The organism is Novosphingobium nitrogenifigens DSM 19370 (genome assembly GCF_000192575.1).
Lineage (GTDB): Bacteria > Pseudomonadota > Alphaproteobacteria > Sphingomonadales > Sphingomonadaceae > Novosphingobium > Novosphingobium nitrogenifigens.
Genome location: NZ_GL876931.1, coordinates 1 through 56,512 on the forward strand (window position 1 = coordinate 1; position 56,512 = coordinate 56,512).

General features: G+C 64.5%; 53 protein-coding genes and 1 pseudogene (1 of these 54 cut by a window edge). 23 read left to right on the forward strand and 31 right to left on the reverse strand.

Annotated features, from left to right (window positions below; translation table 11 throughout):
- Window positions 1-131 precede the first annotated feature (131 nt).
- The 5 genes from Y88_RS07995 to Y88_RS08015 all read left to right on the forward strand — a co-directional run bounded on the left by Y88_RS07995 (window position 132) and on the right by Y88_RS08015 (window position 6,765).
- A complete protein-coding gene (locus tag Y88_RS07995; RefSeq protein ID WP_008068161.1) occupies window positions 132-1,136 on the forward strand; it encodes a glycosyltransferase in 1,005 nt (334 codons plus the stop codon).
- On the forward strand, window positions 1,129-2,643 hold the full coding sequence (locus Y88_RS08000) for an oligosaccharide flippase family protein (RefSeq protein ID WP_008068162.1): 1,515 nt from the start codon (window positions 1,129-1,131) through the stop codon (window positions 2,641-2,643). The genes Y88_RS07995 and Y88_RS08000 overlap by 8 nt, the downstream gene beginning before the upstream one ends.
- Window positions 2,640-3,806, forward strand: a complete 1,167-nt coding sequence (locus Y88_RS08005; protein ID WP_008068163.1) for a glycosyltransferase family protein — start codon at window positions 2,640-2,642, stop codon at window positions 3,804-3,806. The genes Y88_RS08000 and Y88_RS08005 overlap by 4 nt, the downstream gene beginning before the upstream one ends.
- A 94-nt stretch (window positions 3,807-3,900) precedes the next feature.
- On the forward strand, window positions 3,901-4,920 hold the full coding sequence (locus Y88_RS08010; RefSeq protein WP_008068164.1) for a retroviral-like aspartic protease family protein: 1,020 nt from the start codon (window positions 3,901-3,903) through the stop codon (window positions 4,918-4,920).
- A gap of 18 nt (window positions 4,921-4,938) precedes the next feature.
- Window positions 4,939-6,765 carry an ABCB family ABC transporter ATP-binding protein/permease gene (locus Y88_RS08015; RefSeq protein ID WP_008068165.1) on the forward strand — a complete coding sequence of 609 codons (1,827 nt, stop codon included), beginning with the start codon at window positions 4,939-4,941 and terminating at the stop codon, window positions 6,763-6,765.
- 15 nt (window positions 6,766-6,780) lie between these two features.
- Here Y88_RS08015 and Y88_RS08020 read toward each other — a convergent pair whose 3' ends face one another.
- Entirely contained in the window at window positions 6,781-6,984 is a 204-nt protein-coding gene (locus tag Y88_RS08020; RefSeq protein ID WP_008068167.1) for a DUF1737 domain-containing protein, read from the reverse strand.
- A gap of 177 nt (window positions 6,985-7,161) precedes the next feature.
- Here Y88_RS08020 and Y88_RS08025 point away from each other — a divergent pair, with 177 nt between their 5' ends.
- Window positions 7,162-8,565: a peptide MFS transporter gene (locus Y88_RS08025; protein WP_008068168.1), complete on the forward strand. Its 1,404-nt coding sequence runs from the start codon at window positions 7,162-7,164 to the stop codon at window positions 8,563-8,565.
- Between the two features lie 51 nt (window positions 8,566-8,616).
- Here Y88_RS08025 and hslU read toward each other — a convergent pair whose 3' ends face one another.
- The 3 genes from hslU to Y88_RS08040 form a co-directional block, all read right to left on the reverse strand.
- Complete coding sequence (gene hslU, locus Y88_RS08030) at window positions 8,617-9,918, reverse strand: ATP-dependent protease ATPase subunit HslU (protein WP_008068170.1); 1,302 nt, start codon at window positions 9,916-9,918, stop codon at window positions 8,617-8,619.
- A 19-nt stretch (window positions 9,919-9,937) separates the two neighbouring features.
- Complete coding sequence (gene hslV, locus Y88_RS08035) at window positions 9,938-10,525, reverse strand: ATP-dependent protease subunit HslV (RefSeq protein ID WP_008068172.1); 588 nt, start codon at window positions 10,523-10,525, stop codon at window positions 9,938-9,940.
- 129 nt (window positions 10,526-10,654) lie between these two features.
- Complete coding sequence (locus Y88_RS08040; protein ID WP_008068173.1) at window positions 10,655-11,167, reverse strand: outer membrane protein assembly factor BamE; 513 nt, start codon at window positions 11,165-11,167, stop codon at window positions 10,655-10,657.
- Between the two features lie 194 nt (window positions 11,168-11,361).
- Between Y88_RS08040 and Y88_RS08045 the strand changes: the two genes are divergently transcribed.
- From Y88_RS08045 to Y88_RS08055, 3 genes are read left to right on the forward strand one after another with little or no spacing between them, the layout of a single operon-like run.
- On the forward strand, window positions 11,362-11,877 hold the full coding sequence (locus tag Y88_RS08045) for a ubiquinol-cytochrome C chaperone family protein (RefSeq protein WP_018076065.1): 516 nt from the start codon (window positions 11,362-11,364) through the stop codon (window positions 11,875-11,877).
- Complete coding sequence (locus tag Y88_RS08050; RefSeq protein ID WP_232280975.1) at window positions 11,874-12,413, forward strand: YceD family protein; 540 nt, start codon at window positions 11,874-11,876, stop codon at window positions 12,411-12,413. The genes Y88_RS08045 and Y88_RS08050 overlap by 4 nt, the downstream gene beginning before the upstream one ends.
- Before the next feature lie 5 nt (window positions 12,414-12,418).
- A complete protein-coding gene (locus tag Y88_RS08055) occupies window positions 12,419-13,822 on the forward strand; it encodes an MATE family efflux transporter (protein ID WP_008068180.1) in 1,404 nt (467 codons plus the stop codon).
- Here the strand turns inward: Y88_RS08055 and Y88_RS08060 are convergent.
- The gene (locus tag Y88_RS08060; RefSeq protein ID WP_018076064.1) at window positions 13,819-14,841 is read right to left on the reverse strand and encodes a HupE/UreJ family protein; all 1,023 of its coding nucleotides are present in this window, start codon (window positions 14,839-14,841) and stop codon (window positions 13,819-13,821) included. The two genes, Y88_RS08055 and Y88_RS08060, sit on opposite strands and share 4 nt — an antisense overlap.
- A gap of 144 nt (window positions 14,842-14,985) precedes the next feature.
- Here Y88_RS08060 and urtA point away from each other — a divergent pair, with 144 nt between their 5' ends.
- From urtA to Y88_RS08100, 8 genes are all read left to right on the forward strand, one after another.
- On the forward strand, window positions 14,986-16,206 hold the full coding sequence (gene urtA, locus Y88_RS08065) for an urea ABC transporter substrate-binding protein (protein WP_008068200.1): 1,221 nt from the start codon (window positions 14,986-14,988) through the stop codon (window positions 16,204-16,206).
- A 21-nt stretch (window positions 16,207-16,227) separates the two neighbouring features.
- A complete protein-coding gene (urtB, locus tag Y88_RS08070; RefSeq protein ID WP_008068202.1) occupies window positions 16,228-17,118 on the forward strand; it encodes an urea ABC transporter permease subunit UrtB in 891 nt (296 codons plus the stop codon).
- Window positions 17,111-18,160 carry an urea ABC transporter permease subunit UrtC gene (urtC, locus tag Y88_RS08075; RefSeq protein WP_232280976.1) on the forward strand — a complete coding sequence of 350 codons (1,050 nt, stop codon included), beginning with the start codon at window positions 17,111-17,113 and terminating at the stop codon, window positions 18,158-18,160. The genes urtB and urtC overlap by 8 nt, the downstream gene beginning before the upstream one ends.
- The gene (gene urtD / locus Y88_RS08080) at window positions 18,157-18,897 is read left to right on the forward strand and encodes an urea ABC transporter ATP-binding protein UrtD (RefSeq protein WP_008068206.1); all 741 of its coding nucleotides are present in this window, start codon (window positions 18,157-18,159) and stop codon (window positions 18,895-18,897) included. Before urtC ends, urtD begins: the two co-directional genes overlap by 4 nt.
- Window positions 18,894-19,607 (forward strand): urea ABC transporter ATP-binding subunit UrtE, encoded by a 714-nt coding sequence (gene urtE / locus Y88_RS08085; RefSeq protein WP_008068210.1) that lies wholly within the window; start codon window positions 18,894-18,896, stop codon window positions 19,605-19,607. Before urtD ends, urtE begins: the two co-directional genes overlap by 4 nt.
- Window positions 19,582-20,442, forward strand: coding sequence for a peptidyl-prolyl cis-trans isomerase (locus Y88_RS08090; RefSeq protein WP_008068217.1), 861 nt, complete (start codon window positions 19,582-19,584; stop codon window positions 20,440-20,442). Before urtE ends, Y88_RS08090 begins: the two co-directional genes overlap by 26 nt.
- A gap of 68 nt (window positions 20,443-20,510) precedes the next feature.
- Window positions 20,511-21,980 carry an agmatinase family protein gene (locus tag Y88_RS08095; protein WP_008068218.1) on the forward strand — a complete coding sequence of 490 codons (1,470 nt, stop codon included), beginning with the start codon at window positions 20,511-20,513 and terminating at the stop codon, window positions 21,978-21,980.
- On the forward strand, window positions 21,980-23,356 hold the full coding sequence (locus tag Y88_RS08100; protein WP_008068219.1) for an agmatinase family protein: 1,377 nt from the start codon (window positions 21,980-21,982) through the stop codon (window positions 23,354-23,356). The genes Y88_RS08095 and Y88_RS08100 overlap by 1 nt, the downstream gene beginning before the upstream one ends.
- A gap of 7 nt (window positions 23,357-23,363) precedes the next feature.
- On the opposite strand, the gene Y88_RS08105 is transcribed toward Y88_RS08100, so the two are convergent.
- The 23 genes from Y88_RS08105 to Y88_RS08215 all read right to left on the reverse strand — a co-directional run bounded on the left by Y88_RS08105 (window position 23,364) and on the right by Y88_RS08215 (window position 46,288).
- Entirely contained in the window at window positions 23,364-24,641 is a 1,278-nt protein-coding gene (locus Y88_RS08105) for a DUF3422 domain-containing protein (RefSeq protein ID WP_008068220.1), read from the reverse strand.
- 46 nt (window positions 24,642-24,687) lie between these two features.
- A complete protein-coding gene (gene hypF, locus Y88_RS08110) occupies window positions 24,688-26,979 on the reverse strand; it encodes a carbamoyltransferase HypF (protein WP_008068221.1) in 2,292 nt (763 codons plus the stop codon).
- Window positions 26,979-28,445 carry a nickel-dependent hydrogenase large subunit gene (locus Y88_RS08115; RefSeq protein ID WP_008068222.1) on the reverse strand — a complete coding sequence of 489 codons (1,467 nt, stop codon included), beginning with the start codon at window positions 28,443-28,445 and terminating at the stop codon, window positions 26,979-26,981. Before Y88_RS08115 ends, hypF begins: the two co-directional genes overlap by 1 nt.
- A complete protein-coding gene (locus Y88_RS08120) occupies window positions 28,442-29,467 on the reverse strand; it encodes an NADH-quinone oxidoreductase subunit B family protein (RefSeq protein WP_008068224.1) in 1,026 nt (341 codons plus the stop codon). The genes Y88_RS08115 and Y88_RS08120 overlap by 4 nt, the downstream gene beginning before the upstream one ends.
- Window positions 29,464-30,900, reverse strand: a complete 1,437-nt coding sequence (locus tag Y88_RS08125; RefSeq protein WP_008068226.1) for a sensor histidine kinase — start codon at window positions 30,898-30,900, stop codon at window positions 29,464-29,466. The genes Y88_RS08120 and Y88_RS08125 overlap by 4 nt, the downstream gene beginning before the upstream one ends.
- Window positions 30,901-30,915: 15 nt before the next feature.
- The gene (locus Y88_RS08130; RefSeq protein WP_408637192.1) at window positions 30,916-32,394 is read right to left on the reverse strand and encodes a sigma-54-dependent transcriptional regulator; all 1,479 of its coding nucleotides are present in this window, start codon (window positions 32,392-32,394) and stop codon (window positions 30,916-30,918) included.
- A gap of 37 nt (window positions 32,395-32,431) precedes the next feature.
- Entirely contained in the window at window positions 32,432-33,469 is a 1,038-nt protein-coding gene (hypE, locus tag Y88_RS08135; protein WP_008068230.1) for a hydrogenase expression/formation protein HypE, read from the reverse strand.
- Window positions 33,466-34,602: a hydrogenase formation protein HypD gene (gene hypD, locus Y88_RS08140; RefSeq protein ID WP_232280977.1), complete on the reverse strand. Its 1,137-nt coding sequence runs from the start codon at window positions 34,600-34,602 to the stop codon at window positions 33,466-33,468. Before hypD ends, hypE begins: the two co-directional genes overlap by 4 nt.
- Window positions 34,603-34,607: 5 nt before the next feature.
- Window positions 34,608-34,862, reverse strand: a complete 255-nt coding sequence (locus tag Y88_RS08145; RefSeq protein WP_008068231.1) for a HypC/HybG/HupF family hydrogenase formation chaperone — start codon at window positions 34,860-34,862, stop codon at window positions 34,608-34,610.
- A 15-nt stretch (window positions 34,863-34,877) separates the two neighbouring features.
- On the reverse strand, window positions 34,878-35,768 hold the full coding sequence (gene hypB / locus Y88_RS08150; RefSeq protein ID WP_026167064.1) for a hydrogenase nickel incorporation protein HypB: 891 nt from the start codon (window positions 35,766-35,768) through the stop codon (window positions 34,878-34,880).
- Window positions 35,768-36,109, reverse strand: coding sequence for a hydrogenase maturation nickel metallochaperone HypA (gene hypA / locus Y88_RS08155; RefSeq protein ID WP_008068236.1), 342 nt, complete (start codon window positions 36,107-36,109; stop codon window positions 35,768-35,770). Before hypA ends, hypB begins: the two co-directional genes overlap by 1 nt.
- Window positions 36,109-36,903, reverse strand: coding sequence for a hypothetical protein (locus Y88_RS08160; protein ID WP_008068238.1), 795 nt, complete (start codon window positions 36,901-36,903; stop codon window positions 36,109-36,111). The genes hypA and Y88_RS08160 overlap by 1 nt, the downstream gene beginning before the upstream one ends.
- Entirely contained in the window at window positions 36,900-37,406 is a 507-nt protein-coding gene (gene hybE / locus Y88_RS08165) for a [NiFe]-hydrogenase assembly chaperone HybE (protein ID WP_008068241.1), read from the reverse strand. The genes Y88_RS08160 and hybE overlap by 4 nt, the downstream gene beginning before the upstream one ends.
- Window positions 37,403-37,645 carry a rubredoxin gene (locus Y88_RS08170; RefSeq protein WP_008068243.1) on the reverse strand — a complete coding sequence of 81 codons (243 nt, stop codon included), beginning with the start codon at window positions 37,643-37,645 and terminating at the stop codon, window positions 37,403-37,405. The genes hybE and Y88_RS08170 overlap by 4 nt, the downstream gene beginning before the upstream one ends.
- Window positions 37,642-38,517 carry a hydrogenase expression/formation protein gene (locus Y88_RS08175; protein ID WP_008068245.1) on the reverse strand — a complete coding sequence of 292 codons (876 nt, stop codon included), beginning with the start codon at window positions 38,515-38,517 and terminating at the stop codon, window positions 37,642-37,644. The genes Y88_RS08170 and Y88_RS08175 overlap by 4 nt, the downstream gene beginning before the upstream one ends.
- A complete protein-coding gene (locus Y88_RS08180) occupies window positions 38,514-38,984 on the reverse strand; it encodes a thioredoxin domain-containing protein (RefSeq protein ID WP_008068247.1) in 471 nt (156 codons plus the stop codon). Before Y88_RS08180 ends, Y88_RS08175 begins: the two co-directional genes overlap by 4 nt.
- A 20-nt stretch (window positions 38,985-39,004) precedes the next feature.
- Window positions 39,005-39,331 (reverse strand): HypC/HybG/HupF family hydrogenase formation chaperone, encoded by a 327-nt coding sequence (locus tag Y88_RS08185; RefSeq protein ID WP_018076060.1) that lies wholly within the window; start codon window positions 39,329-39,331, stop codon window positions 39,005-39,007.
- Window positions 39,331-40,038 (reverse strand): HyaD/HybD family hydrogenase maturation endopeptidase, encoded by a 708-nt coding sequence (locus Y88_RS08190; RefSeq protein ID WP_008068251.1) that lies wholly within the window; start codon window positions 40,036-40,038, stop codon window positions 39,331-39,333. The genes Y88_RS08185 and Y88_RS08190 overlap by 1 nt, the downstream gene beginning before the upstream one ends.
- 234 nt (window positions 40,039-40,272) lie before the next feature.
- Complete coding sequence (locus Y88_RS08195; RefSeq protein ID WP_232280978.1) at window positions 40,273-41,817, reverse strand: hypothetical protein; 1,545 nt, start codon at window positions 41,815-41,817, stop codon at window positions 40,273-40,275.
- Window positions 41,818-42,047: 230 nt separating this feature from the next.
- The gene (gene cybH, locus Y88_RS08200) at window positions 42,048-42,758 is read right to left on the reverse strand and encodes a Ni/Fe-hydrogenase, b-type cytochrome subunit (RefSeq protein ID WP_008068260.1); all 711 of its coding nucleotides are present in this window, start codon (window positions 42,756-42,758) and stop codon (window positions 42,048-42,050) included.
- Window positions 42,759-42,774: 16 nt separating this feature from the next.
- Complete coding sequence (locus Y88_RS08205; RefSeq protein WP_008068261.1) at window positions 42,775-43,359, reverse strand: HupE/UreJ family protein; 585 nt, start codon at window positions 43,357-43,359, stop codon at window positions 42,775-42,777.
- A 17-nt stretch (window positions 43,360-43,376) separates the two neighbouring features.
- Window positions 43,377-45,176: a nickel-dependent hydrogenase large subunit gene (locus Y88_RS08210; protein WP_008068262.1), complete on the reverse strand. Its 1,800-nt coding sequence runs from the start codon at window positions 45,174-45,176 to the stop codon at window positions 43,377-43,379.
- Window positions 45,176-46,288 (reverse strand): hydrogenase small subunit, encoded by a 1,113-nt coding sequence (locus tag Y88_RS08215; protein ID WP_008068263.1) that lies wholly within the window; start codon window positions 46,286-46,288, stop codon window positions 45,176-45,178. The genes Y88_RS08210 and Y88_RS08215 overlap by 1 nt, the downstream gene beginning before the upstream one ends.
- Before the next feature lie 279 nt (window positions 46,289-46,567).
- Here Y88_RS08215 and Y88_RS18900 point away from each other — a divergent pair.
- The 5 genes and pseudogenes from Y88_RS18900 to Y88_RS08245 all read left to right on the forward strand — a co-directional run.
- Window positions 46,568-46,855, forward strand: a pseudogene (locus Y88_RS18900) (transposase); the annotation flags it as partial.
- Window positions 46,856-47,193: 338 nt separating this feature from the next.
- Window positions 47,194-48,408, forward strand: a complete 1,215-nt coding sequence (locus tag Y88_RS08225; RefSeq protein WP_008068265.1) for a helix-turn-helix domain-containing protein — start codon at window positions 47,194-47,196, stop codon at window positions 48,406-48,408.
- A 297-nt stretch (window positions 48,409-48,705) separates the two neighbouring features.
- Window positions 48,706-49,509: a hypothetical protein gene (locus Y88_RS08230; RefSeq protein ID WP_232280979.1), complete on the forward strand. Its 804-nt coding sequence runs from the start codon at window positions 48,706-48,708 to the stop codon at window positions 49,507-49,509.
- A complete protein-coding gene (gene mobF, locus Y88_RS08235; RefSeq protein ID WP_026167062.1) occupies window positions 49,509-52,448 on the forward strand; it encodes a MobF family relaxase in 2,940 nt (979 codons plus the stop codon). The genes Y88_RS08230 and mobF overlap by 1 nt, the downstream gene beginning before the upstream one ends.
- 66 nt (window positions 52,449-52,514) lie before the next feature.
- Window positions 52,515-53,668 (forward strand): IS3 family transposase gene (locus tag Y88_RS08245; protein ID WP_085995943.1). Its coding sequence is split into 2 segments (ribosomal slippage): window positions 52,515-52,773 and window positions 52,773-53,668, totalling 1,155 coding nucleotides; the frame shifts between segments, so codons are not numbered across the junction.
- A gap of 227 nt (window positions 53,669-53,895) precedes the next feature.
- Here Y88_RS08245 and Y88_RS08250 read toward each other — a convergent pair.
- The 3 genes from Y88_RS08250 to Y88_RS08260 all read right to left on the reverse strand — a co-directional run bounded on the left by Y88_RS08250 (window position 53,896) and on the right by Y88_RS08260 (window position 56,189).
- Window positions 53,896-54,432: a gamma-glutamylcyclotransferase family protein gene (locus tag Y88_RS08250; RefSeq protein WP_018076056.1), complete on the reverse strand. Its 537-nt coding sequence runs from the start codon at window positions 54,430-54,432 to the stop codon at window positions 53,896-53,898.
- Between the two features lie 123 nt (window positions 54,433-54,555).
- On the reverse strand, window positions 54,556-55,275 hold the full coding sequence (locus Y88_RS08255) for a nucleotidyltransferase domain-containing protein (protein ID WP_018076055.1): 720 nt from the start codon (window positions 55,273-55,275) through the stop codon (window positions 54,556-54,558).
- On the reverse strand, window positions 55,272-56,189 hold the full coding sequence (locus Y88_RS08260; protein WP_008068277.1) for a WYL domain-containing protein: 918 nt from the start codon (window positions 56,187-56,189) through the stop codon (window positions 55,272-55,274). Before Y88_RS08260 ends, Y88_RS08255 begins: the two co-directional genes overlap by 4 nt.
- A gap of 183 nt (window positions 56,190-56,372) precedes the next feature.
- On the opposite strand from Y88_RS08260, the gene Y88_RS19160 reads away from it, so the two are divergent.
- Window positions 56,373-56,512, forward strand: the 5' end (the start) of a protein-coding gene (locus tag Y88_RS19160; protein ID WP_157132613.1) for a hypothetical protein. 811 nt of this gene lie beyond the right edge of the window; 140 of the gene's 951 nt are visible here — the first part of the coding sequence; its start codon is at window positions 56,373-56,375; its stop codon lies off the right edge, out of view.

Sequence of the window (56,512 nt, forward strand, 5' to 3'; positions counted from 1 at the left end):
GACTCACCCCGGATCGGCATGAGAATCAGGGCCCTGGGGGATAAAAACGGCACCTCACGCTTTGTTTACCCGGGGCGAGCTAGGAGCTAGCCTCGCTCACACGCGCTACCGCCACGCTTTTCGGACAAGACATGCCTCAATCCGCACCGACCATCAGCGTGGCCATGAGTGTCTACAACGGCGAGCGTTTTCTCGCCGCCGCGATCGAGAGCGTCCTGGGCCAAACCTTCGAGGATTTCGAATTCCTCATTCTCGAAGACGGCTCGCGCGACGCCACGCGGTCGATCATTGCGCATTATGCCGCACGCGATTCCCGCATCCGCCCGATCTGTCGCGAAAACCGGGGACTCATCACCAGTCTCAACGAATTGCTGGCCAATGCCCGCGCGCCGCTGATCGCCCGTATGGATGCCGACGACATATGCCTGCCGCGTCGCTTCGAACGGCAAGTCGCCTTTCTCGCGGCACATCCCGATGTCGGGGTTCTTGGCACATGGACCGAAGACATCGACGAAGCCGAGGCACCCTATCCGCTCAACGCGCCCGAGCATCCGGTCGATCACGAGGGCTTTCTTGCCGCGATCGAAGCGGGTGCGCCGCTCCTGTGCCATCCGGCCGTCATGTATCGGCGGGACCTCGTTCGCAGTGTGGGCGGCTATCACCGCGCCTTTCGCCATTGCGAGGATCTCGACCTCTGGCTGCGTCTGGCCGGGCTTACTCACATCGCCAACTTGCCCGAGCGTCTGCTGCGCTATCGTCACTATGGCGAGCAGGTCTCCAGTCGCCATGCCACCGTGCAACAGATCGGGGCAGCCGTTTCCCGTTTTGCCTATGCCGAGCGCAAGGCAGGACGCCCCGACCCGACGGTCGGCCTGAACGAATTGCCGGCCGTCGACGATCTCGACCGACTGTTCGGGCGTCCGGGCGTGGCACGCGAGGTGCGCGCCTTCGTCGCGCCCTCGCTGCTCTATTCGCGTGCCGCGCTCGGTGGCGACGGCTTTGACATTCTCTGCCGTTTCGTTCGCGAAGGCGGCCAGTGCGAAGGCCTGTGGCGCACCGTCGCCCGCCTGGTCCTTTTCGGATACCCCGGCCGCGCCTTGCGCCTTGCCCTTCACCTCGCAGCAGCCCGTGGCTGACCCGCAGGCGACGACCGAGGACCGCGAGCCTGCGGCGATGAGCGTGCGCGGCGCGGCGGTCTGGGCCATGGCGGCCCAGTACCTCTCTTTCGCAATCCAGTTCATCGCCTCGGTGCTGATCTCGCGGCTGTTTCTCAGCCCCGGCGAAGTCGGGTTGTTCTCGATCGGGCTTGCGACCGCGCTGATCGTCGCGGTGCTGCAGGACTTCGGCCTTTCCCGTTACATCTCGGGCCTGACCAATCTCGACGAGGACGAAGTTGCGCGGTGCGGATCGGTCGCGATCCTTTTTTCCCTGCTGATTGCGGCCATCGTCGCGGCGACGGCATGGCCGATGGCGGCAACCTATCACGAGGCGCGCCTGGCGCCGATCCTGCTGATCATCGCATCCAGCTATCTGTTCGTTCCGCTTTCAGTCGTGCCCATGGCGCTGCTGGCCCGATCGATGCAATTCCGCGGGCATTTCGCGATCAATGTCACGGCCGCGCTGGTTCAGGGCGGGACGGCGGTCGGCCTTGCTGCGGCGGGATATTCCTCTTTCGCGCTGGCCTGGGCGACCGTTGCGGCTGCGGCCACGCGGGGCATTGTTGCCCAGATCATCTGCCCGTCATGGCCGCGACGCCTTCGTTTCGACGGCATTCGCGGCGTCGTCGGCTTCGGCGCGCGGGCCAGCGTACTCTATCTGACCGGAGCACTCGGAACGCGGACGCCCGACCTTATCGTCGGAAAGACGCTGGGGGTCACGGCCGTCGGACTTTACAGCCGCGCGGTCAGTCTGTCCGACCAGTTCCGCATGCTGATTTCCGGCGCAATCGGCAGTGTCTTCTTTCCCGCATTTGCGCGCATCCGCGATCGCGGAGAGCCGCTTGGGCCCGCCTATCTGCGCGTCTGTGCGGGATATTCGGGCGTGGTCTGGCCCGGGATGATGGGTCTTGCCCTTGCCTCGGAACCGATCATCCGCCTGCTTTATGGCCCGGCCTGGCTCCATACCGCGCCACTTCTGGCGATGATCGCGCTTGCCGAAGTCGTGCTGGTAGCCCTGCCCCTGGTCAGCGACCTGCCGATCCTTGCCGGAAAGCTCAATGCGCTGCTCGCGCGCAATCTGATCGACACGGCCATGTCGGTGATCCTGCTCGGGGTGTTTTCCCACTGGGGCGTGGAGGCGGCAGCAGGATCACGCATCGCCTATGCCTTGTTCTGGTATGCGCTCTACTTCCGCTTCATGCATCGGGTGGTCGATTTCGAACTCACCGGGTTGTTGCTGATCTATCTGCGCAGCGGACTTGCCAGTGCAGCCGCGCTGGCGCCGCTCGCCCTGACTTACGTGTTCTGGTCCGGGCCGCAGTCGATCACGCTTGCCGTTCTGGCTCTCGCCTCGGCGGCGGGCGTCGTGTGCTGGATCATCGCGCTCGCCCTGCTGCGTCATCCGGTCCTTGCCGAAATCCTCGGCATGGCAGCCGCCGTTCCCGGCGTGCGAAGCTGTGTCCCTGCAAGGTTCAGAGCGGCATGACGACCACCTCCCTCACCCACACCAAACTCGATCCGGCTGCCGGACTGCGCCGGGAAAGCCCTCGCCCGACTGCCTTGCGCAATGCCGATTATGAGGGGCAATTCGACTGGAACACGCTGTTCTACGATGTCTATCGCGTCGGCGACCACATGGTGTTGCAGGGACCGCCCTATTTCAACCTGCTAGGCCCCCTGCTGCGGTCCTCTCCCTTTGACCGCATGTGGAAAGGCTGGTTTTCCCGCCTGCGCCATATCGAGCGGAACAAGCGCGGGGAAATCTGGCTTCCCTGGCAGGAAAACGAACTCGTTCTGGATGGTCCGATCGGGCTCTACCGCCTGAACGTTCAGCCCGACATGGCGGATCTTTTCGCCGGGAAGCGCGTTCTCCATACCCTGTCCAAGGACAATGCCCCGCGCTGGATCCACGATTGGATCCAATTCTATCGCGCCGAACACGGGGCTGACGCGGTCCTCCTCTACGACAACGGCTCGACGGCCTATGCTGCGGCCGAGCTGGAAGCCGACCTTGGCCGCGCATTCCCGGACATGGTCGTGCGTGTCATCGACTGGCCGTTCAAGTACGGCCCGCAAGGAGGGCTGGCCGGGGCCGTCGGGGGGATCGAAGCCCCATGGGATTCCGATTTCTGCCAGACCGGGTCACTGCAACACGCGCGCCACCGTTTTTTGCGCAAGGCGGCGAGTGTGCTCAATGTCGATATCGACGAGATGGTGCTGTCCCAAAACGAACGCGCACCCTCCGACCGATCGATCTTTGCCGCCACCGAACAGAGCGCGGGACGATTCATCAAATTTCCCGGCCAATGGATCAGCGGCGCATCGCCCCATGCGCTCTTGCCCGAAACCTGCCGCCACGCCGATTTCCTTCACCGTGACCTGACCGAAACGCGGCTCTGCCCCCCCAAATGGTGCATCGTTCCGGCCGCCCATGACTCGGTCCGCACCAGCTGGTCAGTGCACAATCTGTTCGGATCTCCGCACAATCGCTTTGTCGACGAACAATTCGGCTATCGCCACATGACGGCCATTTCGACCAGCTGGAAGGAAAAGCGCTGGGAAACCGGCATGTTCGATCCGTCGAAATTTGAGGAGGATACCGCACTGCGCGAAGCCTTTGCCCGCGCGAAGCTCCCCGTTTCGGCCTGAGCGCAAAAGCCCCGTTTCCGCACACCTGCGTATCATCCGGCAGTGGCGTTGCCGCGCGGACAGGCGTACAACCTGCGCAGGGAGAGAACATATCATGCGCAACCCGGCTGCACGTTTCGTCGCGGCTGTGGCAAGCGCCGCTTTGGCGCTGGCCTCGACCGCCGCACAGGCAACCACCCCGGCCACTCCGGAACCTGCCTCCACGCCTTCTACCCAAACGCCATCGACCGACAGCGAAGTGCTCGGCCTTGCCGTCGATCATCACGACCGCATGACGGTATCCGTCGCGGTCGGCAACGAGAAAGACACTCACGGCCCGTTCGATTTTCTGGTCGATACCGGGGCCGAACGCACGGTCATCGCCCGCGCGGTTGCCGATGCGGCAGGCCTTTCCCCGACCGGGCGCGGCCTGATCCTGAGCGTTGCGGGCAAGCGCGAAGTCGATCTGGTCACGATAGAGGCGATCAATCTCGGCCATCGCGCCGTCTATCGCCTGACCGCGCCGACGCTCGACAAGGCCGACATCGGGGCCGACGGCATTCTCGGGCTCGACGGGTTGCAGGGGCTGCGCGTCCTTCTCGATTTCGCGGGCAAACGCATGGCCGTCGGCGACGCGGCAAGCCTGGGCGGCAACGAAGGCTATGACATCGTCATCAAGGCGCGGCGCAAATCCGGGCAGCTGATCATGACCGATGCCGTGATCGACGGCGTGCGCACGGCCGTCATCATCGACACCGGCGCCGACACCTCGATCGGCAATCGTGCGCTGCAACGTGCCCTTGCCCATGCCAAGGGCGATGAAACCGCGCAATTGCTCTCGGTCACGGGACAACGGGTTACCGCCGACATGGGCCTTGCACACAATCTCGACATCGGCGGCCTTACGCTGGTCAACACGCTGATCGCCTTTACCGACGCGCCGCCGTTCGAGCGGCTCGGTCTCGGTCGGCGCCCGGCACTGCTCCTCGGCATGGAGCAATTGCGCCTGTTCCATCGGGTCGCGATCGACTTTGCCGCGCACCGCATCCTGTTCGAGGTTCCCGACCGGACACCGGCATCGGCAAATGCGGCGTCATCGCGACGTCCGCATCGGGCCACTGGCACTTCGCGGTAAAATCCCTATGTCTGCGACATGCCGCCCGAAACCGCTTCTTCCGCGCGCGCGCCTCGCCACGATGGCTGGCGTACGCTTCAGCGCTTCCTTCCCTACCTGTGGCCGCGGGACAATCCCGGGCTGCGCTGGCGGATCATCGTTGCGACCGTCCTGATCCTGATTTCGACCGGGTTTCAGCTGGCGCTGCCTTATGCGCTCAAATGGGCGGTCGACGCGATGAACGTGACCGGGCCGCGCGTGCTCGGCTTTGTCATGCTGATGGTGCTGGCCTATTCGGCGGGACGCTTTGCCGGGGTCGCGTTCGACAACTTGCGCAATATCGTGTTCGAGCGCGTGGGGCAGGACGCGACGCGCACTTTGGCAGAGCACGTCTTTGCCCGCCTGCATCGCCTGTCGCTGCGCTTTCACCTTGCCCGTCGGACCGGCGAAGTGACCAAGGTAATCGAACGCGGGACCAAGAGCATCGACACGATGCTCTATTTCATGCTGTTCAACATCGTGCCGACCGTGTTGCAGCTGGTCATCGTCGCGGTGATCTTCTGGATCAATTTCGGGTGGGGACTGGTCGCAGCAACCGCAGCGGCGGTCGTCGCCTATATCTGGGTCACGCGCACAATCACCAATTGGCGCACCCATTTGCGCGAACGGATGAACCGCCTCGACGGACAGGCGCTGTCCCGTGCGGTGGACTCGCTGCTCAACTATGAAACGGTAAAGTACTTCGGCGCCGAAGCGCGCGAGGAAGCCCGCTATGCGGCCGCCACGCGGGCCTATGCGGACGCTGCCGTCGCCAGCGAAAACAGTCTCGGTGCGCTCAACATCGCCCAGGCGCTGGTCGTCAACATGCTGATGGCAGGCGCCATGGCCTATACCGTCTGGGGATGGTGGCACGGGACTTATACCGCCGGTCAGCTCGTCTTCGTGCAGACCTACCTGACGCAGCTGTTCCGCCCGCTCGACATGCTCGGCATGGTCTATCGCACCATTCGCCAGGGTCTTACCGACATGGCGGAAATGTTCCGCCTGATCGACACCCATGTCGAAGTGGCCGACGCCCCCGGTGCGCCCGCGCTGGCGATCCGCCAGGCTGGAGTTGTCTTCGACAATGTCGTCTTCGGCTACGATCCCGAACGCACAATCCTGCACGGCCTGTCGTTCGAAGTCCCGGCGGGAAGCCGGGTCGCGATCGTCGGCCCCTCGGGCGCGGGGAAATCGACGATCGGGCGCCTGCTGTTCCGGTTCTATGACCCCCTGTCCGGTCGCATCCTGATCGATGGACAGGACATTCGCACCGTGACGCAGACGTCGCTGCGCGCGGCACTCGGAATCGTGCCGCAGGATTCGGTGCTGTTCAACGACACCATCGGCTACAACATCGCCTATGGCCGCGAAGGGGCCACCATGGCCGAAGTCGAAGCCGCCACACGCGGGGCCGCGATTGCCGATTTCATCGGTCGCCTGCCCCAAGGGCTCGATACCGAAGTGGGCGAGCGCGGGCTCAAGCTGTCGGGCGGGGAAAAGCAGCGCGTGGCGATTGCCCGCACGCTGGTGAAAAATCCGCCGATCCTCCTGTTCGACGAAGCCACCAGTGCACTCGATACCCGCACGGAACAGGACATTCTGGGCACCTTGCGCGCGGTCGCGGCCAATCGCACCACGATCTCGATCGCGCACCGCCTGTCGACCATTGCCGATTCCGACAGCATCCTCGTCCTCGAACAGGGGCGCCTTGTCGAACAGGGCAGCCATGCCGAACTGCTGCGGCGCGACGGGCTCTATGCCGAAATGTGGGCGCGGCAAGCCTCGGAAGGCGGCGAGGAAGATCTGGTCGAGGCCGCGCAATAAGCGCTTTCCGTCCGGTCAGCCTTTCAGGACATCGGCCTCGTGCCAGACGACGGCCTGCGCCACTTTGACGCAGCCTTCGTTGGCGTCGAACGTCATCGCCGGGGAACCGTAAAGCCGCCAGCCCTGCACCAAGGCCTCGGACACCCGCTCGCAAAAGGCGCGGTCGTCCTTGCCGGTCAGGAGGCGGTAGATCGGGCGGTCATCAGGGGTCGTGTACATGGGCCAGGGGAATAGCCCAGGCCCACCGCCATTCCAACCCGCCGCCGATCGTTTACCCAAGCCGTGGCAGGCGCTTGCGCAAGCGGCGGCAGTCGGTAGGCTGTGCCTACAGATCCCCACCCCACCGACCTGCGACGCGAGGAACCCGGCGCAGGTCGGCATGACCCCGGACCTTCCATGGAATCGTTGACCGATACAGAAGAACGCATCGTGACTGCCGCCCCTGCGCGCTGGCTGGGGCATCCCCGCGGCCTGTGGGTGATCGGAGGCACCGAGCTTTGGGACCGCATTTCATGGCACGGCATGGTCTCGATGCTGGTCCTTTACATGACCGGCGAATTGCTCAAGCCCGAACGGATTGCCCATGTCGGGGGATGGAATGCCTATCGCGCCACGCTCGAATGGGTGTTCGGGCCTCTGGGCAATACCGCGATCGCGACACAGACGTTCTCGCTCTATTTCGCGGCCATCACGTTCCTGCCGCTGATCGGAGGCTGGCTCGGCGACCGCGCGATCTCGCGACGCACCGGCGTGACCGTCGGCGCACTGGTAATGACGCTCGGCCATTTCCTCATGGCGTTCGACAGCACCTTTCTGGCGGCGCTGCTTTCGCTTTCGATCGGCGCGGGATTTCTGCGCGGCAATCTCTCACCCCAGATCCGCGCGCTCTATGCCGCAGGCGACAGGCGCCTTGGCGAAGCGTTTCAGGTCTATGCGATCTGCGTCAACATGGGGGCCTTCATCGCCCCGCTCGCATGCAGCACGGTCGCCAAATACTATGGCTGGCACGCCGGGTTCGCGGTTGCGGGTCTTGGCATGCTGATCGGGCTGGTCTGGTATCTCTTCGGATCGCGCCACCTGCCCCCGCAACCGATCCGCGAGAACAAGGCGCTTCGCACGCCTTTCACCACACAGGACCGACGCAATCTCGTGGTTCTGGCCCTGCTCTGGCCCTTTTCGGTCGCGTTCTGGACCAGCCAGGCGCAGATCTGGAACGTCTACAATGTCTGGGTGCGCGACCATGTCGCCATGGATGTCGCCGGATTTGCAGTGCCGGTGCCCTGGCTGCAATCGCTCGACGGACTGGCTCCGGCGGCCTTCATCCCGCTTGTCATCCTGCTTTTCCGCACCATCGCCCGACGCGGGGACGAGCCGGACACGCTCTTCAAGATGGCGGCCGGGTGCCTTATTTTTGCAGCCGCGACGCTCATTCTCGCGGCCGGACCGCTGATGGCCGGAACCGATGGCCGCACGCCGATCTGGGGTCCGGTCGTGTTCCACCTCACGTCCAATCTGGGTGCGGCGCTGTTCGTCCCCTTGATGCAGGCGACGTTCGCCGCGCGGGCGCCCGAACGCCTGCGCGGCACGCTGCTTGGCGTCTATGCCCTGTCGATCACGGCAGCGAGCCTGATCAGCGGCCCGATGGGGGGCTGGTACGACCATGTGAGCCCGCCGACATTCTGGATCGCGACAGCCGCAATCGTCGGTGTTGCGGGCGTCCTGCTCTTGCTGATCGCAAGACCGCTGCGCCGCTGGATGGGGCCGGATGCAGAACCTGAGGAAGGCGGCGCCGCCCACTGATACCCCCTCCGGCGCATGTGCAGGCGCCGGAGGGGGCGACAGGAAACGTCGCTAGAGGATATACTTCGAAAGGTCCGCGTTTCCGGCAAGGCTGGCCAGTCGCTGGGCGACATAGGCTTCGTCGACCGTCACGGTCGTTCCCACCCGGTCCTCGGCGTCGAAGCTGACTTCCTCGAGCAGCTTTTCCATCACCGTCTGCAAGCGGCGAGCACCGATGTTCTCGACCGCCTCGTTCACTTGCGCGGCGGTACGGGCAATCGCCCGGATCGCGTCGGGAGTGAATTCCAGCGCGACTTTCTCGGTTTCGAGCAAGGCGCGGTACTGTTCGACGAGATTGGCACGCGTTTCCGAAAGAATGCGCACGAAGTCATCCTCGGACAGACCCTTGAGCTCGACCCGGATCGGCAGACGCCCCTGAAGCTCGGGCAGCATGTCGCTCGGCTTGGCAACATGGAAAGCACCCGATGCGATGAAGAGCACATGGTCGGTCTTCATCGGGCCGTACTTGGTCGAAACGGTGGTCCCTTCGATCAGCGGCAGGAGATCGCGCTGCACGCCTTCACGACTGACCGAACCACCGCGAACATCGCTGACGGCGATCTTGTCGATTTCGTCGAGGAAGACGATGCCGTTGGTTTCCGCATTGGCCAGCGCCACGCGGGCAACGTCGTCCTGGTCCATCCGCTTTTCGGCTTCTTCGTCGACCAGCTTTTCCCAGGCGTCGGGCACCCGCAGCTTGCGCCGCTTGGTAGGCTGACGGCCGAATGCCTTGCCCATCATGTCCGACAGGTTGATCATGCCGACCCCGCCGCCCATGCCGGGAATTTCCATCGGCATCGAGGGACTGTCCTCCACCTCGATCTCGACTTCCACGTCGGCCATCGCGCCTTCGAGAATGCGATTGCGGAAGCTTTCGCGGGTCGCCTCGCTGGCACCGTCACCAACCAGAGCCTTGAGCAGGCGATCCATCGCAGCCTTGCTCGCCGCTTCGCGGACGGCCTCGCGACGGCGGGCCTTTTCCAGCCGGATCGCCTCTTCGGCGAGATCGCGGGCAATCTGTTCGACGTCACGGCCGACATAGCCGACTTCGGTGAACTTGGTCGCCTCGACCTTGACGAAGGGCGCGTCGGCAAGCTTGGCCAGACGGCGGCTGATCTCGGTCTTGCCGCAGCCCGTGGGCCCGATCATCAGGATGTTCTTGGGGCTGACCTCGTCGCGCAGGGCAGGCGCGAGGTGCTGGCGGCGCCAGCGATTGCGCAGCGCCACGGCCACGGCGCGCTTGGCGTCCTGCTGCCCGACGATGTGTTCGTCGAGTGCGCGGACAATGGCCTTGGGAGTAAGATTGTCGTTCATGGGCAGGGGATCCCGGGAATCAGATTTCTTCGAGCGTCACGCGGTCGTTGGTATAGACGCAGATGTCGGCCGCGACTTTCATCGCGCGGCGGGCGATCTGTTCCGCATCGCTTTCATAATCGGCCAGCGCGCGGGCGGCAGCGAGTGCATAGTTCCCGCCCGAACCGATCGCGGCAATGACGGTATCGCCCGCAGCTTCGGGTTCGAGCACGTCGCCGTTGCCGGTCAGGACCAGCAGCGTTTCAGCGTCGGCCACGATCATCAGGGCTTCGAGATTGCGCAGGTACTTGTCGGTGCGCCAGTCCTTGGCGAGTTCGACCGCCGCGCGCAGCAGTTGGCCGCGATGGGCTTCGAGCTTGCGTTCGAGCCGTTCGAACAGGGTGAAAGCATCGGCCGTCGCACCCGCGAAACCGGCGATTACCTTGCCGCGCCCGTCCTCGCCCGGCGCGCCGAGACGGCGCACCTTGCGGGCATTGGGCTTCATGACGGTGTTTCCCATCGACACCTGTCCATCGCCGGCGATGACGGTGCGTCCGTTCTTGCGGACCCCGATGATGGTGGTCCCATGCCACTGGATCAGGCCGTGGCTGGCCGCTTGGTCGGTCATGTCCCGGCATATGGGGGTGCCGGATGACCGTTCAATAGCGCCAAAAGGCGAATGGCCAAAAGGCGATGATCAAGGGCCCGGCAGGAACGCGACAGAAGACAGCGCGCCCCGCCGATGCCCGGCCGCTCATCAGCTGCCGTTCGGGCCGGTACCGCCGCCACCGCCGGTATTGCCGCCGCCGCCCTGCTGCCCACCGCCGGGCACGGCGCCGACCGTGCCGATATTGCCGAACAGATCTTCAAAGAAGCTGCGCTCGTGGCCCAGCGTCGCCGTCGAATGCTGGTCGGGCTCGATCCGCACGGCCTTTTCCACGCCGTCGTTGGCCACCTGCTGCACATTCCCGGCCGCATCGAAAGCGATCTTCATGATCGAGCCAGAGTGGATGCGCGGGCGCGTGAAAGGCTTCTGCAGCGTGTCGAGCGAGACATAGTACCAGGTCGCCTGGCCGAACTGGCTCTTCAGGGTCGGCTGCCCCAGCGAGCGTTCGACCGACAGGCGGTTGTCGACCCCGGGAAGGACCGACTGCGTCAGCGCAGGATCGACCAGATAGCCGCGATGGTCGCGAATGCTGCTGCACCCGCCGGCTGTCATCGCCAGCGCGAGAACCGCACCGCCACGCATCGTGATCCGCTTCAACTGCATTGCCTGCCTTCCGATCAAGCCCCGGCGCCGATCGGCACCGCCCGCATCTCAAACTGCGCGGCGGGTCGTTTGCCTTCGCTGCCGCGCGTCCTATATCTCACGCCTTAGAGGCTGATTCAGCATTCGCGAAGAGCGAATTTCGATAAAGCCGCCGCACATTCGACGCGGCAAGGGAAGAAAGGTACCGTTCTGAAATGTCGCTTCTCGCGAAATGGCTGCGTCCCCGGCACGACGACCGGGCAGCCGTGCGCCCCCTGTGGCACCGGGTGGTCGAAATCGCGCGTGAAAAGGAATGGTATCGCGACTGCGGCATTGCCGACACCGTGGCGGGCCGGTTCGACGCGATCACGCTCATTCTGGCACTCGTCCTGATTCGCATGGAACGCGACGAAAGCCTCATCCCCCCCTCGGTCCGCCTGACCGAACTTTTTGTCGAGGACATGGACGGACAATTGCGACAGGGCGGCATCGGCGACCTGGTCGTTGGCAAACATATCGGCAAACTCATGAGCACACTGGGCGGACGCCTCGGCGCCTATCGCACCGCGATGGAGGAAGGCGAAGACGCCATGGCAGCAGCGGTTGCCCGCAACGTCACTTTGTCCGAAGGCAGCGATCCCGTGCTGGTCGCCCGGCGCGCCCGCGCCTTTGCCGCCGGACTTGCCCTCGTGCCCGCCGACCGCGTGCTCTCTGCGGAGATCGGACGATGACCACTATGACCCCCGAATTCACCCGTATTCTCGACATCCGCCAATTGCCTGTCGGCCCCCACGACTACAGCGCGGACGAGACCGAGCGCCGCCGTCTGGCCGGGCGTTTCGGCCTGTCGGCGATCGAGACGTTCACCGCGACCGTGACGGTGGCTGCGGAAAACGATGTCGTCTCGGCCACCGGTCGCATTCATGCCGCGATCATCCAGCCTTGCGCGATTTCGGGCGAGGATTTCCCCGTCCGGATCGACGAACCGCTCGCCTTGCGGTTCATTCCCGCGACCGGCAACGCCGCCTCACCCGACGAGGAAATCGAAATCACCTCGTCCGACTGCGACGAGATCGAATACGAAGGCCTGACCTTCGATCTGGGCGAAGCGCTTGCCCAGTCGCTTGCTCTGGCGATCGATCCTTTCGCCGAAGGCCCCAATGCCGACAAGGCTCGCGCCGAACACGGCCTTTCCGGGGAAAGCCAGGGCGGCGCCTTTGCCGCGCTGGCCGCGCTGAAACCCTCCACCCCCGAACGCGGGAACTGACTCTCTTGGCCCCCGCCGGAACGGCCCACGGGGCCAACCAAAACCCGCAAGGCCCGCGACGCCAGGGCGACCTCACCAGCGGGCCGATCCTGTCGACGCTGATGCGGTTTTCCGCGCCGACGCTGATGGCCAATGTGCTGCAATCGCTGAACGGCACGGTCAACGCGATCTGGGTCGGGCGCATGCTGGGCGGCAGCGCCCTTGCCGCGACGGCCAATGCCAATGTCGTCATGTTCCTGGTCTTTGCCGGAACCTTCGGCTTCGGCATGGCCGCCACGGTGAAAGTGGGACAGGCCTTTGGCGCGGGGAATATCGCGGCGGCACGGCGGACGTTCGGGACGACGCTGGGGTTCTGCTTTGGGCTGTCGCTGCTGGTCGCGACGCTGGGGTGGATCTTTACGCCCGAACTGCTCCACGCGATGTCGACGCCCGATCAGGTGCAGGCCTTCGCGCTTTCCTATCTGCGCGTGGTCTTCATCGCCATGCCGGCCCAGATGGTCACGGTGATCCTCGGCATGGGGCTGCGCGGGGGCGGCGATTCGGCGACCCCGCTGCGCTTCATGATCCTCTCGGTCCTGCTCGATGTCGGGCTCAATCCCGTGCTGATCGGCGGGCTAGGCCCGATTCCGGCTTTCGGCATTGCCGGATCGGCGATGGCAACGACCATTGCCGCGCTCGTCTCGATGCTGGCGTTCGGGCTCGACCTCTATGCCCGCAATCTGCCGCTGCGCCTGCGCGGGGCCGAACTCGCCCATCTTATCCCCGCCCCCGACGAACTGCGCTACATCGTGGTCAAGGGATTGCCGATGGGCGCGCAGATGCTGCTGGTCTCGATGGCCGGGATCATCATGGTCGGCCTCGTCAACCGCGAAGGCGCGGTGGTCAGCGCCGCCTATGGCGCCAGCCTTCAGGTCTGGACCTATCTGCAAATGCCCGCGCTCGCGATTTCGGCAGCGGTCAGTGCCATGGCTGCACAGACGATCGGGGCGCGGCTGTTCGACCGGCTCGGCGCGATCACGCGCGCAGGGGTCCTGCTCAACCTCGTCATGACCGGGGTCATGGTGCTGCTCTTGCTCGCGTTCGATCGGCCGGTGCTGCAACTCTTCCTCGGCGCGCACAGCCCGGCGGTGGATCTGGCTCGCCACATCCAGTTCCTTGCCAGCTGGAGCTACGTGCTCTTCGGCGTGACCATCGTGCTCTTCGGCACCATGCGCGCCTCGGGCGCGGTGCTGGCGCCGCTCGTGATACTTGGCCTCTCGATGTATCCGGGGCGGCTCGGTTTCTATGCGCTTTTCTATCCCCGTCTCGGGATGGACGCGATCTGGCTCAGCTTCCCGGTCGGATCGCTGATCGCGGTCCTGCTCGCCGCTGCCGCCTATCGCTTCGGCACTTGGCGGAAGCGTTTCTAGGCGCTTCCGAACGCAAGGACCCGGTCGAACACCCACCAGGCTCCAACGATCCCGACGCCATAGAGCATGGCGATCCGCGCCGCCTGTTCGAACGGGCGCCCGCGCACTTTGCGGGGGATCTGCCGCAATCCGGCAAGCATGGCGAGTAGCGCCGCGACGAAGACAAGCTGCCCGATCTCGACCCCGAGATTGAAGAAAACGAGCGCACCGGCGCGTTCCCCCGGCGCCACGCCCAGTTCGCGCAGGGCCGTCGCAAAGCCGAGGCCGTGGAGCAGGCCGAACCCCGCCACCACCGCCATGTTGCGCCGGAACGAGGGATGGGAATGTCCCTCCAGAACCTGCAAGGCTTCGCGCGCCATGAAGACGATCGACAGGGCAATGCCCGCCTCGACGGGCGGGATTGGCGCACGCACCACGTCGAAAAAGGCGAGCGCGAGCGAAATCGAGTGCCCGACCGTAAAGGCCGTCACGAGCGACAAAAGCCCCCGCCCGCGTGCCAGGAGGGCAAGGCAGGAAACAAAGCACAAGTGGTCCCAGCCGAGCCAGATGTGCCACATCCCCTGCCGCAGATAGTCTACCGCAATCTCGCCCAGCGGACGGGTTCCCGCCGCCGTCTCCCCGACCGGGATCACGATCCCCTCGCCCGTTCCGGCAAGGCTGCGTTCCACCTGATCGTCGATCGGATCGCTCGAGACGTTGGAAGTATAGCGCGCGCCGTCCGCTTTCCACGGCGTGCGGATCACGTCGTCGGCGCGAAATGCATGGGCGCAGGCAAAGCTGATCGCATAATGCACCCGCGCTCCGTCGGGCTGGCGGATGAGCGCCGTCTGGCGACATCCCGCAGGAAGAACGACCGGCGCGGGTTCGGCAATGGATTCGGGCAGCGTGACGGCAAGCTCATAGCTGTTCGCCGCTTCCCCCCGCATGAGGGCGATGTCTTCGGAAAAGAAAATGTCCGCATGGGCCGCTCCGCCAAGGCCAAGCCATGCCAGCAGCGCGAGCACCCACCATTTCGTCATGCCGACCTCATGGGCCACGCCTAGCCCAAGGGCGAAGCGAGAGCCGTACGTCAAATAACCAATGGGGCGACGGCATGGGCCCGCCTAGGGTCGGGGCTCCCCTCTCCCCTGTCGGGGCGAGCCGTCGTTCAGGAGATATCGCAGATGGCGTTTTCGCCGAGTTCCCGCAAATCCGCCCTTCTGGTGGCCGCTGCCCTCGTCGCGCTGCCTCTGGGCGCCTGCCACAAGAGCGGCCCGGCCGTTTCGGGCAACAGCGTGACCGTCGGCGTGCTCCAGTCACTGACCGGCACCATGGCGATCAGCGAAATCACCGTGAAGAACGCCGAATTGCTCGCGATCGAGGAAATCAACGCCAAAGGCGGGGTGATGGGCAAAGAGATCGCCCCGGTGGTCGAGGATGGCGCCTCCGACCCGTCGACCTTTGCGCAAAAGGCCGCAAAGCTGGTTGAAAGCGACCACGCCGCGACCGTCTTCGGCGGATGGACCTCGGCCAGCCGCAAGGCGATGCTGCCCGTGTTCGAACGCACCCACAACCTCTTGTGGTATCCGGTGCAGTTCGAAGGCAACGAATGCTCGCCCGCGATCATGTATTCCGGCGCGCAGCCCAACCAGCAGGCCCTGCCCGCGTTCGACTGGGCCGTGAAGCAGGGCTTCAAGACGTTCTACCTCGTCGGCTCGGACTATGTGTACCCGCGCACGGCCAACCTCATCCTCAAGAAGCATATCGAACAAGGCGGGCTCAAGGTTCTGGGCGAGGACTACGTGCCGCTGGGCGGCACCGATTTCTCCGGCATCATCGCCAAGATCCAGCAGGCGAAGCCCGCAATCGTCATCAACACGCTGAACGGCGATTCCAACGTCGCCTTCTTCAAGCAGCTTCAGGCCGCCGGGCTTTCGACCAAGGTCCTGCCGGTCATGAGCTTTTCCATCGGCGAACAGGAAGCCAAGGCGATGGGCGCCGCCCTTGTCGAAGGCAGCTATGCCAGCTGGAACTATTTCCAGAGCCTGTCGAGCCCCGACAATGCCGCGTTCGTTGCCGCCTATCGCAAGAAGTACGGCGCGGACGCGGCGATCACCGACCCGATGATCCACGGCTATCTCGACGTCTATGCGTGGAAGGCCGCCGTCGAAAAGGCGGGCAGCTTCGACCCGCAAGCCGTGCGCAAGGCGGCGGCGGCTCTCGGCGCGTTCGACACGCCGATGGGCAAAGTCTCGTTCGCTACGAACCAGAGCCTCGTGCAGAAAGCCTATATCGGCAAGCTCAAGGCCGACGGGCAGTTCGAGATCATCTCCTCCTCGCCAGCCGAAATCCAGCCCGAGCCTTATGACCCGCTCGCCTTCCCCGGCAAGACCTGCAAGCTCTGACGGCCTCGCGGTAGCCCGGACATGAGCGGCATTCTTGTTGCCACCCAGCTTTTCAACGGGCTGTCGCTGGCGTCGATCTACCTCTTGGCGGCACTGGGCCTCGCGCTCAGTTTCGGGCTGATGCGGGTCATCAACATGGCCCACGGCGAACTGCTGATGCTCGGCGGCTATTTCGCGTGGGGAACGCTGGGGCTGGTTCCGGGGCCGCTCGGCATTCTCGTCGCGCTCCCGGTTGCGTTCCTGGGCAGTGCAGCGGTCGGCGCGGTCATCGAGACCACGTTGATCCGGCGACTGTCGGCCCGCCCGCTCGATACCCTGCTCGGGACATGGGGCGTCAGCCTCATCCTGCAACAGGCCGCGCGCGACCTCTTCGGCGCGATCGGGGTCGAAGTACGCGCGCCCGACTGGCTTTCGGGGGCATGGACACTGGGCGGGGTGACGCTGCCCTCGGCGCGCCTCTTCATCATGCTGGTCGCCCTTGCCGTACTCGGCGCGCTCGCCCTGCTGCTGCGCCGCTCGCGGCTCGGCCTGTTGGTGCGCGCGGTCAATCAGGACCGGATGATGGCGAGCGCCTGCGGCATCGATGCCGGGCGCGTCGACCTGGCGGTGTTCTGCCTCGGCTCGGGCATTGCCGGAATGGCAGGCGTCATGCTCGCCCTGCTCGGCCCGGTCACGCCCAATGTCGGGCAAGGCTATATCGTCCCGGCTTTCCTTGTCGTCGTCATGGGCGGGCTCGGCTCCATCCTCGGGACCACGGTCGCAGCGCTTATCCTCGGCCTGTTCCTCGCCCTGTCGCAGATCTTCGTCGATGTCAGCATCGCCCAGATGCTGATGCTGGTCTTCGTCATCGTGTTCATCCAGTTCCGCCCGCAAGGCGTCGCCCCTGCCCGCACGAGAGCGCTCGATGCCTGATTTCCTCCAATCGCGGGGTTTCTCCCGCACTCTTCCGCTGGTGCTCTTTGCCCTTGCCGCCGCGATCCCGTTCGGCCTGTCGGACTATGACACCAATCTCGTGGCGCGGTTCCTGGCCATGGGGATCGTCGCGCTCGGTATCGTTCTCACCTGGGGCCACGGCGGAATTCTCAGCCTTGGCCAGGGCGTGTTCTTCGGCCTCGGCGGCTATGCCATCGCCATGCATATAAAGCTTGCCGATCTTGCCGAGGGCGAAATCCCCGATTTCATGCAATGGAGCGGGCGAACCGCGCTGCCGTTCTGGTGGGAACCGTTCCACAGCCCCGTCTTCGCGCTTGCCGCCGCGCTCGTCGGTCCCGCGCTCGTTGCCGCACTCTTTGCCTGGGCCGTGTTCCACCGCCGGGTCAGCGGGACCTATTTCGCACTGATTACCCAGGCGCTCGCCCTTGCATTCGCGACGCTCATCATCAGCCGGCAGGACGTTACCGGCGGGTTCAACGGCCTGACCAATTTCACCTCGATCTTCGGCTTTCTCTTCGCCGGGCCGGGCATGGCCTCCGCGCTCTACTGGATCACGCTCGGCGCGCTCGCCCTGTCGTGGCTCGGCTTGCGCTGGTTGCTCGGCTCACGCTTCGGCACCGTGCTGCGGGCCGCGCGCGACGGGGAAAACCGGGTACGCTTCCTCGGCTATGACCCGGTGCCCTTCAAAGTGGCGGCCTTTGCCCTTGCCGCCATGCTTTCAGGCCTCGGCGGCGCACTCTTCACGCTCAATGCCGGGGTGATCTCGCCCGCGTTGATCGGCGTTGCCCCCTCGATCGAGATGGTCGTCTGGGTCGCGATCGGTGGACGCACCAGCCTTGGCGGCGCGATTTTCGGCGCTCTCGCGGTCAATCTTGCCCGCGACGCGATCTCCAGCAGTTTCCCCGAAGGCTGGCTCTATGTGATGGGCGCGCTCTTCATTCTGGTCGTCACACTCTTTCCCCAGGGACTTGCCGGACTGCTGTCCAGCCGCTCGGGCAAGCGCGGGGAGAACCCGGCATGAGCGCGCTTCTCCACGTCGATGCGGTCACGGTCGATTACGGCGGGTTCAAGGCGCTCGACGGATTTTCCCTCGATCTGGCGCAAGGCGAAACCCGCGTCGTCATCGGCCCCAACGGCGCGGGCAAATCGACCCTGTGCGACACCATCATCGGTCGGGTCCGCCCGACCCACGGCGCCATCCGCTTTATGGGCGAGGATATTTCCCGGCTGTCGGAACCGGCCATCGTCGCGCGCGGGATCTGTCGCAAGTTCCAGGCCCCCGGCGTGCTCCCCAGCCTGACCGTGCAGGACAACATGGCCCTTGCCGCGCGCACCGACCGCCGCTGGTGGAAAGCGCTCAGCCACGGCATTCCCGCTGCCGAGCGCGCATTCGTCGCCGAAACGCTCGACCGCGTCGGCCTTGCCGCGCGGGCTGGAACCCCGGCGGGCGAATTGTCCCACGGCGAAAAGCAATGGCTGGAAATCGGCATGGTCCTCGCCACCCGTGCGCAAGTGATCCTGCTCGACGAACCGACCGCAGGCATGGGTCCGGCCGAAACCCGCGCCACCGCCGAACTCGTGCGGGAACTCGGCACCAGCCGCACGGTGCTGGTGATCGACCACGACATGAGCTTCGTCGAACAGCTCGAAGCCCCCGTCACCGTCATGCATCAGGGACGCCTGCTCGCCTCGGGCACACTCGACGAAGTGCGCGCCGACCGCGAAGTCGCCGCCGTCTATCTGGGACATACCGCATGAGCACCCCCCTGCTCGAAATCACCGGCCTTGGCGCGGGCTATGGGCAAAGCCGGGTCCTGTGGGACATCGACCTTGCCCTCGCACCGGGCGAGGTCCTTGCGCTGATCGGTCGCAACGGCGTCGGCAAGACGACGCTCCTTTCCGCAATCGCCGGATCGCGCCCGTTGAGCGCGGGAACCCTGCGCCTTGGCGGAGAAGACATTACCACGCTGTCCCCCCATCGCCGCGCACGCGCCGGGATCGGGCTGGTACCGCAAGGGCGCCATGTCTTTCCCCAGCTGTCCGTCATGGAAAACCTGCAAGCCGGTCTTTCCGCACTCGGCCCCCGTGCGCGTCAGGCCAAAGTGCCCCAGCACATCTTCGATCTCTTTCCCAAGCTTTGGGACATTCGCGACCGTGCTGCGGGCTTCCTTTCGGGCGGGGAACAGCAACAACTGGCCATCGGCCGGGCTCTCGCGGGCGAACCGCGCCTGCTGCTGCTCGACGAACCGACCGAAGGCATCCAGCCCAATGTGGTCCAGCAGATCGAACAGGCGCTTACCCACGTCCGCCGCGAACTGGGCATGACCATTCTGGTGGTCGAGCAATATCTCGATTTCGTCTGGCGTTTCGCCACGCGCTATGCCGCGATGCAGAACGGACGGATCGTGCGCACCGGCTCGATTGCCGGGGAAAGCGCGGCCGATGTCGCTCACCTCGTCCATATCTGACCGCCTGCGCGCGGCCTCGCGCGATCCGCTGGTGATCTTTGCCCTGCTTGCCGCCGCGCTGTTCGGCGGATACCGCTTCATGCATCCCGACCGGCAGGCGATCGAGGTGTCCCCCGCGGTCGAGGCCTCGCTGTTCGACGATTACACCACGCTCGCGGGCCATCGCCCGGACGCTGCCGAACAGCAAAAGATCATCGCGCGGTACATCGACGACGAAGTCCTGTTTCAGGAAGCGTTGAAGCGCGGCATCGCGTTGTCCGACAAGGGCGTGCGACAACGCCTGATCGAACGGATGCGCATGGACATGGCGCCCGAACCCGCCGAGCCGAGCGAAGACGAACTGATGGCATTCTATGCCACCCATGCCCAGAGCTACAGCCTCGAACCCTCGATCAGCTTCGACCACGTCTATTTCCTGCACGCCCCGGCCGATCCAGCTGCCGTGCTCGCCCGGCTCAATGCCGGAGAGAAAGTCGAAGGCGACGATTTCTGGATGGGCCGCGACTTGCCCCGCTATGGCCGGTCGATGATCAGCGCGATGTTCGGGCTGCCGTTCCTCGACAAGCTCGAAACCCTGCCGCAAGGGCGCTGGGTCGGACCGGTCGCCTCGATCAAGGGCACGCATTTCGTCCGCGTCAACGACCGTCGTCCGGCGATCCCCCGCCCCTACCCCGAAGTGCGCGACCTCGTCCTTCACGACTGGAAGACGGCCCATGCCGATCAGGCGTTGCAGAGCCAGCTCACACGCCTGCGCAGTCGCTATCGCGTGTCGGTGGCCCCTGTTTCGGGCGAAACACCGCGAGAATCAGGGCCTTCTACGTCAAACACTCCATAGGCCGCGCGGCTCTGTCGGGGCAGGAAAGCGCGCATAAACGTGGCGGTATGAAAGGTTCGGAACCAACGATGCGCAAGGTCAAGCTCTGGGGTGCGCTCCTGCTCGCGGCGACCGGCGCCGCAGCCGCCATCGGCCAGACCGGAATTCTGGAAATCGGCGAAGACCCGGCCGTGGTCACCCGTGCCAAGACACCAACCAAGCCGCTCGACATCCCCAAGGAGATCGAGCCCAAGCTTGCCGCGCTCGGGGCTGATCAGCTTGCCTTCCTCAAATCGGGCGAGAGCGTGAAAGTCGTGCCCTCGGCGGTCATGCTCGCACGATTCGAGAAACTGACCCCGGCCGAAGTCGCCGATTACGTCGCCGCGCTGATTTCCGTGCGCAAGCAGCTCGATTTCCAGCCGGGCAAGGACAAGCCGACCATCGCGCTCGACACTTCGTCCCCGATGTTCAACGCCTGGACCGTCGAGCGCCCCGCCGCGCTCAATCCCAAGCGCGAACCCGGCACGATCTCGCTCAACCGCTATGTCGGCGGCTGGGGTGGCGGCATCCCGACGTTTGCCGGGGCGCCGATCGCGCTCACTCCCGAAGACCTCAAGGCGGGCAAGGTGCAAGTCGCCATCGTCGGCGCCCCACTCGACATGGGCTCGGGCTGGCGGGATGCCAAGAACGGCCCGCTTGCCCTGCGCACGGCGATGGGAGCGCAGGCTCCGTTCGGCAACGACATGTATTCGATGATCGACCCCGGACGGGCGCTGCGCATTGCCGACTATGGCGACATCGCGGTCGACAATCTCTCGACCGAGCGCAGCGTCGTCCATGTCCGCCAGAGGGTCGCCGAAATCGCCCGCGCCGGGGCCATTCCCATCGTCATCGGCGGGGACCACAGCCTCGAATATCCCGACGTCGCGGCAATGGCGGACGTCTATGGCAAGGGCAAAGTGGGCGTCGTCCACTTCGATTCCCACTATGACGCGGCCAGCGACCGCGTGCATCTGCTCGACCATGGCCAGCCGGTCTACCGGGTGATCCACGAGGGCCATGTGCTGGGCAAAAACTATGTACAAGTCGGCCTGCGCGCACGCGGCCCCGACATCGACACGTTCAAGTGGATGCGCGAACAGGGCATGCAGTACCACACCATGGTCGAGGTCGAGAAATCGGGCTGGGACAAGGTGATGGAAGAAGCCGTCAGCGAAGCCCGGCGCAACACCGACAAGCTGTGGATCTCGTTCGACATCGACGTGCTCGACCCCGCGTTCATGGTCGGCACCGGCACGCCGGTTCCGGGCGGGCTCACCATGCGCGAAGCACAGCAGATCATGCGGCGGCTTTGCGCGGAAACCAACATCGTCGGCATGGATCTGGTCGAAGTCGCCCCCTACCTCGACACCACGTATCGCACGGCGGAAAACAGCGCGTTCCTCGTCAATGCCTGCCTTGCCGGTGTCGCCATGCGCCAGAAAGGGCTGACCCAGCCGCATTGGCTGAGCCCGCTTTCATCCAGCTACAAGGCTCCTCTCGGGAAACTGTACAACTGATGCGCACGCTCCCTTTCCGCTCATCGGCCCGCACCGCGCTCCGCGTTGCGCTCGGTTCGCTCGCGCTGGCGCTGGCCCTCCCCGGCAGCGCGCAGGCCTCGTCCTATCCCGCCGACATCGCGCCCAGGATCGCCGTGCTCAGCCCGGACAAGCAGGCATTCCTGAGGGACGAGGCGCGGCTGGCGATGTTCCACCTGACGCCCGAAAAGATCGCCAACGATTTCCGCACCCGCACGCAGGCGGAAATCGACGCCTATGTCTCGGGCCTGATGCAAGTCATGGCCGATGCCGCATTCCACCCCGGCGTCGACAAGGGGGCCATCGCGCTCAATCCCGACGCCACCGGTTTCAACGCGGGCACGACCTTGAAACCGCCGATGTTCGACGCGTTCCACCGCGATCCCGGCCCGATCAGCCTTGATCATTACATGTTCCAGCCGAGCGGCATTCCGACCTTTGCCCACGCCCCGGTCGCCGTGCGCAAGGAAGACCTCATCGCAGGCCATGTCGAAGTCGCCTTCGTGGGCGTGCCGATCGATTTCAGCTCGGGCTGGCGCGACGGCAAGCATGGGCCGATGTTCCTGCGTTCGACCGACGGTCTTGTCGGCAACGACGTCTATACCGGAATCGACCCGGCCACCGTGCTCTCGATTGCCGATTACGGCGATCTGGCGACCGATTACATGAGCGTCGAACGTACCGTCGATCATGTCCGTTTCATGATCGGCGACATGGCGAGGACGGGCGCCGCGCCCTTTATCGTCGGCGGCGACCATTCGCTCATGTATCCCGACATCGCCGCGATGTCCGACACGTATGGCAAGGGCAAGGTCGGCATCGTCCAGTTCGACGCCCATTACGAAGGCGAAACCGGCAGCGCCCATTTCTTTTCCGACAACCAGTCGCTGCAACGCCTGATCGCCGACGGAGTGATCGGCGGGCATCAGGTGGTTCAGGTCGGCGTGCGCGGCCCGGAAATGACGAGCGCGGATGCCGCCCGGCTGCGGGCCGACGGCGTCACCATGCTCGGCATGGACCGGGTCGAGAAGGAAGGCTGGACCGCCGTTGCCCGGACTGCACTCGACGCGGTCAAGGCAGGGCCCGGCAAAGTCTTCATCTCGTTCGACATGAGCGTGCTCGACCCCGCCTATGCCGCAGGCGCGGGGCGCCCGGTTCCCAACGGGCTCACCATGCGCGAGGCGGTCCCGCTCGTCCGCGAAATCTGCGCCTCGGCCAAAGTCGTCGGTTTCGAACTGCTCGACTATGCGCAAGTTCTCGACGTCAGCTACCGCAGCCCGCAGAACGCCAATTACATCCTGCATTCCTGCCTTGCCGGCATCGCCGAGCGCAAGCTGGCGACGATGCCGAAAGGATAAACCTCGATCAGTGCTCGCCCATGACCTTGGCCTTCATGCGATGGAGGCCAAGCCACATCGAGATGACCACGACCGGAACCAGAAGCCCCATGATCTCGGCCGCCGGGATGAATTCGAAACGATGCTCCGCGCCCTTCAACATATAGCCGAGCAGGCTCAGCCCATAATAGCTGAGCGCCACGACCGAGAGCCCTTCGACCAGTTGTTGCAGACGCAGTTGCAGGCTGGATGACCGCTCCATTGACCGGAGCAGGCGCCCGTTCTGGTTCTCGATGCGGGTTTCGACACGCGTGCGCAGCAGGCTGGTGAAATGGGCCGCCCGCGCGGACAGCACGTCCTGCCGGTGGGTATAGGCGCGCGCGGTGCGGATCGCGGGAAGCAGGCGCCTCTGGGTGAAATCGTCGAGGCAGGGGTATCCCGGGATCGACCGGATCGCGAGACCCGCGAGCCGTTCCTCGACCAACTGCGCATAAGCGGCCGTCGCGCTCATGCGATAACTGGTCTCGGTCGTCAGCGAGATCAGATCGAGGCTGAGCGCCGAAACGCTTTCAAGGAGCGCGTCGTCGGTCTTGTCCGGCGTCGCCACATCGGTCGCAAGCTGGCGCAGCGCCTCTTCGGCAGCATCGAGCCCCGGCCAATGCGCCTGCGCCACCGGCAGGCCCATCAACGCGAGATTGCGGTAATTGCCCAGTTCCTGAAACCGTTGCAGCAGGCGGGCAAGATCATTGCCGATCGCCCCATTGGCCGCGATCAGCGACACGCCGAGCCCTTCGGGACCGACGCGGAAATCCGACCACAGCCGTACCGGTTCAAGCCCGGCGGCAAGGAGGCCGGGCGTCACCCCGATATGGCAACTGACCAGATCGGATTCGACGAAGCCCATCGTCGGCAGCACCCGTTCGGCTTCCGCCTCGTCGGCAACGATATGCATCCGCGTCGCGCGGATGGCCTGCCCCGGGAACCGTTCGAGCCAGTCGAGCGCGGCGGAGGGATCCGCCGATGGATCGCGAATGAAGAGCGTGATCCCGCAGGCCTCGCTGTGCTGTTCCCAGACGAACGACAGGCCTTCTCCAAGGTCGCCTTCGGCATGGCGCTGGTTGACGAACGGCGCGAGTTCGCCCCCTTGCGGCAGATCGTGCAACATGGCCCGCTCGGCCGCGCGTTCCTCGCGCGAAACCAGCCGCAGGACCTGAATGATCTGCATCGGCGCGGAAATCTTCGGCCAGCGCCGCAGGTGCATTTCGCCCACGACCTTGCGACGAAGGGTATGTTCATTCAGGCGCACAGCCGGGGCTCCTTGGCCAGAGTTGCATTCATCGGTTTTCGCTTCGTCACGCCCCTGCAAGGGCCGCGACGATCCCTTGGCCCAACGCCAGGCCGCCATCATTGGCCGGAACCCGGCAATGGGAGAGCGGCACCAGATCGCGTTCGCGCAAAGCCCTTCGCAGCGCGGCGAGCAGGACGCGGTTCTGCATCACGCCACCCGACAGGACGACGCGCTGCCCCGCGTGGCCCACCCGCGCGGCGACATCGGCAAGAGCCTGTGCCAGCGTCAGGTGAAAGCGTGCGGCAATCCGTCCCGGCGCCACGCCGTCGGCAAGGTCGTCGAGCAGCGCCCGCCACAAATTCCCCCAGTCCAGTCCCGTCACGGTGCGCCAGGGACGTTCTTTCGCTGCGAAAGGCCGCGCCAGCGCCTCAAGCGCCATGGCCGCCTGCCCTTCGTGGGAAATCCGTTCCGCATGGAGTCCGAGCGCCGCCGCCACGGCATCGAACAACCGCCCCGCCGACGAACAGGTAGGCACATTGATGCCGCGTTCCATCATGCTTTCGGCCAAGCCCAGTCGGGTCGCATCGGGCAGATGCGCCAGAACCGGGACAGCCCGCGTGCGCCAGTCGGGCCCGAAAGCATGACGCAGATGGGCGAGGAGATTGCGCCAGGGTTCACGCATGGCCGCCGCCCCGCCGATCAGGGGCACGGCGGCAAATCCGCCGACCCGTTCGACCCCGCGATAATCGCCGGACAGCACTTCACCGCCCCAGAGCGTCCCGTCCGTCCCCAGCCCCAGTCCGTCGAGCAACAGCCCCAGATGGGCGCCCCCACCCACGCCGTTATCGGCAAGGCACGAGGCCATGTGCGCGTGATGATGGGCAACCCGCACCAGCCGCGCGCCGCATTCGGCGGCCAATGCTTCGCCCAACTGGGTCGAGAGATACCCGGCATGGGCGTCGACCGCGACGATGGCGGGCATGAAGGCGAAAATCTCGCGATAGAGGCCGAGCATCGCGCGATAGTCGTCGAGCGCGGCAGCTTGTTCGAGATCGCCGACATGGGGGCCGACAATCGCCTCGCCCCCGCGGATCAGGGCAAAGGTCGCCTTGAGTTCGCCGCCCATGGCCAGTGTGGGCGGAAGATCCGAAAAAGGCAGCGCGAGCGGCGCGGGCGCATAACCCCGCGCGCGCCGGATCGGCACCGGCGCGCCACCTTCGTCAAGCGCCACGACGCTGTCGTCCAAGCGGTTCACGATGGCCCGGTCGTGCATCAGGAAAGCATCGGCAATCCCGGCAAGACGCAGGCGGGCCTCGTCGTTGTCGATCGCCTGCGGTTCCTCGCTGCGATTGCCCGAAGTCATGACCAGCGGCCCGCCGAAGGCATCGAGCAGGAGATGATGGAGCGGCGTTGCAGGAAGCATGAGGCCCAGATGATCCTGCCCCGGCGCCAGCCCGTCGGGCAGGGCTTCGCCCCCGTCGGCCCGGCACGGCAAGAGAACGATGGGCGCTGCCGGAGAGGCCAGCAAGGCAAGGGCAGCCTCGTCCACCACGCACAAGGCGCGTGCCTGCGCCTCCGTCGCCATGACTGCAAAGGGCTTGGCATCGCGATGCTTGCGGCGACGCAGCGTGGCGAGCGCAGCGGCATTGCGCGCGTCGCAAGCAAGATGAAACCCGCCCAGCCCCTTGATCGCGACGACCACGCCTTCGCGCAGCAATCGTGCGGTTGCGGCCATCGGCTCGTCCGCCAGCCGCGCCCCGGTCGCATCCTCGAGCCACAGGCGCGGCCCGCAATCCGGACAGGCAATCGGCTGCGCATGAAAGCGCCTGTCCGCCGGGTCGGCATATTCGGCCGCGCAGGCCGCGCACATCGGGAAGTCGGCCATGCTGGTATGGGCCCGGTCCCATGGAATGGCACGCGCGATCGTCAGGCGCGGCCCGCAATGGGTGCAATTGGCAAAGGCATGACCATGGCGCCGCCCGCCCGGTTCGCGCACTTCGGCAAGGCAGGCCGGGCACGTTGCCGCATCGGGCGGAATGACGGTCGTCGCTGCCCCCTGCCTGCTTGCGACAATGCGGAACGGTCCGGCCGGAGCCGGTTCCGACAGTTCGGCCTCATCGACCGTCGCGATCCGTGCAAGCGGGGGAGCCTCCTCCACCAGTCGCCGGGCCAGGGCATCGAGCCCTGCCCGCTGCCCCCATGCCACGATCAGGACGCCTTCGCCGTCGTTGGACACTTCGCCCGCCAGATCGAGATCCCGTGCCAGACGCCAGACGAAGGGGCGGAAACCGACCCCCTGCACCACCCCGCGAATGCGCAGGCGGCGGCCTTCCGGCAGCGGCGACCCAGCGGTCATCAGTGCACCGTGCAGACCATGCAGGGGTCGAAGCTGCGCACGACGTGCTGCACCGCGACCGGTTCGGTCTCGCCGGGACGGATCGGCGCGCCCACCAGCGCCTGTTCGAGCGGTCCTGGGGTTCCCGCCGCATCGCGCGGGGAGAAGTTCCAGGTCGTGGGCGCGATGATCTGGTAATGGGTGATCCGGCCGCCATCGAGACGCAGCCAGTGCCCGAGGCTGCCCCGCGCCGCTTCGGTCAGGCCCATCGAATCCCCGGTTTCAAGCCGCGGTGAGGTATCCTGGAACGGCGCCTGCGGGTCGATGGCGGCGATCCATTGTTCCATCGCCATCGTTACCAGAGCGATTTCGATCACTCTTGCGACCACACGCGCTTCGACGCTGGCCCCTTCGCGCGCGACCATGTCGCGGAGCAGCGGATGGCCAGCCACGAGTTGCCGCGACAATGCGCCCACTTCGGCCACGCGCCCATCGAGGCGCGGCGCCTTGCACCAGCTATAGGCATCGGGATTGCCCATGTCCGGCACCGGTGCGGCCTTGCCCGGCGTCCCGCTTTCCCCGCGATACCAGGCATGGGACACGTCCTCGGTAATCGCGGAAAGCGGCAAGTGCGCAGCCGTGCCGATCCCGGCGTCGAACATCCCGCGCGGGAACAGAGGCCCGTCCTCGCTGGGGTAGGCGCCAAAAGCGATATGGCGCAGGCTTGTCCGCCCAAGGCGCGCTAGGTCGAGCGCGCGCGAGATCATGACGAAGCGGGCAAAGTCGCCGCTCGATCCTTCCGCCCAGGCATAGAGCGCATCGCGATGGGCAAGCGTTGCCACCTGTTCGAGCGGAGCAGCAAAGAGATGCGTCTCGCAAAAGGCGCGGAACCCCGCGATCATCAGCCTCAGCCGCGCCTGTTCGGCGCGGGTGATCGCCCGCGTCGATCCACCCGGCTGGATCGACAGGGTATGCGGCCATTTGCCCGCCAGAATGCCCATCAGGTTCATGAGCCCTGCCCGCGCAGGCAGGACTTGCACGGCAGCCGTTCCCTTGAGCGCGGTAAAGCGTTCGGCGGCGCCTGCGTGCCAGGGTTCTTCCGCATACGTCGCGCGGGCGAAATCGGGCATGAAGAACAGATAGAAATGGGTGAGATGGTCGGCGAGATTTTCGACCGCGTGGACGAGATTGGTGGCATGGGCGCCGTTGGCCGGAAGCGGACGCCGTTCGAGCCCGGTCGGGCGCACCCCGGCAAGGGCACGGGCCGCCGCCACGCTTTGCGACACCGAACAGATCCCGCAGATGCGCGGGGCATAGACCAGCGCGTCCATGGCCGGACGCCCGACCAGCATGGCCTCGAACCCGCGATAGAGCGGCGAAGTCACGCGCGCGGCCTCGACATGGTCTCCAGCGAGATCGAGCCGGACTTCGAGATCGCCCTCGACCCGGTTGAACGGCCCGACGATCAGGCGCGAGGGCTCGCTCATGCGCCCCCCTTGCGCCGGTCGCGCGGCAGGACGACCGGCATCGGCCGAGCCGCGTTTTCCTTCAGGCGTCGCGGCGTCGCGGCTTTCGACAGGCTGGCAAGCGCGACGAACCAGGCCTTGGGCATGTCGGTCGGGAGACCGATCGGAATGCCGCTGATCTTGGGCGTCACCGCAAAGGCATGGCCCGGTTCCTCGAACCCCGGCCCGGTGCAATTGATGCAGGGATAACCGCCGTCAAGGCACGAGCCCGACCCGTTCCAGGCGCGGATATTGCAATCGGCACGCGCCTGCGTCCCCTTGCACCCCAGGTTTTCCATCATGCAGCCCAGATCCCCCGGCTGCTCGGCACTGGCCTTGAATTCATAATATTCGTTCCGCGCGCAACCGTGGTGGACAAGGCTCGCGGTATAGGCGAGCGGGCGTTCCCACTCGTCGAGATCGGCCGGGGTCATTGTTCCGCCCGCGATCTGGAGAATGGTATCGACGAACCAGCCGGGATGAATGGGGCATCCGGCGATATTGATGACCGGCAACCCGCCACGCGCGCGGAATTGCGCCCCCAGAAGGCCGCCCGGCGCGGTCCCGTCATAGGCAAGTCCGCCCGCCTCGACCGCATTGCCGCCGCCCGCCGTGATCCCGCCATAGGCAGCGCAGGACCCGACCGCGACGACATGGGTCGCATGCCGCGCGATCCCCTCGATCATCTCGCGCATCGGCCGTCCGGTTCCCGCCATGATGTGGAAGCCGCCGGTCCCGTTGGGGCCGTGGATCACCGATCCTTCGAGGCAGAAGATGTCGACCGGTTCCTCGCCGCTCGCCGCAGCGTTCAGGATGGCCCGCGCCTCTGCCCCCGTCGCCTCGGAAAGCGAAGGATGCCAGAGCACTTCGACATGGGCCGCACGCAAGGCGGTGACGAGATCGGGCCCCTGTTGGCCGAGCAGCGACATCGTGCAGCCGCCGCAGCCGCCCGATTGCAGCCATATCAGGCGCAAAGGCCGTTGCGGCCGGGTCGGGGCGATCATGGCTGCACCTCTTCCTCACCCGCAACCGGCAGGCGCAAAGTGAACATCGCGCCGCCGCCCGGGGCATCGGCATAGTCGAGACTGCCGCCGAGCTTGGCCGCCATGGTATAGGAAACATAGAGCCCCAGCCCCGTTCCCGCCCCGATCGGCTTGGTGGTGAAGAACGGCTCGAAGATCTTGTCCTGATGCCCGCGCGACACGCCCGGTCCGTTGTCCGCCACGCTCAGGATCGCCCAGTCCCCTTCCTGTCTTGCCGTGATGGTAATCCTTGCCCCCTCTTCGCGCGTCTTGAGCGCATCGGCGGCGTTCTGCACGAGATTGACGAGAATCTGGTGGAGCTGCCCCTTGCGGCTGACGATCTCCATGCGTTCGGGCAAGTCGAAGCGGACTTCGGGCGCCTCGCGCAAGGCCTTGACCACCCAGTCGGCCGCCGTGTGCACCAGCCGCACCAGATTGCAGCTTTCCAGCGGCTCACGCTGGTTTGCCGAAAAGCGGCGCAAGTCCTGCACGATGTCGCGCACCCGCTCGGCCCCTTCGAGCGTGCCGTCGACGAGCGGGCCGATGTCGGCGAGCACCCGGTCGATTTTCAGCCGATCGCGCAAGGCCGCGATTTCCGCCGGACTGCGCCCGGCATCGATCGCCGAGAGATATTCGGTGATCGCCGCGCCATAGCGTTTGAGCGCGTACATGTTGCCGAAGACAAAGCTGATCGGGTTGTTGAGTTCGTGGGCAACGCCCGCAACCAGTCGCCCGAGCGCCGCCATCTTTTCCGTCGTCAGCAATTGCTGCTGGGTCTGGCGCAATCGCTGGTGCGCGGCGTCGAGTTCGCGATAGGCGCGTTGCAGTTCCCCGATCGGCCGCCCCACCAGCACCATGCCAGCAAAGCGCCCGCCCGCATCGTGCCGCGCCGAACAATGGACCGACAGGGCAGCGTCGCTCCCGTCGGCGGCAAGCGCGGCCCATTCGCGCCCAACGACGGTTTCCCCGCGCCGCAGCACACCCAGCGTTTCGAGAATGTCGGCGCGATGCGGTTCTGCGAACAGGGACAGGATCGCAGTGCCGACGATGGCCTTTTCATCCTGCCCGACAAGGCCGACGAGCGCGGGATTGACCTGTTCGACAGTCCCTTGCGCGTCGCAGACGATAAGCACGTCGCTGATCGCGCCCAGAACCGAGCCCAGAAACGTCCGTGCCTGTTCGAGCGCGGCATTGCGTTCTTCGAGCGCGACCTGGCTCGCGATCAGGTCGGCATAGACGTTGTCCATCTTGCGGATCACGTCGATCCACATTTCCTCGCCCACCGCCCCCATCTCGCCCAGGAGTGCCGCGGATTCGACCAGAGGATCGGAAATCATCGGCGGCGGCGTGAAATCGAGCCCGGCCGGCATGAACGCGCCGGCAAGCGGATCGAAGCCTGAACCAGTGGGGGCCATGCCCTGCGCCCTCCCTCAGACCGCGCCGCGCCGCGCGGGCGCAAGCGGATGGACATTTTCGAGACCATAGCGTTCGAGCTTGGCGCGAAGACCCACGCGCGACAGACCGAGTTCGCGCGCCGTCTGGCTCTTGTTCCAGCGATGACGGATCAACGTTTCACGGATGATCCGCGCTTCCATTGCCGAGACCCGTTCCTTGAGATCGCCGGTCAGGCCTTCGAGATCCTCGGCAAAGCCCGCTTCGGCGCCCTCGCCCGCGTCCACCGGAGATCGTCCCAGGACATGAGGGGAAAGCACTTCGACGCCCAGACGGCGACCTTCGGTGCCACGGACCAGCATGCGCTGGATCTCGTTCTGCAATTCGCGGACATTGCCCGGCCAGTCATAGGCCGCCAGCCGCGCCATTGCCTCGTCGGTGACACCCGGCACGTTCTTGCCCATGCTCGCCATCGCACGGTCGAGCAAGGTGTCGACCAGGATCGGCAAGTCGCAGGCCCGGTCCTTGAGATCGGGCAGGCGCACAATCATCCCGGCCAGACGATAGAACAAGTCCGCGCGGAACCGTCCCGCGCGCATTTCCACTTCGAGATCGCGATTGGTCGCCGCGATCACCCGCACATCGACCTTGCGCGTGCGGCCGTGACCGAGCGGACGGATTTCCCCTTCCTGCAACACGCGCAGCAGCTTGACCTGAAACGCGGGCGAAACCTCGCCAATCTCGTCGAGGAAGACGGTCCCGCCATCGGCCCGCTCGAACAGGCCGACATGGTCCTCGATCGCGCCCGTAAAGGCCCCTTTCTTGTGCCCGAACAGTTCGGATTCGAGCAGTTCATCGGGCATCGCGCCGCAGTTTTCGACCACGAACGGCTTGTCCCAGCGCAGCGACCCGTAATGCAGCGCCCGCGCGGCCAGTTCCTTGCCCGTGCCCGATCCGCCGATCAGCAGCACCGGCACGTCGAAAGGCGCGACTTGCGCCAAGGCCTTGCACACGTCGTCCATCGGACTGCCGGGTGAACGGATGATGCCGTCGTTGAAATCATAGGCGCGGCGCACTTCGGCCTTGCGCTTGTCCACCACTTTGCCCGCAGCGCCGGGCGCCATGCGCAGCTCGACCGCCAGCAATTCGTTCTCGCGCTGCAGGCGGAACAGGCGGCAGGCCGAATGGAGCGTCAGCACCAGGTGTTCGGGGTGCCAGGGCTTGGTGATGTACTGGAAAATCCCGGCCTGGTTGATGCCGTCAATGATGTCGTGCGCGTCAGCATAGCCCGAGATGATCATGCGGATCACGTCGGGCCAGCGTTCCTTCACTTCGGTCAGGAACTCGACCCCGCTGCGCTCGGGCATGCGCTGATCGCACAGGATGACCTGAACCCAGTGGTCTGCCAGAAGCTGCTGCGCCTCGCGCGTGGACGAAGCGGTCAGGATCTCGAATTCGTCGTCGAGAATACGCCGCAGCGATTCAAGGCTTCGGATCTCGTCGTCGACGATCAGGATCGTGGGAAGGCTGGCGGTTCCGGTCATGGACTGGTCTCTAGCAGATGCGCGGCAAAGGCTCACCCGCGAGCCAGTCGACCACGCGGGTTCCCCCGATCAGGGTGGTCATGCGCAAAAGTCCGGGGGTTCCGGGCGCCGCCCGGTCGCCGACCGTCCCGATCAGGGCCGCATCGCGCCCTTCGGGATGGGAGCGCATGACATCGAGCACGTCCTGCGCCCGGTCGGCGGGACAAATGCAGACGAGCTTGCCCTCGTTGGCGATGTGCATGGGATCGAGCCCGAGCAATTCGCAGGCCCCCGCAACTTCTGGACGGACAGGGATCGCCGCTTCGTCGAGCGTCATCGTCACTCCCGCTGCCTCGGCCAGTTCGTTGAGCGTTGCCGAAAGCCCCCCGCGCGTCGGATCGCGCAGGACCGCGATGTCCGGAACCGCCGCAACCATGTCGGCCACCATGCGGTGGAGCGCGGCACTGTCCGAGGCGATCGTGGTTGAAAATTCGAGCCCCTGCCGCCGCGACAGGATCGCAACGCCGTGATCGCCGAGCGTCCCCGACACGAGGATCGCCATCCCCGGCGCAATGTTTTCGGGCGCGATCGTCACGCCCTCGGGAACGACGCCGATCCCGGTGGTGGCGATATAGACGCCGTCGCCGTGACCGCGTTCGACCACTTTGGTATCGCCCGTCACAATCGGCACGCCCGCGTCCCGCGCCGCACGGCCCATGCTCTGGGCGATGCGATCGAGCGTTTCGAGGGGGAAGCCTTCCTCGATGATGAACGCGGCTGAAAGCGCGATCGGCTGTGCGCCGCCCATGGCGACGTCGTTGATCGTCCCGTGCACCGCCAACGAGCCGATATCGCCGCCGGGAAATTCGAGCGGACTGACGACATGGGCGTCGGTGGTCATGACCAGCCGCCCGGACGGGGCCTCGATCCGCGCGGCGTCATGCCCTTGCGCCAGGATCGGATTGGCGAAATGGCGCGCAAAGATTTCCCGGACCAGCCGGGTCGTCGCAAGGCCGCCGCCGCCATGGGCCATTTCGACCGTCGCGCCGGGTCGCAAAAGACGGCTCATTCCGCGGCCTCCATTTCGGCAAGCGTTTCGGCACGGCGATAGGTGTAATAGGCCGCGCACGATCCTTCCGAGCTGACCATGCAGGCGCCCATCGGCGTCTCGGGCGTGCAGGCTCGACCGAACAGCTTGCAATCCTTGGGGCTTTTCACCCCGCGCAGGATCGCGGGACATTCGCAGCTCTTGGTCTCGCGGCTCTGCTTCTCGCTGACGGCAAAGCGCCGCTCGGCGTCGAATTCGCCGTAAGCCGGGGCGATGGCCCGCGCGCTCTGCGGCACTTGCCCAAGGCCCCGCCATTCGAACGTGTCGCGCAGGACAAAGACATCGTCCATGATCGCCTGCGCCTTGGCATTCCCGGTTTCGGTGACAACCCGCGCATACTGGTTCTCGACCTCGGCGCGGCCCTCGTTGACCTGCCGGATCAGCATGAGCACCGATTGCATGACATCGAGCGGCTCGAACCCGGCAATCACCACCGGCTTGCCGAAGCGCGCGACCAGCGGGCGATAGGCCGCAGCCCCGATCACCGTCGAAACGTGGCTCGGCCCCAGAAACCCGTCGAGCCGCACGGCCTGATCCGGATCGATCCCGGGCGCTTCGAGCACATGGGCAATCGCGGGCGGGGTCAGCACATGGTTGCAGAACACGCTGAAATTGGTCAGCCCCTCGCGGCGCGCGGCAAGGATCGCAAGCGCAGTCGCGGGCGTCGTCGTTTCAAAGCCGATGCCCATGAAGACGACCTGCCGGTCGGGATTGTCCCGCGCGATGGTCAGCGCGTCGAGCGTCGAATAGACCATGCGGATGTCCGCCCCGGCGGCCCGCGCAGTCAGCATTGAGCGCCGACCGCTGCCCGGGACGCGCATCATGTCGCCATAGGTCGCCAGGATCACCCCGTGCCGCTCGGCAAGTTCGAGAGCATCGTCGAGCCGCCGCATCGGCAGGACGCAGACCGGACACCCCGGTCCATGCACGAACCGCACATTGGCAGGGACCAGATCCTGCACCCCATAGCGGAAAATCGCATGGGTGTGCCCGCCGCAGAATTCCATGAAGGCATAAGTGCGGTCGGGCCGCGCCTCTTGCGCGATTGCACGGGCAAGGCTGCGCGCAAGTGCGGGATCGCGAAATTCGGACACGTATTTCACGACGGCGTCCCCCCCATTTCGGCCAGTTCCTCTTCGAGCAGACCGGCTTCGGCCATCATCCGCAAGGTCGCCTCGGCTTCCTCCACGCTGATCTTGTGCAGGGCATAGCCGACGTGGAGAAGAACATAGTCCCCCACCGCGACGTCCTCGAGCAAGGCGACCGACACCTGCCGCGTCACGCCGCCCGCCGAAACGGTCGCCATGGCATCGGGGTGAAGCTGGGTAACCAGCGCAGGAATGGCAAGGCACATGGGGTTGGCGTCCTTTCAGCCAGCGACAGGCACGCGGGCGGCCAGCGCCATCGCGCGAGCGGCCCGCAGCCAGTCGAGCCACTGGGTCATGCCTTCGCCGCTGCGCGCCGAGACTTTCAGCACGCGCAAACGCGGATTGACCCGGCGCGCATTGGCAATCGCGGCATCCACATCGAAATCGAGGTAGGGCAGGAGGTCGATCTTGTTGACCAGCACCAGATCCGCGCTTGCAAACATGTCGGGATACTTGAGCGGCTTGTCCTCGCCCTCGGTCACCGACAAGATCGCGACGCGCGCGCCTTCGCCCAGATCGAACGCAGCCGGACAGACGAGATTGCCGACATTCTCGATGAAGAGGACGCTGCCCTCGGCCGGAACCAGATGATCGAGCGCATGCCCCACCATATGACCGTCGAGGTGGCACCCCTTGCCAGTGTTGATCTGGATCGCGGGAGCACCCGTCGCGCGGATGCGGTCAGCGTCCTGACTGGTCTGCTGATCGCCTTCGATCACGGCAACCGGGAATTCGGCACCGATCATCTCGAGCGTGCGGCACAGCAGCGTCGTCTTGCCCGAGCCGGGGCTCGACACGAGATTGAGCGCGAGAATGCCTTGCGCGGTGAAGCGGTCGCGATTGGCAGCAGCGTAACGGGCATTCTTGCCCAGGATATCGGCTTCCAGCCGGATCAGCCGCGCCTGGCTCATCCCCGGTACAGACACGCCCGCAGGCCCCGCACCATAATCGAGGTCGTCCCCGTCATGGTGGTGGTGGCCATGATCATGATGATGGTGGTCATGATCGTGCGGGTGATCATGGTGATGGTCGTGATGATGATCGTGTCCGTGATGGTGGTGTCCGCTTTCCAGCCTGGCACCACCGTCGCTGCATCCGCAAACCGTGCACATCACACAACCTCCAATTCGCGGATGGTCATGTCCTCACCACCCGTAACCTGCAACTGATAGGACCCGCAATGCGGGCAAGCGTCATAGCGCGCGGCAATCTCGACCGTCCGCGCACAGGGCATGCACCAGGCGCTGCCCGGCACTTCCTCGATTTCGAGCTTGGCGTCCTGGGCGACGCTGCCGCGCATGACGACATCGAACCCGAACTGAAGCGCAGCGATTTCCACGCCGGAAAGGGCGCCGATGGCCAGTCGGACCCGTTCGACACGGGCGAAACCGGCCTCGCGCGCCTGATCCTCCATGATCTGACGGATCGATTCACAGATCGCCATTTCGTGCATCAGGCCACCTCTCCCATTTCGTCGAGCCCCCAGGCGACGCAAGGGTCGATGGCATGCATGGCCCAGATCACTTCGTCACGCCCGCGACACCGGGCGAGCAGGCCGGGTGCATCGCCATCGGCGGCAAACCGGCGCGCGGTAGGCGCATCGATGATATAGTCGATGACAAGGCCCTGCTCCACCCGCACCCGGTGGACCAGCCGCCCGCGCGCGCACGTAACGGCGGCGACGCCGATCCCGGCCGCCGGGGTCTCGCCCCGGGGCAAGGGCGCACCCGACAGGATCCCTGCGATGCGCAAGGGGGCTTCCCCCATTCCGGCGATCCGCGCCTCGAACACCGGGGCAAGATGGGCAGGCGCCTGCGCGACCAGTCGGGCGGGGAGCCCGCTTGCCGCAATCCCGGCGATCCAGGCCGACATCGCCGCAACGTCGGGCACTTCAGCCTGCGTCAGCACCATCAGCGCGCGCGCCGCCTCCGCCTGGGGCGCCTCGCCCACCAGCGCGGGCCAGTCGAGGCATAGCCGCAGCCCGGTCTCACGCATGGCTTCGGCTTCGACAGCGATAGCCTGTCGCGCCAGATCCTCGCGCCCGACCACCTCGTCAGTGGCAGCCGCGATCGCCAGCATCGACGCCAATCCCTGCGCCTGCGCGCAAATACCGTGCAAGCGCCGCACCGCCTGCGGCACCCGCGCGGCAGGCATCGCGCGCAAAAGCCCTTCGGTTCGGGGCAAGGCGCAACGCCCCACCCGCGCGGTGTCGCCGTGAAAGGCGATCCGGATGGCAGGCGGCTTCATGCCGCATCCTCGGCCGCACGGGCAAGGCGAAACAGGCCGCGACGGCTCATGGCCGGTTGGGCCTTGGGCTGCGGCTCGACCTTTTCGGGCGCCGATTCGGGTTCGGGCGCGGTCATCAATTCGGCCATGGCCGCGTCCGCCGTCGCCAGAGCCGCGTCCATGTCGGCAAACTGCTCCATCGGCGAGAACAGCGACACCGCCCAATAGGAGCCAAGCTCGTCCTCATGCCCCCGGATCGCTTCGTACGCGCCCGAAGGCAAGGCGAGCGAGGCCTTTTCCCCGACGCGTCCGGGCGATCCGGCCTCCACGGGAAAGGCCATCAGGTTCATGAACCAGGGCGTCACCAGAACGCCCATGTCATGACCCCCGTGGCGGCACATCCCGCGCATGGCAACGCCCAGCGCAGGGTTCATCACCGGAACCCCGGCCATGCGCGTCGACGCGATCATGGCGAATGTCGCCTCGACACGCGCCGCCAGAGCCGGATCGGGCTCTTGCGTCATTCGACCACCATGAACCCGGCCTTGGGCGCGTCGCATTCGGGGCACGTCCAGTGATCGGGCAATTCGGCAAAAGGCGTGCCCGCGGGGATCTGCCAATAAGCGCAGCCTTCTGCCGGATCATAGATATGCCAGCAGATCTTGCATTCCAGCTTCGTATCCGGACCGATCTTGGCGTTGTCTCCGCCAAAGGACCCGGCGAAGAAATGGTCGCCGCCTGCGCCCTGAGCCTGCCCGCTCATCGATAGGTCGCCATGATTTCGGCAAGGCGCTCGGCACTGTCGATCAGGTCTTCGGCCGCTGCCTGTGCGACGCCCGGCAACGGCGTGATCTCGACCGAATTCAGGATCAGCGTGTCCTGCGAATTGAAATAGCGCACCCACCAGCAATGGCGCGTGCCGGTCGAACGGATGCGGCAATTGCCGTAGCCGCGCGACAGGATGATGAGATCGCCCTGCCCCAATGCCGCTTCCAGAAAGGTCAGGTCGCCCTCGGTATGGGGCAGCAGCGAGAGATTGATGACGTGGGGCTGTGCCCGCGTCTCGGTGCCCGGCACATGGGCATTGATTTCCGCGATCAGCGCGGGGGCATTGAACACGCCCTCGATGGCCTTGCCGGGCATCCGCGCCTCGTCCTGCGCGTCAGCAAAGGCCTGTTCCACGAAGCCGCGCGGGAAAGCGCCGATGTCCACCCGGTCGGTACGGCGCGTGCCGTCCGCAGTCGTCTCGCGCACGCGCCACACCCCGGCCAGAACCGATTCCTGCGCCTGAAACGCGGCGCCGCAAACGACCGCGACTTCCCCTTCGCCCAGCAACTGGTCGACAAAGGCGAGGTCGGCAGGCGCAAGATGGGAAAGATCGACGCTGGCCGTGCCGCCCTCGCGCGCCACACCATCGAGTGCGGCGAGGATCGCATCGCCCGCCGCGATCCCTTCGGCATGGTCCTCCGCTTCGTCCCGTTCGGGGATCGTCGCCATCGAGAAGACCCGCATTTCATCGGGCATGATCATGTAGTCGAGCTTGGCGCCGTCGAAATCCTCGGGCTGGCTGCCGGGGCCGACCAGCGCGCCGAGCAGGCCGTCGAGTTCGGGGATCGGGGGAAAACCGGACATCATGCGTCTCCAGCCGGGGCGGCACAGCCTGCGGGCATACGGAACGGCGGCGGCGCCTCCGGCTCGCGGGCAAGGATTTCGGGAAGTTCGACAAGATAGTCCGCCCAGTCGCGAACCCCTTCCATCGTGCCGAGGTATTCCCCTTCGCGCAGGAACACGAGCGCGGGGAAACTGGTGAAACGGAACCGGCGCTGAAACGCGCGTTCCGCGTTCCGGGCCGCGACCAGCACCGCGACATGGCCCTCCATCGCCTTGTCCAGTTCGGGCACGATCACCGCCAGATCGTCGCTCTCGGCGAGGCGCCACCAGTCTCCGGCAACAAGCAGCATGACCAGCGGCTGTTCGCGGGCGACAGTGTCGAGGTCGTCTTCATCGACCAGTCGATAGCCATGGCGGGCAACGATGCCGGTCAGCAAGGGCGAAAGCGCCGTGCGGTCGGCCGTTTCGGCCTGGGGGGGAGAAAGCGTCATCGGGGGGACTCCGGCTGGGATCATTCCGGCAGATCGGAAGGGATGGGGTCGGAAAGGAGATGATCGGGAAGTTGGGGCTCCCGCGCGAGCAGGTCGGCAAAGGCGGCGTCGAGATCGACCGCCTCACCCCGCATCAGCGCATCGAGCGCGGAAATCGCGGACAGGGCCTGGCGGGCGCTCGCCTCGTCCATCGTCTCGCGCGCGGCGCCAAGGAACGTCATCAGCCACTCGCCCGGCTCGACATCGCCGACCAGCGCGGTGTCGATCTGATGCAAATCACCCTGGTAATCACAGACCGCATGGCCGGGCAGAACCTCGACCACACGCATCGGCACGCCCACACACATCAGAGCATGACCCGCATGTTGGGCCCGCCAAGGATCTCGCGCACTTGCTCTTCGTGCTCTTCGGCACTGCCCGGCCCGGCCCACTGTTCGCCGGTCAGCACGCGGCTGTCACCCAGACGCGGGGCGGCATCGGCATCGGGACGTTCATCCTCATAGCGTTCGATCAACATCTCGAGACTGCCGATCCCCTGTTCGGGGCGCAGCGGTTGTTCCCGCCGCCGGGCATGGACCCCGCGCGCGGCCAGCCAGTCGAGCGCGGCAGCAATCGCGGGCTCCATCTGCGCCTTGACCGCATCGCGCAGCGATCCGCCGAAATCCTCGATCTCTTCGGGTTGCACGCCGACCAGCAGCATCTCGGCCGGGGGCTCGCCCATCATCTCGGCCATGGCGAGCACTTCCTGAAAGCCGGTCTGGTGCAGCGACACTTTCTTTGCGCCCATGAAACTGGGCACGTCCTCGCCCTCGACGAGCTTCATCGTGGCGGGCGGCAAGCCATAGTCGACCGCGTCGAACACCACGAGAATGTCCGCCTCGCGAATATCCTGGACAAGGTAGATCCCTTGCGTCCCGCCATCGGCCAGCCGCACATTGTCGGCAAAGGCCCAGTGCCGGTGCAGATGTTCCACCGCACGCACGCCGAACCCTTCGTCGGCCCACAGAAGATTGCCGATCCCCAGCACGAGGACCGCCGGCGTCGTCGCCTGCATCAATCGATACTCCCCTGCCCCGCCGACCTCGAAATTGACCGACGGTGGACACGCTCCATCCACCCGGACGGAGTGGAAACCATTTAAGCAAGCCGCGTGCCAGAAGATGGAAAGAGGGCGCTCAGGGGAAGGATATGACGATGAGGAACGAGGGCACACCACTCAAGGTGGATGACCTTCTTCCACATTGATCATTCAATGTGGAAGAAGGTCATCCACCTTGAGTGCAATCTTCTATTCAGGAATGGCCCCACGGGGATCCATGATCGACGCCGGGCCCGGATGCAGGTCTTTCAACGCCCACACGTAAAGCACGCGTCCGATCACCGGCACCCGGGCAATCAGAACATAATCGCGCGCAAGTGCCGTACGGACAAGGTTCTGCGTGACCGGATCGACGCGCAACACCAGAGGCTGGTTCGCCGTGACAATCGCCCCCGGACGGGATGTCAGCACACGCTCTTCCTCCTGCGCAGGATCCACCCCCAGCGCAGGCGTCTCGACCGGGTTGGTCAAGTGGTCCGGGTAGATATAACGACTGGGCGCGCAGGCATGGGTCAGCAGGTAAAGGATTGTGGGACCGTCATAGACGTAAAGACAACGATGGGCGACATAGGGCGTGATCGCATCAACAAGCTGGACGGGAGCACGCCGGTTCACCGACGTCCGGAAATAATGTTGGGGCGTGAATACGAGGGGCCACAGACACAGCATGCATCCGACGGCAAACCCCATGCGCTCCTTTCCGACCAGCGGAGCGACCATGATGCACAGCGCGGGCAGGACGGTGATGAAGTAGAAGTCGTAAAAATCGCCCAGCATCCCGAAACCGAGTACTGCAAACACTGTCCACCCGGTCAGGAGCCAGAAATCCGCCGGATTGCTGGCAAGGCGCATACGCCAGCGCAGCGCAAGTGCAAGGGGGGTCGGTGCGATGACGCACAACGCCTTGATCAGGATGAATTTGACCTGCCACATCCGCGTCACGGCCGGAAACGGCCTGCGATGAAAAACCGAGACGAAGTTGGCCTGGACGAAGCTGTCCAGATGACCGATCCACTCGTAATAGGCAAAAACCGCAATGGTCGGTAAGAGCGCCAGAAACACCATCCCGACAGCCACGAGACCAATCCGGAGCACGGGCATCTGCACCTGCCACATACGCAGCAGAAACCAGCAACCCATAAATGCGCCCTCGACCATCGGCGTATATTTGAACTGGATGGCAATCCCCATGAGAGCCATGGCGAACATCGCCAGACCGATGATCCGGGACGGACTTTGCGTGTCGTTCGAACGGAACGCAGCCCACACGGCACAGATGGTGATCGCGTTGTAGATCACTGCAGCCTGCCCTCCGGTTCCCCCCAGGACATTGAGCAGGAGCACATAGGCAATAGCCGCCACGAACCCCTGAACCATCCCCGTACCTCGGCACACGATGGTCCAGATGAACGACGAGGTAATCGCCACGCACAAGGTCGCCACCACCTGATACTGAATGATGCCGTCACCACCCAGAAACCGCACGCCCGAATAGAAAAGAAACAGCCCTATGGGTTTGCGATCCCAAAGATCGACATAGGGCAACTGGCCGTGCAGAATGCGATCGCCGACAACCAGGTAGAGCTGTTCGTCGAAGTCGAGCATGGGGTTACCGAAGGTGGGCAATCGTACAAGAAAACACACCGCCACGATCAGCGCATAGGGCCACCAGCGGGGCAGCGATGCAGCAGACTTGTACCAGAGGGGTCTACGCCCCCCTTCCGGCGAAGGCATGACACGTATTGACGGCAACCCGCAAGTCCTTCTCTCGAAACGCGCGGTTTACCATCCTGAAAAATGGTAAACAGACGATGAGGATCACCCGAAAAAGCGCAGTTTCGAGCATAAAATCCAAGCCTGCACCATGGATCGCCTCAGCTCGAAAACAACAAAAAAGGGGAAGCATCGCTGCTTCCCCCTTCCTGCCCCGGGAACACACCCCGAGAAATCCACGGGTCTCGCGATCAGTCGATCGGAGTGACCTTGCGCGCCTTGCGCCAGCCGGAGATCATCGACGTGATGATCGCCTCGCGCGAGAGGATGTCTTCGCGCACGGCGGCGTAGATGTGGACGAGAACGAAGATCACCATCGCCCACATGCCGAAGTGGTGCCAGGTGTGGACGGTCAGGCTGTTGTTGCCGAACAGCAGCAGGACCGGGCCGGTAAAGACGGTGTGGATCCATCCCGGCCCTTCGCCTTCGCCGTAAAGGGCAAGGCCGGTCACGACCATGAACACCGCCACCCACACGAACAGGACATGCATCGACAGGATCGCCAGCGGGTTGTGCCCGACATAGCGCCGCGACGAATGCTCGGCGAGCGCGTAGCTCTTGGTTTCGAGCATCACGCCTTTCCAGAACTTGCGCGACAGGACCGGCGGACGGATGATCTCGCGCGAGAAATAGTTGCCGACGAAGCTCCAGTAGAAGCGAAAGATGATGCCCACGGCCATGATCTGTCCGCAGGAGAAATGGATGAACCGGATCCAGCCGAACAGGTAATGGGCCGAAGGCTCTCCGTTGAGCGACGGAGGCGGCGACCCGATCAGATAGCCGGTCACAAACAGCAAGGTGATCGCCGTCGCGTTGACCCAGTGCCACAGGCGCACCGGGGCTTCATAGACATAGACGAGCGGCTCGCCCTGCGGCGTGTCGTCGACGGGGGTGCTGGCCATGGAACCCTCCCCCCGATCAGCTCGCGAGCAAGGCAAGACCGGTGATGCCGAGCGCAAGGCCCGCCACCACGCGGCCCTGACCGCGCGCAAAGATCGTCCGTCCGGCCTGCCAGCCACCTGCGTGAAGCATGGCCGAAGCGCCAAGGAAACCGGCGAAGTAGGCAGGCAGCGATCCGGTCGCCTCCGCCCCGTGCGCCATGCCGTGGAGAACGCCCGCACCGGCGATCAGCGCGAGCGCCACGCCCGAGGACAGCCGCGTTGCAAGGACGAGCAACGCGCCCAGCACCAGCACCGAAACGGCCACCATGCTTTCAACGCCCGGCACCGCGCCAAAGGTGACGCCCGCACCGGCCCCGGCGGCAAGCGCGGCCATGAACGCAGCGGGCGCCATCCACGCCTGCCGTGCGGGACGGGTCGCGGCCCACAGGCCCACGGCAACCATCGCGGCAAGGTGATCGACCCCGGTCAGGGGATGGACGAGGCCTGAAACGAACCCGCCGTCGCCATGCCCGGGATGGGCCATGGCCGGAACGGTCGAGCCAACGAAAGCAGCCAGCGCCGGAATGAAGGCGCCCGAAACAGTCTTTACGGAATTACGCATCGTTCGATCCCCTTGTTTCAGCGCACTTTGACTTCGGCCAGCTCCTGACCGTCCGGCCCCATGACGTGGGTCGAACAGGCAAGGCACGGGTCGAAGCTGTGGAGCGTGCGCAGGATTTCGACCGGCTCTTCGGCGCGTTCCACTTTGGTGTTGAGCAGCGAAGCTTCGAAAGCCCCGATATTGCCCTGGTTATCGCGCGGCGACCCGTTCCAGGTGCTGGGCACCACGCACTGGTAATTGTCGATCCGACCGTCCTTGATCCGGATCCAGTGGGCAAGTGCCCCGCGCGGAGCTTCGGAAAAGCCCACACCCTTGACTTCGCTGGGCCAGGTGGACGGATCGAACTTGGCCGTATTGGCCGTCGCCGTATCTCCCGCCTTGATATTGGCGATCAGCTTGTCGAGGAAATACTTCTGCTTGTTGGCGGCCCACTGGGCTTCCAGCGCGCGGGCGGCCGTGCGACCGAGGGTCGAGAACATCGCCTCCATCGGCACGTCGAGCGCCTTGAGCAGGCCGTCGACCTGTTCCTTGATGTCCTGACGCCCCTGCTGATAACCGATGATGTAGCGGGCGAGCGGCCCGACTTCCATCGCGTGCCCACGCCAGCGCGGCGCCTTGATCCAGCTGTACTTGGCCGCTTCGTCGAGTTCCTCGATGCGGGTGCTGGTGCCCTTGGCGTTCTTGCCGAGTTCGTAATGGGGCTCGGTCACGCCGTCCCAAGGGTGCAGCCCCTTGCTCTCGTCCTCGTACTTGTACCAGCTGTGCGGCACGAATTCCTGCACCTGCGACGGATCGGTCAGGTCGACAGGGTGAATCTCGTCGAGCTTGCCGTTGATGATCGCGCCGTGCGGCATCAGCAGGTTGGCGGGACTATAGTCGTTCGCCTTGTCCGGGATGTCGCCATAGGCCAGCAGCGACTTGCTCGACAGACCACCGCCATAGAGCCAGCTCTTGTAGAAGCCGCCGATGGCGATCACGTCGGGGATGTAGACGTTCTCGACGAATTCGATGCAACGCTGCGTGATCGAGATCACGTAGTCGAGGCTCGCCATGTTGATCGGCGCGCCTGCCGCCATGTCCCCATCGATGTTGATGGCGCAGGGAACCCCGCCGACCAGCCAGTTGGGGTGGATATCCTTGCCGCCGAAGATCGTGCGCACGCGCATGATTTCCTTCTGGAAATCGAGCGCCTCGAGATAGTGCGTGACCGCCATCAGGTCCGCTTCGGGCGGCAGCTTGTAGGCCGGGTTGGTCCAGTAGCCGTTCTTGAACGGGCCGAGCTGGCCGCTTTCGACGAACTTGCGCAGACGGGTCTGCACGTCGCGGAAATAGCCGGGCGAGGAATTGGGATGGTTAGGCGCCACCCGCTGCTGCAGCTCGCTGGTCGCCTTGGGATCGGCCTTGAGCGCGTTGACCGGATTGACCCAGTCGAGCGCATGCAGGTGGTAGAAGTGGACGAGGTGGTCATGCACCTGCAGCGAAAGCTGCATGATGTTGCGGATCGAGTTCGCGTTTTCGGGAATGTCGATCTTCAGCGCGTTTTCGACCGCACGCACACTGGTCAGCGCATGGGTGCCGGTGCACACGCCGCAGATGCGCTGAACAAAGGCCCAGGCATCGCGCGGGTCGCGGCCTTTCAGGATGACTTCCAGACCGCGCCACATCGTGCCGGTCGAAACCGCGTTGCGGATCACGTTGCTGCTGTCGATGTTCACTTCACAGCGCATGTGCCCTTCGATGCGGGTGACGGGGTCGATGACCAGCCGCTTGCCGCTGTTGTCGAGCGTGAAGCCGTTGGGGGTGGCAAGCGTCGTCATCAGTTCTGTCCTTCGAAATCATGGGCCTTGGCCGGTTCGTCACCGGCCTTCTGGCGGGCGCGACGCACGGCGCTGGCGGCGGCATGGGCGGCCGTCGCGATCCCCACCGCTCCGGCGGCCGTCACGCCGATCTTGTCCGCATTGGCCTCGATCCCGAAACCGTTGACGTCGACGAGGCGGTTGTAGAACGAACCCTTGTCCCAGAAACCGTCTTCCGAGCAGCCGATGCAGGGGTGCCCGGCCTGAATCGGGAACGACAGCCCGCCGTTCCAGCGCACGGTGGAACAGGCGTTGTAAGTCGTCGGCCCCTTGCACCCGACCTTGTACAGGCAATAGCCCTTGCGCGCGCCTTCGTCGTCGAAATGCTCGACGAACTGGCCTGCGTCGAAGTGCGGGCGGCGGTAGCACTTGTCGTGAATGCGCTGCGAATAGAACATCTTCGGGCGCCCCTGCAGGTCAAGCTCGGGAAAACGCTCGAACGTCAGGATATAGGCGATGACGGCGGTCATCACTTCGGCGATCGGCGGACAGCCGGGCACCTTGATGATCGGCTTGTCGGCAAGCCCGGGAACCTTGTGCACCGGGGTTGCCTGTGTCGGGTTCGGGCGCGCGGCCTGAACGCAGCCCCAGCTCGCGCACGAGCCCCAGCTGATGATCGCCTTGCAGTGGTCAGCCGCTTCCTTGAGCTGTTCGAGGAAGGGGCGACCGCCGATGATGCAGCTCATCCCTTCCTGGTTGAGCGGCGGATTGCCTTCGACAGCAAGAATGAAATTGCCGTCGTACTTCTGGATCGTTTCCTGCACGATCGCTTCGGCCTGATGACCTGCCGCTGCCATGAGCGTGTCGTCATAGTCGAGCGAGATCATCGACAGGATGACGTCCTTGGCCAGCGGGTGGCCCGAACGGATGAAGCTTTCCGAACAGCAGGTACATTCAAGACCGTGCATCCACAGCACGGGAATGCGCGGCTTGGTTTCCATCGCGTTCTGGATTTCGGCGGCATAGGCAGGCGGCAGACCGAGCGCGGCGGCTGTCAGACTACAGAATTTGGTGAAGCTGCGCCGAGTGATGCCCTGTCGGCGCATCACGTCGTAAAATGTCTCGGTGGCCATGCGTATCCTTCCTCGCACGGCGGGCCTCTGGCTTGGGGGGACCCGCGATATGATGTCGGTGACGCATAGGAAGCAAGGGCCGTGCCACTTGCAACAAGCACAGCAACGACGGCAAGCCGACTGTCCCGAAGGAGGGAAAACCGATCACCCCGCTTCCACATGTGGCAACAGGCTTACCAGTCGAAACGCAAGCAGCAGGCGCAATCGAAGCAAGCCCCACCCGTGCGGCCAACGGCTTCGATTGCGCCCCTGCTTCGATCCACGCCTCCGCGCGGGAGGCGCCCCTTGAGCTTCTTAATCACCACAGACCAGATCAGCGATTACACCGGCGCAGCGGCCCTGCTCGATGATTTGCCCAGGGCGCAGTGGATGCTGGCTGACCGCGGCTATGATGCCGAATGGTTCCGCGACGCGCTTGAGCAAAAGGGCACCAAGCCTTGCATTCCGGGCCGAAAATCCCGTTCTTTTCCCGTCAAATACGATAAGCGCCGATACAAACGGCGCAATCGCATCGAGATCATGTTCGGCCGCTTGAAAGACTGGCGACGGGTGGCGACCCGCCCCGATGCGCAGGCCTTGCGCGGGAGGGCTCAAAATTTCCGAATCTGGAAAAGGGAGCGCGGCGACACGCGAGTGGCCCCGCTTCGCATAAGCGAAGACCGCATCCGCTCGCATCAGAGCAAGTACAATCGCAGGCGATTTTCCACCCCTGTTTTCCGTACAGCGGGATTTCTGACGCACTAATTGATTGAAATGATGGTGCACCCGACAGGGGTTCCACAAACTCCTGATTTCAAGCCATTAGGCAGGCAAACCGGGCCAAAGTGGCTAACGGATTTCTGCGGGTTTGCGGGAGCATTGGCTAACCGGATTTCGGCGCCTTTTCTGGCTGAATCCGGTGCCGCATGAGCACGACCCTCACCCATGCGGGGCTGCCGGTGGGCGTAACGCGCTTCGATCTGCTGCGCCTGTTCGAGCAAGTCGCCCGCCCCGGCTTCGGCCTGTCGTCCACCGCCGTGGCGCTGGTGCGGCACTATGTCCTCAAGACGATGGATGCCGATTACCTCAAGGGCCGCATCTGCGCGGTCTGGACACAGGCCTGCCGCTTTGCCGAGGCGCTGGGCATCACGCCCCGCTCGATCAACTCAGCCGAACGCGAGCTTGAACGCGCCGGTTTCATCGTCCGCAACGCCGGCATCAATGGCGCGCGGGCCGGCGACCGGCAGGATGGCATCATCACCTGGGCGGCAGGCATCAACCTTGCGCCCCTGATCACCCGCTACGGCGAGTTGAAGGGCAAGGCCGAGGCGCTCGATCTGCAAGCCCGCGCGATCAGCCAATGCCGCGCAGAGATCCGCCAGTTAGGCCAGCGAATCCGCCACGCCTGCGACCAGACCTTGCGCGAGCGCGCCGAGGCCATCCTGCCCGGCGGTCGCACCGCCCGTATCACCAGCATCGCCCGCCTCACCGCGATCCGGGAGACCCTTGCCGCCATGCTCGACGCCATTGTCAGCGCGCCCGCAGCCAATCCCGGTGCACCAAAAACTTCCGACGCGCCGGAAGAAAACTGCGCACCCAATATACAAGATAAAAACTCACCACGAAGCTGTAGCGCGCGCGGCGCCGCGCCCGATCGGATCACGCCCACGGCTGCGGTCAGCGTGGCCACGCAGGCCTATCAGGAGCTGGTCGCGGCTTTGGGCGGGGCAACATGGCCCAACATCGTCGAGGCCTCATGGCGAAGCTGCACCCGCCTCGGCATCGCCCAGAGCACGTGGGGCCGCGCCTGCCAGCATTTCGGACGGGAACGCGCCGCTCTCTGTGTCCTGATGATCGACCGCAACGCCGAACTGCCCGGCGACCATCGCTACAAGGCCCGATCCCCCAGCCGCTGCCTCTCGGGCATGATGCGCAAGGATCGCAGCCAAGGCTTCAACCTCACCGGCCTGTTCCGGGCGGGGCAAAGCGATCAGGTGTTGGCTGAGCATGATGGGCGGCTCGCGCCCGTCGATCCCCTCCAGCCCGCCAGCGAGGACATCGGCAATGGCGCGCTGGGCTTGTTCGCCAGCGACCTCCTCGCTCGCCTTAGCGCCCAGTTCGAGGGAGGCGCAGCGCAATGACAGAAACCCTTTTCCCACGGCGGCCTATCGGCCGGGATGGCTTCCCCACAGGGGCCGGATTCTGCTCACTGCTCTCCAAGCGTCCCCCTGTTGAGAGCCCCAGTGAAAGGCAAATCAGGCACACACCACGCTACCCGGTAGCATGCGCGCCGTGCGGCGAAAGTCACAGAAATCCGTCATCCTATGCCCTAGATAGGCGTCTAGGGCGGCGCAAAAAGCATAGGACGCGGGCCAGCAAGCCGCCTAGAGGCCGCCTAGGGCCCTATGGTTGCGCATGTCGGCAAGGCGGGCGCTGACATGGCACAACTCAATGTCACCGTCGAAGAGCATGTCCTGACAGCCGTGGATCGGCTCGCCTCGGATCGGCAGATGACGCGGCCAGCACTGGTGCGGGCGCTGCTTGACGAAGCCCTGGCGGCTGATCTTGTAGGCAGGCCGCTGTTCGCCCAACCCGAAGCGCCGTCAGCCCCGGCGATTGATCCCGCCACCTTGATCGCGCTGACCGGGCAATTGGACAAGCTGACAAAGCGCCTCAACGCCACGCTGCGGGCGCATGACCAGCGCGACGAAGCGCTGATGGGCCAGCATGTGCTGAACGCCGAAGCGATCAATGCGGCACAAGCGAAATTAGCCGAGCAGATCAACGGACGCTTGCGCGACAGCTTTGGCCCCTTCCGCAAGGAGATGACGGGGCTTGGCGAGGTAATCAACGGGCAACAGGAAGCACTCGCCCAATTGCTCGCGCAGCACCGCGACGAGCTTGCCCGGTCGCAGAACGAAAGCCCGGCGTTTACGGCCATCAGCCGGGAACTGACGCGGCTGGATCAATCGGTGCGGCAAGCGCGGCCCAATGTAACGATCAAGCTGTTCGACTACAGCCGCACCTTCGAGCGTTGGGAACTGGCCGCCGGGGCCGTGATGGCCTTGTCTCTGGCATTCTTTGTGTTGGTCATGATCGCGCGGATCTTGCCCGACGGTTGGTTCGCCGTGCCGGTGGGGCGGGCATTTTTCGGTAACGACCAACATGCCGAATGCGCCTTTTCTGGCGGAAGCTATTCCAGTGATGGTTCATGCCTCCGCGGCACCAGGAGGCTGTGGTGATGATCTCGATCGGGGTGATCGGCAATGCCTCCGGCGCGGCGGCTTACTATGCCAAGGACAATTACTATGCGGGCCCCGAAGCTGAAAGCATCGGCCAATGGTTCGGCAAAGGGGCCGACGCCTTGAACCTAGCCGGGCCGGTCGCCGCCACCAGTTTCGAAGCCGTGCTGGCCGGACACTTGCCAAATGGCACCGCAATCAAGGCACCGTCGGGCGCAGAGCACCGGGCAGGCCTCGATCTGGTGTTCTCGGCCCCGAAGTCTGTGTCGTTGCTGGCACTGGTGGGCGATGATCGCCGATTGATCACCGCGCTGGAAGATAGCGTCAGGGCAACGCTGGGCTGGATCGAAGCCAACCTGATCGAGGCGCGCAAGTTTGATCCCACCTCCGGCTCGCAAGTGCCGGTGCGGACTGGCCATATGGTCGCTGCGACCTTTACCCATGATCTCTCGCGCAACCGCGATCCGCAGTTGCATGTGCACAGTGTCGTGGCCAACGCTACCTTGCGTCCCGACGGTGCATGGCGGGCGCTGAGGAATGACCCGCTCTACGATCAGCAGACCACCATAGCGGCCGTGCACAATGCCGACCTGCGCGCGCGGGTCGAGGCCTTGGGCTACCGCACGAGGCCCGCCGAAATCGGGCGCCACGGTCAGTTCGAGATCGAGGGCGTCAGCCGCGAAGCGATCGTTGCGTTCTCGACCCGCAGCGCCGAGATCGATGCCGCGCTGGAAGCAACTGGGCGCTCGGGCAGCAGCGCCGAGCGCGAGCTGGCGGCCTTGGCCACGCGCAACACCAAGGATGCCGGGGCAACGCGCGAGAGCGATCGCGCCGAATGGACCGAGCGGGCACATGCGATCGGGTTTGAACCCAAGGCGCTGGTGGAAGCGGCCATGGCGCAGGCCGAACGGGGCCAGACGTTGTGGACGCGGATTGCGCAGCAGGTGCGTGGCGTCGCGGCCAAAGGGCTGGCGATTGTCGAAGCCATGGGCCTGTCCCCGCAGGAGCGTGATCCCCTCGTGCCGGAACGCGCCGGATCGTTGACGCCCGAACAGTTTGCGGGCGCCCAGGCCGTTGCCGCTGGCGTGCGGCACATCAGCCAGACCGAAGCGGGCTTCAGCCGGTTTGAACTGATCCGCGCCAGTCTCAATCTCGGTGGGCCGATCAAGGTTGCCGATATCGAAGCGCGGGTGGACCTGCTCCAAGACAAGGGCCTGCTGCTGGCCGATGCCGATGGCGTGATGATGACCACGCGGGGCGCCATCGCCCTCGAACAGCAGGTGCTTGAACTGGCGCGAGCAGGGCAAGGACAGGGCACGGTGCTGGTCGACCGGCATGCCGAGGCGGCCGTTCAGCAACAGGCCCGCGAGCTGGGTTTGCGCCGCTTGTCGCCAAGGCAAGAAGCGGCCGCCGCCCTGATCCTCAAATCGAACGACCGGATCGTCGGTGTTCAAGGTGTTGCGGGCGCGGGCAAGTCGACCATGTTGCAACCGGTGACGCGGATCGCTGAGGCGCAAGGGCGCAATGTTGTGGCAGTGGCGGTCGGTGCGCAGATCGCTCAGCAACTGGGGAAAGATCTGGGCGTGCCGTCCAACTCGGTCACCGGATTCCTCTATCGCCATCAGGCGCTGCTGATCGATGATGGCCTGCCAGACCTCAAGGAACGCTCGATCCATGAATTGTCCGGCTCGCTGATCATTGTCGATGAAGCTTCGACGTTGAGTTCGCGCCAGGCTGCCGACCTGATCCGGATTGCCCATGCCGCAGGCGCCGCACGGCTCGCGATGGTGGGCGACACCCGCCAATATGGCGCAGTCGAAGCAGGCAAGCCGTTTGCCGATTTGCAAAAGGCGGGGATGGCGACCGCTGAACTGACGGACAATGTCCGTGCGCGATCCGACATCATGCGCAGCCTCGCGCCGGTTCTCGATGCCGGCGACATGGCGGGGGCCTTCCGCATCCTGGAACCAGTCACGCACGAAGTTCCTCGCGGCGATGCGGCGGCGCATGCCGTGGCGCTCTGGGCACAGCGGCCACGCGAGGAGCGCGAGGCGACACTGATCCTGACCTCCGGCCGCGCCTTGCGCGCCGAGGCAAACCGCGAAGCGCAAGCCTTGCTGAAATCGCTCGGCGAAATCGGCCAGCATGGCCAGCGCCTCACCGTGCTCGACCGTGTGAACCTCAGCCGCGAAGAAGCGCGCACCATGGCGCCCTATCGCCAAGGGCTGGTCGTCCAGATCCGCACCGACATGCCCCGCCAGGGCCTCACGCGCGGGATGATCGGCACGATCACCAGCGTGACCCCGACGCAGGTCGAACTTCGGCGCGGCAACAGCACCTGGACGCTTCAGCCTGACCGTCTTGCGCGCAATCTCAAGGAAGATGCGATCGGCCTGTTTGAGCGGCGGGACATCGAACTGCACGAGCATGATCGAATTCGGTTTACGGCCAACAATCCCAAACACGGCGTGCTCAATGCCCAGACCGCGACGGTCGAGGCGATCTCGCCCGAGAGGGTCGTGCTGAAACTGGCCGAGGACCGGCGGCTTGAGCTTCCGCTCAACGATCCCGCCTTGAAGCGCATCGACCTTGGCTATGCCATCAACACCTATGCCGCGCAGGGTGTGACCACGACGCACGGCATTGTCGTGATGGACAGCCGCGAAAAGATGCTCTCCTCCTCGCGGACGCTGAGCGTTGCCCTGACCCGCATCGCCGATCAGCCGACGCTGGTGCTCGACAGCGCGGAGCGGTTGGAGCGCGCGGTGGGGCGGCATGATGCGGGGAAAACCTCGGCGCTGGATATCTACCGTGCGATGACGGCTGCCAAGGAGGAGCCGAAAATTGAGCAGAAGGAGTTGCAGAAGGAACGAACGCGAGAACGCAGCATCGACAAGGAAATCGGGGCGCGGGAGCGGGATTGGGATTTTGGAATGTAGGGTGACCTGCCCCCCGAAAGATCCCTCATTCTGATGTAGAGTCTGTCTACGAGAAGGAGCAGACGCATGAGGAAGAGCCGTTTCACCGAGGCGCAGATTATCGGGATGATCAAAGAGCAGGAGGCTGGGCTGCCGACCGTGGAGGTTTGCCGCAAGCATGGGCTGAGCACGGCGACGTTCTACAAGCTGAAGGCCAAATACGGCGGGATGGAGGTATCCGACGCCCGCCGCCTGCGACAGCTTGAGGACGAGAACGGCAAGCTCAAGCGCCTGCTGGCCGACAGCATGCTCGACAACGCCATCCTGAAGGACTTGCTGGGAAAAGTTTGACGACACCGGGCCAGCGGCGGGACGCGGTGCTGCGGGTGTTGCGGGACTATGAGGTCTCGCAACACCGGGCCTGCGGGCTGATCGGTGTCGATCCCAAGACGGTTCGGCGCGAACGCCCGCCCGACCACAGCGCCATCCGCGACGCCATGAAGGAGGTTGCGGGCAAGCGCCGTCGCTTTGGCTACCGTCGGATCGGCATCATGCTCGAGCGCCAGGGGATGATCATGAATCACAAGAAGCTCTACCGGCTTTATCGGGAGGAAGGCTTGTCAGTGCGCCGGCGTCGCGGACGCAAACGGGCGCGGGGCAGCCGTACACCGATGCCCGTGCCGCTGGCGCCGGGGGCACGCTGGTCGATGGACTTCGTGTCGGACACGTTCGGCGCATCGCGCAAGTTCCGGATTCTGGCCATCAATGATGACTGTTGCCGCGAAAACCTGTGCCTGATCGCGGACACCAGCATATCCGGCGCCCGCGTGGCGCGCGAACTCGACACTTTGGTGCGCCTTTATGGCAAACCGGCTTGCATTGTCAGTGATAATGGGACCGAATTCACCAGTCGGGCGATCCTGGAATGGGCCGCCAGAAACCAGATCGAGTGGCACTACATCGATCCCGGCAAGCCCCAGCAAAATGGGTTCATCGAGAGCTTCAATGGCTCGCTGCGCGATGAACTGCTCAACGAGGAACTGTTCGACAGCCTGGCCGATGCCCGCCGGAAGCTGGCCATCTGGCGCTACGATTACAACCATGTCCGGCCCCACTCGTCTTTGGGAAATCGGACGCCTGCACAAGCGCGTCGAGCGTTCGAGCAGGACGAAACCATCACGCCCGACGCGCTTGTGCAGGCGCAGGGCACATCGTATCTAACCGCTGGACTCTCGTTATGATTGAGGGACTGACGGGGGGCAGGTCAAGGGCAATCTATGGTGGCCATAGATTTGCCGCCAAACAAGCACCAACCCACCCTCGACCAGCAGGTAGCGAATGACTAGGGTTGCGGACTGACCGGTAAGTCCGCTTCCTGGCGTCAGACTCGTGAAGCGGCCATTCGTTTATGCGTTTCTAGCACGGCAGTTTGGGGAAGCGCCGATGTAGGATTGGATGATCGACATGCTTATCCCCGATCTTCAAGCAGCTTTCGGTAATCCTTGATGCCATGCTTTCGCATCGCCTCGATCGCAGCTACACGCGCCTTTCGATCCCAATTGGAATCGTCGACGAAGAGCGTGCTTCTCAGAGCAGCGACATGGTCTGCATCCAGTTGGTGATGTTCGGCACCGGCAATGACTGTCGCGAGATACCAATCGAAAGGGCGTAGCGCTTGGTCCAGCGAGGTACCAAGATAGCTGCTGGTTGTGACGGTACTACCCTCGACGACAAAATCGTCGTCGCGCTTGTAGCCAAAGCCCACGCCCTCGTGCCGGTCTAACTGCTCTCGCTCGCTTAGATCGATCTCGAAAATGACCCCGGGAATGGCTGAATTCGGGGCGGCAACCAGTGTCGCTTTGCCCGATCCGTCCTGACTCGCCTTAGAAAATTCGAGGTTCCATGCGCGCGCAACGCCCAGCCCCAAAGCCTTCGCCGATGGGCAACGTCCAAGCAGTCGAGCTGGCAACATGTTAGAACCGTACGCGAAGTAGAGAAACTTCATTGGCTAGTCTTCCATTATATCAAGGTATGGCGCGACACGATTTATTTGACAAGCGGTGGGCAAGGTAACCAAATTTATTTACGCAATAGATCGCGTCCTGTCGGTTGGCATAGATACCACCGCTCACCGATAATCTGTAGCGTCCGCGCCATTCCGCAAAGATTTAATAGTCTGCAGTCCGAAATCGTTTTTGCTTACCTCAAATAGTGTCCGGAATTCCTCAATCGTGCCTGCGCCCTCATTCCACGGCGCGGCCCAGCGCGAAAGAAATAAGTCTAGTCCGATCAAACCATCAGGGCGAAATTCCGCATCGTCCTTGAGGACAATAAGCGGAGCAGCTTCCGGTGCGCCAAGTAGGCTTGTCAATTCTCGCGGAGCAAAGACTGGCGCCCCCATTTCCATCGCCTTAGCGATCAGGATTGTGCGCACGACCCAAGCGATCCTCCGATTAATGAGGACACTCGGCATACGATGGTGGAATTGCAGGATGAACATTCCAATCTGCGTGGCCAAGTCTATCTCACGACCGTACGACTGCTTTGGCGAGAAGCGCGTCCGCAGTGCTTTCAGGAGGAAATGCGGATCCCAGATCTCCCTGGCCTCATGAGCCAAATGGCTTGCGAACAAATCGCCTTGGTCAGCCTTTTGTAGAAGGTAGTCGCAAGGATAGACCGCCATCGCGTGCATGCCCAGCCGGATCGTGTAAGGTTGCGGCCCCTTGGACCAAACAAGAATATCGTAATCGGATTCGACATCCTCATCACCGCGCGCTCTGCTGCCAAACAGAGCGAACCCTACGACAGGGTCGCGCCAATCTACTGCATGTAAGTCTACCAGATTCATTGCGGCTCAACACTACCTTGAAGTGCCATAACGCTCATTCGTCGCGCCGATAACCTCAGCTCCTCAAGTTCGTCGTTATTCAGTAGCACGAGGTGGCGTTTGCGCTTGTCGATACCGTCATCTGCGAGGTGATACTCCGAGCGAAGATAGAATAGGAGCGCCAGTCGGCACGGCTTCTCCAACTCTTCACCTTCGAAAGCGAATTCGCGCCGAACCGCTTCCTGCTCTTCGGGCGGCAGTTCTGGGTTTGGTCGCAGGCGCAGCCTCCCAATCGACTTCCATTCGAAGTCGAAGTTCGGATCGATCGTACTGTGACCACTGAGTTCGACGTTCTCTAACCGCCCAAGGTTGAAATCGCGAAAATCACCATTGCCCGCATCGTAAGCGCGAATGTGCCAGCGGCCCGCTACGTAAGCGAGTGAATGTGGCGCGAGTACTCTCTCCGTCGCGGGCTTGCCGCTCATCGTCCAATACTTGACCTTTATCTGGCGCCGCTCGTTGATCGCAGTGGTCAACAGCATGACCAGTTCGTCGCTAACGGGCCGCCGGCGAAGCTCCACGACCTCAATGTCCGGAACGGCTCCAAACCATGTGTGGTTCTTATCGAGCCATCCCAGCTTCAGTGCCTGCAATTGCAGGAGATATCGATGAGCCTGCCCGGCGACGAAGACTGGTTTATAGGTTTCAGTACGCACAAAGGACTTAGCGTGCTGGTCGTAAGCCATGCTGAAAGGAGCGAACTCAGCAAATTTTTCCAGATCGTTGGACGCCTGCTGTGCCGAGATTTTGAAGTGCTCTCGCAGGTCTGATCGATTGATCCGGCCATCCCAAAAGAGCCGAAAATCAATGAATTCGAGGCGGCGGCGCAACCCCGGCTTCAGATCGTCGATCGTTTCCGCATCATTCTGGCTCATGCTTAACCCCACAACTTTATGTACCCATCACCAACAAAAACTTGACTGGTTTATCTGATGTGGGCACAGATAGTCTGTATCGCACGACTCGTCAAAGCGATCGAGCCCAAATGACATGGCGCTGCGCTGTGCCGGCCGAGCGACGAACGCGAGCGAGGCGTTGTAAGATTGGAGGAAGGAGACATGGAGCCATCGTCCCGGGAAATGCTTGCCAAGATCGGCAGACAACTGGACGCCAATGTCTTCCCTCACGTGTTCGACAACGGCGTGGTTATGCCCAGCGCGTCCGATGTCACATCATCCGCACTGGGCAAGGAAACTGA

Excerpts from the sequence above, each read along its gene's own strand:
- Y88_RS07995 (WP_008068161.1), top strand. The coding sequence starts at position 132 with ATGCCTCAATCCGCACCGACCATCAGCGTGGCCATGAGTGTCTACAAC.
- Y88_RS08005 (WP_008068163.1), top strand. The coding sequence starts at position 2,640 with ATGACGACCACCTCCCTCACCCACACCAAACTCGATCCGGCTGCCGGA.
- Y88_RS08010 (WP_008068164.1), top strand. The coding sequence starts at position 3,901 with ATGCGCAACCCGGCTGCACGTTTCGTCGCGGCTGTGGCAAGCGCCGCT.
- Y88_RS08015 (WP_008068165.1), top strand. The coding sequence starts at position 4,939 with ATGCCGCCCGAAACCGCTTCTTCCGCGCGCGCGCCTCGCCACGATGGC.
- Y88_RS08020 (WP_008068167.1), bottom strand. The coding sequence starts at position 6,984 with ATGTACACGACCCCTGATGACCGCCCGATCTACCGCCTCCTGACCGGC.
- Y88_RS08025 (WP_008068168.1), top strand. The coding sequence starts at position 7,162 with ATGGAATCGTTGACCGATACAGAAGAACGCATCGTGACTGCCGCCCCT.
- hslU (WP_008068170.1), bottom strand. The coding sequence starts at position 9,918 with ATGAACGACAATCTTACTCCCAAGGCCATTGTCCGCGCACTCGACGAA.
- hslV (WP_008068172.1), bottom strand. The coding sequence starts at position 10,525 with ATGACCGACCAAGCGGCCAGCCACGGCCTGATCCAGTGGCATGGGACC.
- Y88_RS08040 (WP_008068173.1), bottom strand. The coding sequence starts at position 11,167 with ATGCAGTTGAAGCGGATCACGATGCGTGGCGGTGCGGTTCTCGCGCTG.
- Y88_RS08045 (WP_018076065.1), top strand. The coding sequence starts at position 11,362 with ATGTCGCTTCTCGCGAAATGGCTGCGTCCCCGGCACGACGACCGGGCA.
- Y88_RS08050 (WP_232280975.1), top strand. The coding sequence starts at position 11,874 with ATGACCACTATGACCCCCGAATTCACCCGTATTCTCGACATCCGCCAA.
- Y88_RS08060 (WP_018076064.1), bottom strand. The coding sequence starts at position 14,841 with ATGACGAAATGGTGGGTGCTCGCGCTGCTGGCATGGCTTGGCCTTGGC.
- urtA (WP_008068200.1), top strand. The coding sequence starts at position 14,986 with ATGGCGTTTTCGCCGAGTTCCCGCAAATCCGCCCTTCTGGTGGCCGCT.
- urtB (WP_008068202.1), top strand. The coding sequence starts at position 16,228 with ATGAGCGGCATTCTTGTTGCCACCCAGCTTTTCAACGGGCTGTCGCTG.
- urtC (WP_232280976.1), top strand. The coding sequence starts at position 17,111 with ATGCCTGATTTCCTCCAATCGCGGGGTTTCTCCCGCACTCTTCCGCTG.
- urtD (WP_008068206.1), top strand. The coding sequence starts at position 18,157 with ATGAGCGCGCTTCTCCACGTCGATGCGGTCACGGTCGATTACGGCGGG.
- urtE (WP_008068210.1), top strand. The coding sequence starts at position 18,894 with ATGAGCACCCCCCTGCTCGAAATCACCGGCCTTGGCGCGGGCTATGGG.
- Y88_RS08090 (WP_008068217.1), top strand. The coding sequence starts at position 19,582 with ATGTCGCTCACCTCGTCCATATCTGACCGCCTGCGCGCGGCCTCGCGC.
- Y88_RS08095 (WP_008068218.1), top strand. The coding sequence starts at position 20,511 with ATGCGCAAGGTCAAGCTCTGGGGTGCGCTCCTGCTCGCGGCGACCGGC.
- Y88_RS08100 (WP_008068219.1), top strand. The coding sequence starts at position 21,980 with ATGCGCACGCTCCCTTTCCGCTCATCGGCCCGCACCGCGCTCCGCGTT.
- hypF (WP_008068221.1), bottom strand. The coding sequence starts at position 26,979 with ATGACCGCTGGGTCGCCGCTGCCGGAAGGCCGCCGCCTGCGCATTCGC.
- Y88_RS08115 (WP_008068222.1), bottom strand. The coding sequence starts at position 28,445 with ATGAGCGAGCCCTCGCGCCTGATCGTCGGGCCGTTCAACCGGGTCGAG.
- Y88_RS08120 (WP_008068224.1), bottom strand. The coding sequence starts at position 29,467 with ATGATCGCCCCGACCCGGCCGCAACGGCCTTTGCGCCTGATATGGCTG.
- Y88_RS08125 (WP_008068226.1), bottom strand. The coding sequence starts at position 30,900 with ATGGCCCCCACTGGTTCAGGCTTCGATCCGCTTGCCGGCGCGTTCATG.
- hypE (WP_008068230.1), bottom strand. The coding sequence starts at position 33,469 with ATGAGCCGTCTTTTGCGACCCGGCGCGACGGTCGAAATGGCCCATGGC.
- Y88_RS08145 (WP_008068231.1), bottom strand. The coding sequence starts at position 34,862 with ATGTGCCTTGCCATTCCTGCGCTGGTTACCCAGCTTCACCCCGATGCC.
- hypB (WP_026167064.1), bottom strand. The coding sequence starts at position 35,768 with ATGTGCACGGTTTGCGGATGCAGCGACGGTGGTGCCAGGCTGGAAAGC.
- hypA (WP_008068236.1), bottom strand. The coding sequence starts at position 36,109 with ATGCACGAAATGGCGATCTGTGAATCGATCCGTCAGATCATGGAGGAT.
- Y88_RS08160 (WP_008068238.1), bottom strand. The coding sequence starts at position 36,903 with ATGAAGCCGCCTGCCATCCGGATCGCCTTTCACGGCGACACCGCGCGG.
- hybE (WP_008068241.1), bottom strand. The coding sequence starts at position 37,406 with ATGACGCAAGAGCCCGATCCGGCTCTGGCGGCGCGTGTCGAGGCGACA.
- Y88_RS08170 (WP_008068243.1), bottom strand. The coding sequence starts at position 37,645 with ATGAGCGGGCAGGCTCAGGGCGCAGGCGGCGACCATTTCTTCGCCGGG.
- Y88_RS08175 (WP_008068245.1), bottom strand. The coding sequence starts at position 38,517 with ATGATGTCCGGTTTTCCCCCGATCCCCGAACTCGACGGCCTGCTCGGC.
- Y88_RS08180 (WP_008068247.1), bottom strand. The coding sequence starts at position 38,984 with ATGACGCTTTCTCCCCCCCAGGCCGAAACGGCCGACCGCACGGCGCTT.
- Y88_RS08185 (WP_018076060.1), bottom strand. The coding sequence starts at position 39,331 with ATGTGTGTGGGCGTGCCGATGCGTGTGGTCGAGGTTCTGCCCGGCCAT.
- Y88_RS08190 (WP_008068251.1), bottom strand. The coding sequence starts at position 40,038 with ATGCAGGCGACGACGCCGGCGGTCCTCGTGCTGGGGATCGGCAATCTT.
- Y88_RS08195 (WP_232280978.1), bottom strand. The coding sequence starts at position 41,817 with ATGCCTTCGCCGGAAGGGGGGCGTAGACCCCTCTGGTACAAGTCTGCT.
- cybH (WP_008068260.1), bottom strand. The coding sequence starts at position 42,758 with ATGGCCAGCACCCCCGTCGACGACACGCCGCAGGGCGAGCCGCTCGTC.
- Y88_RS08205 (WP_008068261.1), bottom strand. The coding sequence starts at position 43,359 with ATGCGTAATTCCGTAAAGACTGTTTCGGGCGCCTTCATTCCGGCGCTG.
- Y88_RS08210 (WP_008068262.1), bottom strand. The coding sequence starts at position 45,176 with ATGACGACGCTTGCCACCCCCAACGGCTTCACGCTCGACAACAGCGGC.
- Y88_RS08215 (WP_008068263.1), bottom strand. The coding sequence starts at position 46,288 with ATGGCCACCGAGACATTTTACGACGTGATGCGCCGACAGGGCATCACT.
- Y88_RS08225 (WP_008068265.1), top strand. The coding sequence starts at position 47,194 with ATGAGCACGACCCTCACCCATGCGGGGCTGCCGGTGGGCGTAACGCGC.
- Y88_RS08230 (WP_232280979.1), top strand. The coding sequence starts at position 48,706 with ATGGCACAACTCAATGTCACCGTCGAAGAGCATGTCCTGACAGCCGTG.
- mobF (WP_026167062.1), top strand. The coding sequence starts at position 49,509 with ATGATCTCGATCGGGGTGATCGGCAATGCCTCCGGCGCGGCGGCTTAC.
- Y88_RS08250 (WP_018076056.1), bottom strand. The coding sequence starts at position 54,432 with ATGAAGTTTCTCTACTTCGCGTACGGTTCTAACATGTTGCCAGCTCGA.
- Y88_RS08255 (WP_018076055.1), bottom strand. The coding sequence starts at position 55,275 with ATGAATCTGGTAGACTTACATGCAGTAGATTGGCGCGACCCTGTCGTA.
- Y88_RS08260 (WP_008068277.1), bottom strand. The coding sequence starts at position 56,189 with ATGAGCCAGAATGATGCGGAAACGATCGACGATCTGAAGCCGGGGTTG.